This is a genomic window from Paenibacillus sp. FSL H8-0175, from assembly GCF_045040615.1.
GTDB lineage: Bacteria > Bacillota > Bacilli > Paenibacillales > Paenibacillaceae > Paenibacillus_AQ > Paenibacillus_AQ odorifer.
In genome coordinates this window covers 1,211,102-1,268,772 of record NZ_CP150299.1, presented here as the reverse complement: position 1 = coordinate 1,268,772, position 57,671 = coordinate 1,211,102, and the positions used below count along the sequence as shown (strand labels likewise).

Genomic DNA, 57,671 nt, shown 5'->3' with positions numbered 1-57,671 from the left:
TATTTACCCTGCCTGATAAACGCGCAAATGTTCATGCCACATACGTGGATGCCCTGGAACGCCAAGCAAAGCAATGGGCGGAATTCACCAGACATAAACCTTATGCGCGTTTTGCGATCGGCGGTGGAACTCCCACCCTGCTGGCAGCAGATCAGCTCCGCCGCTTGTTTCACATTGCCGTTGATACGATGGGACTGGACACAAATACAGCCTCCATCTCAGTGGAAACTTCACCGGAGACGATTACCGAAGAGAAGCTGAATATTCTAAAAGAGTATACGGTGGATCGGGTCAGCATGGGCATCCAAAGTTTTGTCGCTGCTGAATCGGCGGCCATCTATCGCCCACAAAATCCGGATGAGGTATATCGGGCACTAGATCTGCTGGGGAAATATGATTTTCCCATACTAAATTTAGATCTGATCTACGGGCTTCCGGGGCAGACGGTCGACTCTTGGCTATATTCGCTCAATCAAGCGATCAGCTTTGAGCCAGAGGAAATTTTCATCTATCCGCTCTACACCCGTGAGCATACGATTGTGAAGCCTGGTGATATCCAGCGTCAGGACGATATTCGCCTAGATTGCTACAAAGCCGCTGGGCAGCTGCTTAGAGCGAGAGGATATCGCCAATACTCCATGCGTCGTTTCGCCAAGGAAGACGCAGGAACAGCTAAACCCATTCTCGATTATAGCTGCCAAGAAGAAGGAATGGTCGGATTGGGCTGCGGAGCAAGATCCTACACCCGCCATGTGCATTACGCTTCCCGTTATGGGGTAAGCCGTAAAGCAACCGAGAGCATTATTGCTGATTACGTGGCGACGGATCGTTACGATACTGCGGATTACGGGATTGTGCTGAGTCTTGAAGAACAGAAACGCCGCTTTATTCTGAAGGCGATTCTACATAGCGAAGGGCTGAAGCTTGAAGATTACAGCCAGCGTTTCGATCAATCGCTCTGGAGCGATTATCCTGAGCTGTCCAACCTGCTTCATTCCGGTCTTGGGCAAGAGGAAGATGGCATCCTGCGCCTTACCACCGAAGGGATGGGTTACTCTGATTCGATTGGGGATTGGTTTATTTCTGGGGAGATCCGAGAGCAGATGGAAAGGTTCGTATTGCCATGAATGCGGTTCTCTACTACCGCGGTTCCCTCACGTCCTGCAACTATGATTGCCCCTATTGTCCTTTTGGCAAAACAAGAGACAGCGCAGCTACGCTCGCCAAGGACCGCCAGGGGCTGGAAGCCTTTGTAGCGTGGGCCTCTGAGCAAGGTGCGGCAGGTCATCGGCTTTCTATATTTTTTAATCCCTATGGCGAAGGGCTGATTCATCGCTGGTACAAAGAAGCAATGATTGCCCTCTCCAATATGGACCATGTAGAGAAGGTAGCGATTCAGACCAACCTATCTGCCAACCTGGATTTCATCTCCCAGCTGAATCGTAAAAAAGTGGCCTTTTGGGCCACCTACCACCCCGGACAAGTGCGGGAGGATAAATTTCTGGCGCAATGTTTGACTTTATATGAGAACGACGTTCCATTTAGTGTGGGAAGCGTTGGAATACGCAGCGCTTTTTCAGCTATAGCTTCACTTCGTTCTGCGTTACCAGAGAACGTGTACTTATGGGTCAATGCTTACAAAGATAAACCTGATTATTATACAGCTGAGGATTTTGTCTTCCTTAGCGAGATTGATCCACATTTTTCTGTGAATGCTATGGATTATGAAAGCCTTGGCCAAGCCTGCAATGCAGGAAAAGATGTTTTTTACGTACAGGGCGCTGGGCTTGTGAAACGCTGCTACAAGGACAGAGGGGTCATAGGCAATCTTTACCGTGATGGGCTAGAGGGTCTCTCTGCGGTTAGAAGCTGCCGAATGAAGGTATGCGATTGTTATATCGGTTATATTCATATGCCCGAGCTGAAGCTGCGGAGCATCTATGAAGCTGGACTTTTGGAACGAATCCCGTATGGCGCTATGAATAACTGATTTAAAATTCCAGACAGGGTTTCTTTACTCTCTGTGGAATATGACAAGTAGCCCCCATCTATAGGGGCATAGCAAACACTAAAGTTGGAGGGACAATAACTTATGAACAACATCATTAATTTTGCGCATCGTGGAGCGTCGGCAGTGTGTCCAGAAAATACTATGGTAGCATTTCGCAAAGGTCTTGAGCTGGGTGCAACCGGAATAGAAACTGATGTACAAATGACCAAGGATGGCGGCCTAGTCCTCATTCATGATGAAACTCTAAACCGCACAACAAGCGGAACCGGCTATGTGAAGGATCATACACTCGCAGAACTACTGGAAGTGGACGCAGGCTCATGGTTCGGACCTGAATTCAAAGATGAGCGCCTTCCATTGCTGGAAGATTTATTAGATCTGCTGCAAGGTAGAGATACCATCCTAAATATCGAGCTTAAAAATGGCACTTTTTTATATCCGGGTATGGAGGAAAAAGTGATCGCGGCCGTACGTGATTTCAAGATGAGCGATCGCGTCATTTTTTCGAGCTTCAACCATTATTCACTAGCTTACTGTCAGTCGCTGGCACCGGAGATCAGAACAGGAATTCTATACGGGGAAGGCTTGTATCGTCCTTGGGACTATGCAGCTACACTTGGAGCGACTGCGTTGCATGCGTATCATTTTGCGGTACTGCCTGAATTCGTCGAAGAAGCGGCGAAGCATGGCGTCGCCTACCATCCTTGGACCGTTAACGATCCCGAGCGGATGAAATATTTAATTGAAGCTGGTGTATCAGGCATTATTACCGATCATCCAGACCTACTCGCTGGACTTCTGGCTGACAAGGGAGTGTGATGGTGTGAAAAAAGTCTGGCTGCTCGGATTCGGCTTTTTCAGCATCAGCATTACATGGAGTCTGTATAACGCATTTGTACCTTTTTTCCTCGAAAAATATGTACATAGTGTAGCCCTAATCAGCTTCATGATGACGATTGATAATTACTTCGCCTTATTCTTGCAGCCTTGGATCGGTAATCGGAGTGACCGCACGACCTCGCGTTTTGGACGCAGAATGCCTTATCTTATGATCGGTATGCCCTTCGCTGCCGTGCTGACTATGCTGATTCCGTTTCATACCGGACTATTTACACTGCTTTTATTTATGATGCTGATGAATTTAGCCATGAGTTTATACCGTTCCCCTACCGTCGCTCTCATGCCCGACATAACACCTGAAGAGCAGCGTACAAAGGCTAACGGATTAATTAATTTCATGGGTGGATTCGGATCAATTCTGGCTTTCGGCGTGGGTTCGATCCTCTATAAATCAAATCCTGCGCTGCCATTTCTCGTTGCTGGACTGATTACCCTGTTATGTCTATTTATCGTATCGCGCTTCATCAAAGAAAAACGGGATGGTGTGAATATAAGCCCTACGCTTCTATCCGATACAGCGGGGAGCCCTTCTGCGACGATAGTTAAGCCTTCCAGAGTCTCCTTTCGCGGCCAGCTGGATCGTACTACAGTCTTTCTACTGGCAGCGATTTTCTTCTGGTTTGTAGCTTATCAAGGGGTCGAAACCTTGTTTACATTGTATGGAAAAAACCATCTGGGCCTCAGTGAACAAGCAGCCTCCTTCTCCCTTACCTTCTTCTCCCTTGCCTTTGTGCTGTTCGCTATTCCGAGCGGTTGGCTGGGTGGGCGATTCGGGAAAAAGAAGATCATTATCGTCGGCGTATGTGGCCTGATGACGGTCTTTGCGCTTGTTGGGTTTGCACAGGACCTGCTGGTGCTTCGAGCTTTACTCCTGACAGGAGGAATCTTCTGGGCTTGTATCAACATCAACTCTTATCCTTATGTTGTTGCAACGGGAACTGAGGAGAGTATCGGTACTCGAACAGGGATGTATTATTTGGTCTCTTCACTGGCAGCGATCAGCTCGCCACCTTTGCTGGGGCTAATGATTGATATTTTTGATTACTCCATCCTGTTCTATGTAGCAGCGATTAGTATGGCGGTTGCCCTGCTCTGCCTCTTCTTGATGAAGGGACGCAAGCAAGTCCCCCACAAGTTTCACACACCGGGAGCCTAAAAAAAAAGCGTCAGCCTTAGACATCTATTTATGTCCAGGGCTGACGCTTATATTTTACACTTAACAAACTAATTTTTATAAACTGAATAACGACCTGTACCCAGCTGTTTGGCGGTGTACATCGCTGTATCTGCTTCGTGCAGCAGCCTGAAATGATCCACCTTGCCATGACTAATGCTGATGCCTATGCTCGCAGATACAAAGAGGTTGTGCTCTCCCAGCTGATAATGTCTGGTCGTCTTCTCCAGAATCTGCACCGCTAACTGCTCCGCTTCCTTCTGATTGCAGCCTTTAGCTACAATCACAAATTCATCGCCGCCTATGCGGAAAATATGGCGTTTTCTTTTGCTGGAGAATTGACTTAACCTTCCTCCCACCTCTTGCAGCAGTAAATCGCCCACATGATGTCCTAAGCTGTCATTGATTGATTTGAACCGGTTCAAATCCATAAACAATACGGCTAGTTGCTCATTTACTTTGCAGCGATCCCAAAAGTGATCCATTCCATTCTTGTTTAAGAGCCCCGTTAAGCCATCCTTATAGGCAAGTTCCTTAAGCTGCTCTCTTTCCGCCAAAACAAGGTTCAGCCGTGTAAGCAAAAACATTAAAACAGCTATCGTAAGCGCGTATATCAATAACGGAGTGAAAATCCCCCCATTGACCTCTATAGTTTCTTCTAAGGTTTTTTTGCCTAGCTGATGCATTGCCCACAATCCAAAGACAATAGTTATAATGGAAAGGCCCGTGTAAACTGCTCTTTGTTTTGGTTCCTTACTAGCAACATCCCGGTAAAATCTCAATACTAAATAACCTACAACCCCTGCGATGATAATGGACATTAACGTTTGTAAATAAATCTGAACCTCTACCACCTTTAATTCGCACATCCTTCTGAACTACAAATAATTAGCTTACTGTACTGCGATACCAATATATAAAAAAGCTCTGAACATTATCTGAACACTTACTCTTTCTCCAAATGCCGCGCACAATTATATAACTCGCAGTTCCAGGAGCCACCCGATTCGGATTTTGTTATTCGCGTAATTGACGTATTGTTCAATAATACTGTGCCGTCCAGTTCTGGAAGTAGTCTTCTAAGGCTACTGCGTAAAATTGCACCATGGCTAACGATCAGAATATGACTGCCTGGATGTCTCGCCGCAATTTCTTCAATCACTTCGCTGCCTCTGAGCTCGCTGGCTTCTGGAGTTTCCAAACCCAAATCTAACGTCTTCCAATCGGTTCCCCATCGTTCAATCCGCTCTTGCTGCGTAGTTCCTTCAATAAGTCCCGCATACATCTCTCGAATGCCCGGCGCTAAACCCGTGATCTCAAGGCCTAATCTTTCTGCAATAACCTCTGCCGTTTGCCGCGCTCTGAGTAAATCACTTGAATATATGTAATCCCATTGTTCTGTGCTAAGACGTTCAGCCAGTAGTTGTGCCTGTTGCAGGCCTTCAGCATCCAATGAATTATCCGTATGCCCTTGCACTCTGCCTTCTTTATTCCACGCGGTACTTCCATGGCGAATTAAACCTATCGTAGTCATAAAAATCTCCTTTTAGCTATTGAGTCTAGTGGCAATTGTGATGCTGGTTATTGTGCTAGTTATAGTGCTACTTATAGTGCTAATCTCAGTGCAATTTCAGTGCTAATATAAATAATATAATCTATATTCTATCAGATTCACCCTATGAATATTTAAAAATAAAGGTTATCCAAGTTTTTGAACATGAGGTATAATAAACCTTGTCGTTTTTTACAACAGCTACAAGATAAGGAGTAATTGTTTATGATGAAAAAGCTAGGGTCCACTCTGTTTCTTACCTTCTTACTGCTCGTTCCGCTTGTCGCCACTTGCCCATCCACTGTTGGTGCAACACCAGTTCCTAAAAACACCGTCTATGTGGACAAGAATAACCATTCATACATACCACTGCGTCTCTTAAATAGCTTCACTGGTATACAGTCTGTATGGAATCCTAACGAAAAACGTATAAGCATTACGAATGCAGACACCACCATAACGCTTACATTAGGTCAAACCGCTGCGCTCGTCAATGAAAAGTCGGTTACGCTAACTGATCTTGCTTTCAGTGATAATGGCACGGTATATATCCCGTTGTCTTTTATCAGCACAACGCTTGGCATTCAATTAACTTGGGATAAGGAAGCCTCTTCATTAACCCTTAAGAGTAATGATATTGCAACCACTGTTCCTGTACAGTCCGGCGCACTAATCAAAGCGGATTCTTCACCAGTTGTCAGCGCTAGTAAAACCTTCAAAGTTGGCGGCAGATCCTTCAAAGCCCAGACGGTTACAGTGTCCCTGCTGCATCCTAAGGTGAAACTTGATGTCGTACTGGCTGGAAATACGGTCGGAAAAGTGGAGGACCTAAGCAGTCTGGCTAAACGTAATAATGCCGTAGTTGCGATTAACGGAACATTTTTTGATGCCTATACAAAAGGAGCATACAAAGCTCCATACGGTTACATTGTCAGCGGCGGAAAAATGCTTAAAAATAGCTCTGGGGATCGCCGGACGATTTTTACCTATGACAGCAACCATCTGGCGTCACTGATTCCTGGGCTGGATTTCACAAGCCGCTTCGCTTCCGGCTCCATGGAAGGAGCTCTTCAAGCCGGCCCGCGTCTTCTTGTGAACGGTAAGGTATCCCTTAATGTCGCGGCAGAAGGCTTCAAGGATCCGAAAATCTTAACCGGCGGCGGAGCCCGCAGCGCGCTCGGATTAACACGTGACCATAAGCTCATTCTGCTGACCACTGGTGGAGCCACCATCCCACAGCTGGCAGAAATGATGAAGCAAGCTGGAGCGTATCAAGCCATGAATCTGGATGGTGGTGCATCCAGCGGGCTCTACTACAACGGCAAATATCTTACGTCCCCTGGGCGTCAGATCAGCAATGCGATTGTAGTCAAATATCAATAAAATCTCTTGGCCAGACGGCTAGTTGCGAGTGCTGAGCTTTGTGATTTGGCTCGGCTCAGCTACTGCTCGGCTTCGGCTACTAAGAATATACGATTCTATTGTACAAAGTGCAATCAGAGGCAGTTTGCAGCGCATAATTGCTATGGCGGTATGATTGCTGTGCGACGTATGAGATTACTGTGCAGCATATGATTGCCGAGCTCAAACCCAAAAATCCCCTTGATGACTTACCCATCAAGGGGATTTTTCATAAAACGTTGCCAGTTTAGATACTGCTGACAGATCCAATGTTAGGGGCAGCCGGTGCAACTTAATCCGTGTGACCTGAATATTCCCACACCTGCAACCAAACTTCTGTAGTAAAGCCCAATTTCTCGTAGAAAGGCTGCATCGAACCTACGTAAACTTTACTAGCTCCGAGTTGTTTTAAACGGTTAAATCCTTCGTGTAGAACCGCCCGTCCCAGTCCCAGCTTTCGATAATTAATGGATGTGCCTACAGGCTCCAGAGCACCAATTCTATTGCTGCTGTCCCAAAAAATATTACAAAAGGAAACCACTTCGCCCGCGTCATTCACAACGCTAAGATCGAGCTGCGGATTATAGCTTGGAGCGTTACTCATATTCCCATAATGTAGCAGCGTGAGCTCTGCCTCCGCCGTTTCTGCATAGTCGAAGGCCATGATATGTCCGAGCGCTTTTGCAGTAACCTCGATCTCATCTCCGCTGCATATTCTAAAGCCAGAGGGGAGCTCCACAGGAAATTCCTTATCCAATCGCAAGGAGTTTACGCTTTCCTTACCACCCGTTTGATGATACCCCCTCTTACGAGCAACCTCCGCCGCAGAGGTCATATTCTCCGGTATTGGCACATACAGCTCTACGTAACCACCGTTCTCTTCCTCAGCTTTTTGTTCAGCAAAAGCAAACATTTCTTCAAGTAATTTTTCCGGAGGATTCATCTCAGCACACTGAAAATAGAACCCATCGTCCCTGCACACTACAGCTGCAAGCTCTCCATTGTCATACTCCCATAAGCCCACTTTTTGTTCCCACTGCTCCAGCGTTCCACTTCTCGTCTCCTGAAAAAAAATAACAAATTCCCAGCGGTCTATAAGCCAGGTATTTGGAGTCTTTAGCTTACTATAACTTTGTATAAGAAAATGACGTACCTTTAGCAGATCTTCAGAACGGTAGCTTCTAAAATTAAAGTTCATTTTCCACGCCCCTCTCTTAAATTTCATATTAAGGGGGAAGCAAAATGAAGCATATATCATAATTAGTTATTATTATTTTATACTACCGAATATGATCCGTACGTTCACAAAACAAACATTTCTCGAGTGGAAATTATGAGCTCCACGCATCCGTTAACTGCATTTAGTGCAACTATTCCTCAGAATGCTCCTTCAAAAGATAGTTAGTTGTATTTCGTGCAGTTAAATTTCTGGTTTTCCTTTAATTGCACCGAATTCACCCTTTTTAGTTGCACAGAGTGCAATTAAATGGATTCTAGGGACTATTTACGGAGAAATAAGTGTACAAAGTGCAATTAGAGAAAGCTTTGGAGTGGGCGATCTTCTTCCGGAGGAAATAGTCACTGATCAAGCTTTTTCAAGCGATAATTATGAGCTCCACGCATCCGTTAACTGCATTTAGTGCAACTATTCCTCAGAATGCTCCTTCAAAAGATAGTTAGTTGTATTTCGTGCAGTTAAATTTCTGGTTTTCCTTTAATTCCACTAGATTCACCCTTTTTAGCTGCACGAAGTGCAACTAAACGGCTTCTAGGGACGATCTACGCAGAAATAAGTGTACAAAATGCAATTAGAGTAAGTTTGTTGAGTGGGCGTTCTTCTTCCGAAGGAAAGAGTCACTGGTCAAGCTTTCTCAAGCGATAATTATGAGCTCCACGCATCCGTTAACTGCATTTAGTGCAACTATTTCCTCAGAATGCTCCTTCAAAAGATAGTTAGTTGTATTTCGTGCAGTTAAATTTCTGGTTTTCCTTTAATTCCACTAGATTCACCCTTTTTAGTTGCACGAAGTGCAATTAAATGGCTTCTAAGGACTATCTACTCAGAAATAAGTGTACAAAGTGCAATTAGAGAAAGCTTTGGAGTGGGCGATCTTCTTCCGGAGGAAATAGTCACTGATCAAGCTTTTTCAAGCGATAATTATGAGCTCCACGCATCCGTTAACTGCATTTAGTGCAACTATTTCCTCAGAATGCTCCTTCAAAAGATAGTTAGTTGTATTTCGTGCAGTTAGATTTCCGGTTTTCCTTTAATTGCACCGAATTCACCCTTTTTAGCTGCACGAAGTGCAACTAAACGGCTTCTAGGGACGATCTACGCAGAAATAAGTGTACAAAGTGCAATTAAGTCTGGATAATCCGCTTGAGCGAAATCTGGATTGCTTAGAGCTAGATCAGCTAAAGCTAGATCAGCTAGAGCTAGACCAGCTACAGCTAGGTCAGCTAGAGCTAGATCAGCTAGGCTTAGATCAGCCAAATTCCCCTTCGGTAAGTCTAGCTAGATTCTTACGTTGACCACGAATAAGAGTACTCTTTTTGCATAATTTTCCTTGTCCATGTTACTGTATAACTGAACAAAGGAGTGAAAATATGGAGACGATTCTAATCATAGAGGACGATGCCAAGCTGGCAAGCTTGCTGAGCACGTACCTATCGAAATATGGGTTCCATACAATTATTGTAGAGGATTTCAACAGAGTGCTGGAGACTTTTAATGAAAGCTCGGCTGACCTTATCTTACTGGACGTCAATCTGCCTAAATACGATGGGTTCTACTGGTGCCGCCAGATTCGTTCCCTCTCACTCTGCCCGATTCTGTTCATTTCTGCACGGGATAGTGGAATGGATCAGGTGATGGCGCTTGAGAATGGCGGGGACGATTATATCACTAAGCCTTTTCACTATGAGGTTGTACTTGCCAAAATCCGCAGCCACATACGTAGAGCATACGGTTCATACTCACAGACTCAAGAAGAGCATAAACTCCAATCTGGAAGTTTAATCCTCTATCCTGAACGATATATGATCCAATACGACGGGCACACGAGTGAGCTAACCCAAAAGGAAGCGGTTCTACTGGAAGCTTTACTGCTTAAGGAAGGACGAGTGGTTAACCGGGAGCGTCTGCTCGATCTCATGTGGAAGGATCAGCATTTCATAGATGACAATACATTAAATGTCTACATAACCCGTGTCCGCAAAAAGCTCAAGGATCTCGGTCTTGGCGACATTGTGGAAACCGTAAGAGGCGCTGGCTATCGGCTTAATGTTTCTAAGGATACGCCATGAGGCTTTTTTGGAGAGACCAGATCTCTCTGATCCTATTCTATCTGCTTCAGATGCTGCTTATCCCTTTGCTGTATTGGCTGTCTGGTGAGAACAGACCGATCTCTATCATGCTTTATGGAATCGCCTTGAGTACCGTAGTTCTATTGCTATATCTAGGCTACCGATACGTTCAGCACCGGAGATTGTATGCAGCATTAAGCGAACCTATGGACATGCTCCAAAAACATCTTGTTTCCTTAGGAGACACTCCTCTTTCAGAAGCTATCCATGAGTTATTGCAGCTGATTGACCGCCAGTATCAGGAGCAAGTGAATGCGCATGCGCGCCAGATGGATCAGCATATCGTATTCATGAATCGCTGGGTTCATCAAATGAAGACCCCGCTCTCTGTAATTCAGCTTACGCTAAAGGATCTTGAAGAGGAGGCTGCCGCAAGTATTCAGGAGGAACTGGAACGTCTGCGCGGAGGGCTGGAGATGGTTATCTACACTTCAAGACTTGACCGATTTGAAAATGATTTTCAAGTTGAACCGTTACTTCTGCGCAAAACCGTTAGTGAGGCGGTAGCCGAAAATCGCAGACTATTCATACGCCGGGGTATAAAAGTAGATGTACAGGCGGATGCCAATCTCGCGGTATATAGCGATGCTAAATGGTTAATGTTTATGCTGGCCCAAATCTTAACCAATGCCGTAAACTATACCTCCGGTACTGGCAAGACCGTTACCCTCTCAGCTCAGCGTGTGGGCACCGACACGATTCTGGATATTACCGATCAAGGGATCGGCATTTCTCCTGAGGATCTGAAGCGGGTCTTTAATCCCTACTTTACGGGTGACCGCGGACGACATTATCATGAATCGACAGGGATGGGGCTGTATCTCGTCCGGGAGATTTGCAACCGGCTCGAACACAAGGTGGATATTCAGTCCCGGCTCGGGGAAGGGACCCGCGTGCGACTTATTTTTAGCAACAGTGATCATCTACAGAAATAATATTGAGGGGACTTCATCGTCATTATTCATGGCTTTGAAGCCTCCTTCTTCTTTATAGGCTACTTATCTCTCAACCCATTCTCCACAAGGAGAAAGGCGAACATAACCTTAACGTCTCTGTAAGGAAACCTTAAGGTAAATCCATAGCAGCTAATCTCTCGATCTTATAAATTATATACATAACCCGTTCCCCGAATAAGGCGGATGAAATCATTTTTGTATTGGAAGGAATGAATGATATGAACGTATTGGAAGTCAAAGGACTTCATAAGGTATACCCCGGCAAAATAGTGACCCAAGCCCTCACCGATATTCATCTTAATATTGAAAAAGGTGAATTTGTCGGAATTATGGGACCGTCTGGTAGCGGTAAAACAACACTGCTCAATATGGTATCCACAATCGACCAGCCGTCCTCTGGCGAAGTGAATATCAATGGCAGCAACCCTTATCTTTTGAATAAAAAAGAGCTCGCCCACTTTCGCCGAAAACAGCTAGGCTTTGTGTTTCAGGACTTCAACCTGCTTGAGACGTTAACCGTCGCCGAAAATATTGTGCTGCCCCTGACTTTGGATAACCGTAAGCTCTCACAGATGGAAATCTTGCTTCAAAGAGTCGCTGAACGCTTAAACATTACCGATATTCTGAGCAAACGCACCTATGAAATTTCAGGGGGACAACGTCAGCGGACCGCAATTGCCCGGGCGATCATCACCTCTCCTTCGATTATATTGGCCGATGAGCCTACGGGTGCGCTTGACTCCAATTCTTCGCGGATGGTGATGGAATCGCTGGAAGATATTAACCACAAAGAAGGCACCACGCTAATGCTCGTAACACATGATCCACTGGCAGCGAGCTACTGCAACCGAATTGTTTTTATAAAAGACGGCAAACTAGCAGCGGAAATTCACCGGGGAGATAACCGTCAGGCCTTCTTCCAAAAGATTATCGATACACTTTCATTCTGGGGAGGGAATAGTCATGAACTTTCCTCAATTCGCGTTTAATAATGTACGCCGTAATTCGCGCGCTTATTTTGCTTTTTTCTTAAGCAGTGCTTTTATGGTCATGATCTTTTTCTCTTATTCAGTCTTTATTTATCACCCTAGTATTACGAACATCGCGCTGGGTGCGAATTCAGCCTCCGGCATGCAAATTGCTTCTTACATTGTGTTTATCTTTGCGTTCTTTTTCGTACTATATTCGATTAGCGCATTTCTGAAAATGCGTAATCTGGAGTTCGGCATACTGATGATTTTAGGCGCACGCCCTGGCCAGATCAACAAGCTGATTCTTATAGAAAACATGCTGATCGGACTGCTCTCTATAGTAACAGGTGTGTCTTTCGGCATGCTTTTATCCAAGTTATTCTTGCTGCTAAGCACGACAATTATGGGCATGGAGCCACTGCCCTTTTATTGGCCAATGAAGGCGTTAATGATTACTTCTATCTCTTTCATTTCATTATTTCTGGTCATTTCGATCTTCACATTATTGTTCATTCGTAAACATCAAGTTCTTGAACTGCTTAAGGGAAATGTTAAACCTAAAAAAGAACCCCGTGTCTCCTTGTTGTTCTCGCTCTTTGGGCTTCTACTGTTGACCGTCGGCGCTCTCGCGATTTGGAAGCAATTGTCCCCGTCCTCACTGTTAGTCGCCGCTGTCACAGGTATCGCTGGAACCTACTTTTTCTACTCTCAGTTATCTGTATTGGGCATTCGCCTACTAAAACTAAGACGCAAACGGTTGTGGCGCGGAACCAATCTGCTGTGGATTTCCGAGATGAGTTATAAGATTAAAGACAATGCAAGAATGCTGTTCCTTGTAACTGTGGTTACCTCGCTTGCCTGTATGGCTTCGGGAATTCTTTTATCGATTAATCAAGCGAACTCAGACCTCTATAAAAAATCCCCATTCGCTGTGAGTTATACGATTTATGATCCGAAGGATGAAGCACCAGATTTAGAGCCCATTCACACTAAATTAAAGAATGCTAAAGTCGAGTATACAGAGAATAAAGTAGATCTAATCTCTGCTTCGATTCAAGGAATCGATAAGGAAATAATACTTGGAATTGATCTGATCTCCCGCTCACAGTTCAATCAACTGGGCTTACAGATGGATGTGTCCGAGGTTGGACCCTTGTCTGAAAAAGAAGCTGTATTGCTGCTGAACCCACATATGGATTCACAGAATTATGCTGCTAATCGAGCGATTCATTTGAAGGTTCAAAAAGATGAGGAACTGATGTTAAAAGAATTACGAACACCAAAGGTACATCCAGTAGATCCAATGGCCACCTCACTTCTAATCGTAGATGACAACTTATATCATAAGATTTCTAATTCAACAGAGAAGTACACGAGACCTTATGTGAAATATCTATACAAAATCCCTGCATGGGACGGTCCTACACCTAATGACAGCTCAGCTGAAGCTGTTGTCACCAGAGACCTTATCCAATGGAATAAAGCCGCTAACAAGGCTAACCATCAATACAGCTCTATACTGGGATCGCGAGCAGACAGCTATCTATCGACCAAACAGGGAGCCGCCATGCTTAGCTTTATAGGGATTTTTATCGCACTGATCTTCTCGCTTTCATCGGCCAGCTTTCTCTTTTTTAAGCTTCATACTGAGCTCAATACAGATAAGCAAATGTATAATGCTTTGTCCAAAATCGGTTTAAGTACTAAAGAAATGTCAGCTTCTGCTACCAAACAGATTTCTGTGCTTTTCTATATTCCGATTATTATTGCCACCATTCAGACCCTTGTCGTGATACGCCCGATACTGAAACAGATTAATATCACAAATGTAACTGTGCCCGTGCTTACTACATCTGCTGTATTTCTGGTTGTGCAAACTATCTATTTCCTTATTGCGAGATCACGGTACATTCATAGTCTCAAGAAAATAATGGTGTAACACCATGTTGAAAAGAATCGTAACCCTGGATGTACTTCGCGGCTTGGAACTTATGGCAGCACCAAAAGGTTCTCTAGCTGATCAATAGGCAATTTGCTATAGTTAGTGAGCTATTACTAATTAATGAGGCAAGGAGGTTCCTGATTTATGTCCAAGGCTGATCACCTGTTATCCATTCTCTGGATGCTCAAGCAACGGGGAAGAACCGCCGGGGAACTAGCAGAAGCGCTAGAGATCAGTGTCCGCTCTGTCTATCGTTACATCGACGCGTTATGCATCAGTGGCGTACCCATTATCGCGGATAGTGGACCTGGTGGTGGCTATAGCCTTCCGGAGCATTTTTCCGAGGTCCCGTTATTCTTTGACTCCGACGAACAACGTTCCCTCCTGCAAGCCGCCTCCTTTGCGCGGGGAACTGGATATCCTTATGTAGAAGCTCTAGATCAAGCAATCGCCAAACTGAAACGGTACAGCAATGCGCAGCAATTAGAACAGATGGAGCGTCATGAGAGCGGGATAGAAACCATCCACTCCCCTGCTGCGCCGCTTCCCCACCTACTGCAAGAGCTTGAATTAGCGACGGCGAACGGACATACCCTCCAGATGGAATATCGGAAGGGAAACGGGGAGACGATTTCTTCCCGCGCTATTGATCCTTATGGACTTGTCCTGTGGAAAGGGCAATGGTACACCGTTGCTTATTGCCATCAGAGGCAAGAAATTCGGTCTTTCCGAGTCGATAGAATAACTGAACTGCACCGCACAGAAGCTCTGTTTGCCCGTCCTGCTGACTTCTCTGCACGTGATTTTTTGTTAAAAAGCTTGCTGCCCACACCAAATACTCCAGAGAAACTCATAGCAGTAGTCATCGCCGCCGATGAAGGAATCCTGAACGATCTATGCAGTCATTGGCTGTTTGGACATGCGCTGGTGCAGCGCATTGACGGACAAGCCCGTTTTCAAGTCGATGAGACCTCCTTACTGACTTATGCGCCTTACTTCTTGTTGCCTTATGGATCAACACTACGAATCCTAGAGCCTTTAGCTCTGAAACAAAAGCTGTCCGCTATAGCTACCGATCTGGCAGCTTATTATAAAACTTAAAATGATTATTTTAGGATCACTGACCGTAGTTGTCAGTGATCCTTTTGTATAGTGTAAATAAGTCTAAGGGAATAAATGATTGTACAAACCAAGGAGGAATAAGGAATGAAAGAACTTCACTATGAATTTTATATTGGCGGAACACCTGAGCAGGTATGGGAGACTTTGATCTCTCCCGAAGGTACTAAACAGATTTACTACGGGAGCGTAATCCAATCCACTTTTAAAGAAGGTGAATTGCTGGAATATGTTGGTCCCGGTGCAGATGGCGATGAAACGATACATGTATATGGGACTCTGCTGGAGTTCACTCCACAAAAAGCGTTTCGTTTCACGCATAAGGTCGGCCCCTCCTATCATAAGGGTACAGAAAGATATGAATCGCGTATATCTTGGCTGCTTGAAGCGGTGGGCGGAACTACTAAGCTTACGCTTATCCACGATGAATGGCATCCTGATGATCCTTCATATGCTGGCAGTATCAACGCCTGGTGGCAGGTTCTGAGTAATATTAAAACCTTGGTCGAGACCGGACGTACACTTGATTTTGGCAGCTGGTCGTAATTTTAATGTTAATTAAGAATTAAGCTCAACCCTGCGGAAAAGAGCGTACAAGCCCTCTTTCGTCAGGGGCTTTTTTTGCTTAATTTTATTTTGCCTAAGGGAAACATTCTTGTTGCAGGGACAAAGTTGTTGCCATATACTAATGTTGTGCCAGACTACAAGAAATGTTCTAATACACAAAATAAAAACCGTAGGCGGTAAAAATATAAATGAAAGAAGGGATCTCATGACTGGAACAACTATTCCTTTATCAGAGGCTGCAAAGGGTAGCACGCTGCGCATCAGCGACATTGAAGTTCAAGGTGTGCTTAGAAGAAGATTACTGGACCTCGGGTTCGTAGTCGGGAATATCGTAGAGGTGTTGCGGCGTAGTCCATTAGGAGATCCTATAGCTTTTCGGGTAAGCAATACGACCATTGCATTGCGTAGAGAAGAAAGTTCTTTAATATTCGGAGAATTAATTGGAGGTGTAGAAGCATGAGTCAGTTCACCGTCGCTTTTGCAGGCAATCCTAACACCGGAAAAAGCACACTATTCAACCTGCTAACCGGCATGCGACAGCATACTGGAAACTGGGCAGGTAAAACCGTCATTACTGCCGAAGGCGAATTCAAACACAATAACCATTCATACCTCGCGGTAGATTTACCAGGAACGTACTCCCTATACTCAAATTCCGCGGATGAAGAAGCGGCTAGAGATTATATTATTTTTGAACAGCCAGACGTGACACTTGTAGTGCTTGACGCTACTTCGCTGGAACGTAATCTCAATCTTGCCTTGCAAGTACTGGAGATTACCGGACGCGCGGTTGTCTGCATCAACCTCATTGATGAAGCACGTAAGCTGGGCATCGACATCAACCTGAAGAGTATCTCCAAACGTCTCGGCGTACCCGTCGTTGCGATATCGGCACGCAATAAAATAGGGATCGATGCCTTATTGGATCAAGTGGAGCGAGTGGCTACAGGCTCATTCACAGCGCAGCCGCTGCGGATTAGTTACAACGAAGAGATCGAACGGGGAATTGCCGAGCTTACACCATTGGTAGAGCAAACCATCGGTACCAAATATCCCGCTCGCTGGATTGCACTGCGCTTATTGGACGGTGATGACAGCCTGCTTACTTCACTTAAAGAGCATATGAAAAGCAAGGATTTACCCGAAGCAAAGGAGGTCATCGGCCATGGAGTCACTGCCTATCACTAAGGGATCTGACGCTCTAGATTCCCTATTGTCCACCGCAAAAAAGCTCGCTGACGGCGGAGCCATTCGGGATGAGATTGTCAGTGGTATATATGGCGTATCCGCAGGCATCTGCGGAGATGCAGTTACTTATCGGGATAAGAAGAAACTGAACAGCACTTATAAGCTGGATAATATCGTGACCTCCAAAATTTGGGGTTTTCCCATCATGCTCGCCATTCTCGGTGTCGTATTCTGGATTACGATTGCCGGGGCTAACTACCCTTCTAGCTGGCTCGCTTCCTTCTTTGGCTTCATCGAAGGATATCTGACAGCGGGATTTGAGGCTCTCCATGCCCCAGCTTGGCTGCACGGCGTGTTTGTGCTTGGCTTGTATCGAGGCACCTCATGGGTAATCAGTGTCATGCTGCCACCGATGATGATCTTTTTCCCCGTATTCGCTCTGCTTGAGAATTTCGGGTATCTGCCACGCGTTGCGTTTAACATGGACCGACTGTTCAAAAAATCAGGTGGTCATGGCAAGCAAGCTTTAACCATGTCCATGGGCTTCGGCTGTAACGCGGCCGCTATCCTCTCCACACGAATCATCGAATCGCCGCGTGAACGAATGCTGGCTATACTGACCAACAATTTTGTCCCTTGCAACGGCCGCTGGCCCACGCTGATTTTATTGTCTTCCTTATTTATGGCAGGAGCCGCTACGACAGGCGCGCTTCGTACATTCACCACTGCCTCCGTCCTAATGGGAATGGTTCTAATCGGCATCATTGTTACCTTAACCGTTTCCTGGGTCATGTCCAAAACTGCGCTGCGTGGGGTTCCCACACATTACACATTGGAGCTTCCTCCCTACCGCCGTCCACAAATCTGGAAGACCATACTTATTTCCTCCAAAGATAAGTCCCTTAACGTACTTACTCGGGCTATCGTCGTTGCTGCCCCTGCCGGGATTATCACTTGGATTCTAGGCAATCTGTTTATTGGCGGCGATTCTGTACTGAATCATATGGCTGCATTCTTTGATCCGTTCGCACATTTGCTTGGCATGGATGGCTTTATCATCATGGCCTTTATTCTTGGACTTCCTGCGAATGAAATCGTATTGCCTATCCTGCTTATGGGCTATATGTCCTCAGGCGCTATGGTTGATATCGACAGCTTAGGCAGTATCAAAGATGTCTTTCTCTCACATGGCTGGACCTGGCTGACCGCACTCAACATGATGCTGTTCTCCCTGCTCCACTATCCTTGTGGTACGACACTCGTGAACATTTACAAGGAAACAAAAAGCATGAAGTGGGCCGTTCTCTCAGCAGTCATTCCGCTGGGTATCGCCATCGGAGTAACCTTTGCTGTCGCTCAGCTTGCCCGGTTATTTGGGTGGGTGTGACGAGGGTGAGGTAGGCTTGCGATCTAAACTCAAGTGACATCACAACTGACTTCAACAGATTTCAACTTACATCGCAAAAATTCATCATTAACTCACTAAATTCACCTTAATCACATCACCCAAATTAACCTTGCTACACGGAATTCACCTTACTTTACCTTACAATCTAAAGTTCAACTTGCTTCCCTTTGCAACACCCTACAATATCTAGAGTTCATCTTGCTTCACTTTGCAACACCAACAATAACTAGAATTTGCTTCACAAAATTCTGCCCTCCTTGAACTGATATTTAAGGAGATTCTCCCTCAAATTCGAACTTTATAGGCGCGCGTTAAACTTTTTGCGGAATTTCTCCCTGATAATCGATCTTTATAAGCACACATTGGACTTTTTGCGGAATTTCTCCCTAATAATTAGCCGATTATAGGCAAAAAGGGCAATTTCCGCAGAATTTTAGGGAGGAATTCCCCAATTATCGCTATTAATGAGTAAAACACGATAAAATCAGGGAGGATTTCCCTAATTATTGATTCTAGATGGTTCCGAGCTACACTTGAGCACCAGCACCAGCACTAGACCTGCATCGCCCTTCCACACATACCAACTCTAGACCTACGCCGCCCTTCAGCACACACCAGCATTAGCATCAGTACCTTTTCGCCCACCAACATACTCCACCACTGGTCCACCAACACAGCCCAACACCAGTTACTCAAGGTCTTCTCAAACAAATAAGCGGTCGCTCGGATGTTTATCCCGAGCGACCGCTTATTTTATCACAACCCCTTATATACTCTTACGTCCTAACTTGATCCCACCATTACATTACATGACGTGACTCTACAGTTAGAGTCATTTTTTGCGCGTTCCATCATTTCTACGACGGTATAGAACAGCCCCAGCTATAGCTGCTAGAACGATAATTATTCCACTAATCCCCACATTAACAAGAGGAAAGGAATCACTGTCCCCAGCAGAATTACCCGTTTGATCAGGCTCATTACTCCCAGCTCCTGACTCCGGTGAATTATTCGGGGTTACCTCCGGAGAAGCGGTAGGCGTCGTTGCCGAAATACCCGGTCCCAGCTCTTTCAGATCCACTGAGTCAGCGGTTAGCCGCTTAGTTCGACTGCATAAACTAGCCTCCAGATTACCAGATTCTCCACCGTCTCTAGCATAAGCATAGACAATGTAACTTTCCCCTTCCACAAACTCAAAGCCGCAGCTTGCAGAAGATAAAGCCGTAGTCAATGTAACTTGGTTTCCCTCGACCCCTTTCCAGCTGGAATCCACCTCAAAGGTTACCTTTACTGGATCAGCAGAAGAAATTATGTTCCCCTGTGACGGCTCCTTCATGTCCACTACTTTCCCGACAAAGACAGCTGTACTTTTCTCAAGAGCTTCCAGTGGCTCCGCAGGCATAACACAGGAACAGGCGTAAGTGACTGAGGGCCGCACCGTCAGCAAAGCCGTAAATATTAATAGGACACCTAGAAATATCATCATTGGACTTCGGAAATTGAACTTTCGGAAATTGAACTTTCGGAAATTGATCTTTCGCAATTTGATAACCCCCTTCTCTACCTTACAGACGGAGCAAACGTAGAAAGTGTTACAGGAATTTCCAAACAAGTGATACAAGTCTATCCGGCAGTAATTAATCTAATCTTCTTCTTTAATTCCTCTAATCCTCTTTAACTCCTCATATCCTCTTCATTAATCCCCCATACCTGCTGTACCACTCACAAACTGTGCGCGATCCCAATCAAACGCTGTATTCCTTCGCGCAGCACCCCTTCGCTTGCAAAGGAATAACTTAGGCGAAGCCTTGACTTCATTTCCCCCAGTGGATCAAATAACTCCCCAGGAACAAAAGCGATCGACTGCGCCATACTTGAAGCAAACAGGCGATCCATCGTAAGATGCTCCGGTAGTTTCACCCATAGATTTAATCCGCCTTGCGGAGTCGTCCATTCCCAGCCAGTCCCCGCCAGCTCCTCTTCTACAATTTCCTTATGCACTTGAAGCGCAATGCGCAGCTTACCGAGATGCTGTTGCAAGCGTGGGGAGGTGTAGTAATGTAGAAATATTTTTTGATTCAGCAGCGGAGTGCCATTGTCTGCGAGTGATTTGGCCGTGATTAGACGCTCCATAAATGGATATCGGCAGGCCACCGCACAGATTCGTAAGCCAGGGGCTACATATTTACTGAAGCTGCTGATATAGATCACCCACCCCTCCGTATCATAAGCAAAAAAGGGCGGCGGCGGCTCCTCATCAAAATACATATCGCGGAACGGGTCATCCTCCACCAGTAAACAGCGATAACGTTCGGCCAGTTCTACCAACAGCTTGCGCTGTTGCACAGGCACCGTGTATCCAGTTGGATTGTGATGCGTTGGATTAATGTAGAACATACGCGGTTTATGCTTTTTCATCAAAGCTTCTACTTCCTCCAGATCATATCCCTCCGGAGTGATCTCTACCGGAACCAACCGTGCCCCCTCCCGGCGAAAAATATCCATAGCAACACTATAAGTAGGCCGCTCCACAAGCACCGTATCCAGAGGACCAAGCACAATCCGGGCAATCAGATTGATCGCCTGCTGCGCACCCGAGGTAATAAGCAGCTCTTCCGAAGTTAACTGCAGCCGATGTTGCTTCCGAAAGTGGTGGCTTAACGTCTCACGCAGCTCGTTATCCCCCTGGACCGAGGCATACGTTCCCATTACCTTGGGATATAGATCGAACACTTTTTTGACATAGTCAGATAGAAAAAGATTCGGCAGCAGCCCCGGATCAATCAGCGCCTGCGAGAACTGATACTTAACTGGCACTCTCTGAATATCAGACAGCGGATTAGTGAGCGCATAAGCCGATACTGCGGCTCCTACTTCAATAGCAGGAAGCGAGATTATGGGTGCCACGTAATATCCTGATTTATCTTTTACATAAACCTTTCCATCCTCCGTCAACCGTCTGTACGCTTTGAATACGGTCAGTCGATGTACCTTAAGCTCCTCCGCCAGCAGCCGTATAGAAGGAAGCTTATCATGTGCGACCCATTCCCCTCGCTCCATGCGGTTTAATAGAAATTCATAGACCTGCCGAAACAAAGGATGATTATGCTCCGCTCCCACAACCTTTTTCATCTGGCTACAACTCCTCTCCGAACAACCTTGTAATCATATTGTACACGATTTCTGAATTAATCTGTTCTACACAAGGCAATCTGTTCTGTCCTCTCCCCTTTATGATTAACAAAATGCCAGCTTATAAATTCTTATATTTTATAAAGCACACAAAAGGGGACTTTTCAAAATGATCTTATTTGCTTATGCACTTGTATGTCTGATCTTCGGCACGACCTTTCTAGCTATCAAAATCGGTGTAGATGCCGGTGCGCCTCCTTTCTTTTCAGCGGGCTTAAGATTTTTTGTCGCGGGCGCTGTTCTATTCCTATGGATGGTCTGGAAACGTAAAGCCAGCTTCTCCTTGCTGTTGCGCAAAGAAATGTTGTTCACCGGGTCTGCTCTAACCTTCGGCACCTTCGCGGGTCTCTACTGGGCTGAACAATATGTTTCTTCAGGGCTTGCAGCTGTACTCTCTGCCACTGGTCCGATCATGATCCTGCTGCTCCAAACCTCTATTCTTCGGCAAAAAGCACCCGCCATCTCCCTATATGGCTGCATCATCGGCTTCACTGGCGTACTGCTGCTGGTTCTCCCCAATCTCGCCGTTGATATTTCACCACTGTGGCTCATCGGTTGCGCCGTAGTCCTAATTGGAGAGTGTTGCTATGCTGTAGGTGCGATTTACTCCAAAAAAGTAATTAACAGTATGCCTGAGGTCTCACCGATTGCGCTGAATGCGGCTCAAATGATGTATGGCGGTGCGCTGTTATTCATTCTTTCTTTTGCCACGGAAAAAGTACATCCTGCATTTCTCTTCTCATTCGAAACAGCAGGTTCACTGCTCTATCTCACAGTTATCGGCTCCATGGTCGGCCATACCTTGTTCTACTGGCTCGTAGCTAAGACCAACCCAGTGTTTCCTTCTACCTGGCTTTATATTTCTCCACCGATTGCGGTGGGTGTAGGCTTTTTCTTTTACAAGGAGTCCGTATCTTGGATTACGATTCTCGGAGTGTTCACCATCATTGCCGGAACAATCCTAGTGAATGCTGATGCTCTAAAGCAATTACTGCAAAAAAAGAAGATCAACACTGTTGCGTTAAAAAAATCAAATATATGACGTACTATATATTGCATTTATGACCACTATTGCGTATTATATAAACAAGTTAAATTAAACACAGCTAAATATGACTCATATATGAAAGGAGGATTCGCTTAACGGCGCTTCTTTTCTAAAGAGGAATGCCTTTTTTATCGGAAGTGGAGGGAATTGTGATCGAACTGACATCACGTCAAATAGAGATTATCGATATCGTTAACAAAAGAGCTCCGATTACCGGCGAACAGATTGCCGAAAGTTTGAATCTTACCCGGCCAACAATTCGCTCGGATCTGTCTGTTTTGGTTATGCTCAAATATATCGACGCCAAGCCGAAGGTCGGGTACTTCCCAGGATTGAAATCATCCAGTCGTCAGGGAAGCGGTTATCTGCTGCAGGAAACGATGGTCAAAGAAATTCAAAGTGTACCTATAGTTATCCGTGAGACCACAACTATTCAAGATGCCGTAGTTACGCTTTTTCTACAGGATGTAGGCACTCTTATTATCTGTGACGAAGAGGGTAAACTCACGGGCGTTGCTTCACGTAAGGATTTCTTAAAGGTAACCTTGGGTAACCCCGGTGCAGTCTCCATGCCCGTAAGCATGGTTATGACGCGCCAGCCCAAAGTGGTCACAACTTCACCGGATGAGCCGGTGCTTGAAGCTGCACATAAGATGATTTTTCACGAGGTAGACAGTTTGCCGGTGGTTGTTCCCAGCGCTGCTGAAGACGGCGGTACAAAACTGGATGTGGTAGGACGTTTAACAAAAACCTCCATCATCAAACTTCTCCTCGAACTTGAAGCCAAAGGATAACAGGAGGAACCCATGAGCATCGAGCAATCTTCCAACTTAATAACGATATGCTCGGATTCTATAGGAGATACGGCAGAGGCTGTCGTGCAGGCCGTTATTCACCAATTTCAGAATCAGCAGGTCACCATTAAAAGATACGGCAATATTAGGCATGAAGACGAGCTACGCAAGCTTATGGAAGAAGCAGCTCAGCATAAAGGTTTTGTCGCCTATACATTAGTGCAGCCAGAATTAAGAGAAATGATCCGCGAGGAAGCGGTACGTCTTGATTTACGGATCGTTGATATCATGGGCCCTATGATGCAGGCCTTCATTGATACCTTCGACGATGCTCCTCAGCAGCGGCCAGGTCTTCTACACCAGCTCGACGAGAATTATTTCCGCCGCATAGAAGCTATAGAATTCACCGTCGCCTGTGATGACGGCCGTGATCTGGGCGCCATGCTCAAAGCCGATATCGTTCTGCTGGGCATGTCCCGTACTTCAAAAACACCGCTTAGCATCTTTTTGGCCCATAGAGGAAAAAAAGTCGTTAACTATCCGATTATCCCGGAGATTGGTCCTCCGCAAGAACTATTAAGCTTGCCGCCGAACCGGCTTATCGGATTAACCATGAAACCCGAGTACATGCTGAAGGTCCGCTCTGAGCGGCTTAAGGTTCTCGGATTACCGACAGGTTCCCAATATGCAAGTCTGGCGCGGATCACCGAAGAGATGGAATACGCCGCTTCATTGTTCAACAAGCTGGGCTGTCCTGTAATTGATATTACTGACAAGGCTATAGAAGAAACCGCTGGTATTATTATGGGTTATATCTAAATTTCAGTTTACAAAATATATAGAATGCACTGGAGGGAATTAGAATGGAGCGCGAACTGGCCCTTGAGATTGTACGGGTAACTGAACTAGGTGCTTTATCCTCGGCTCGTTGGATTGGGCGGGGCGATAAAAATGCGGCAGATGATGCAGCCACGACTGCGATCCGTTCCATGTTCGATTCTGTGTCCATCGACGGAACTGTTGTGATAGGTGAAGGAGAGATGGATGATGCTCCAATGCTCTATATTGGTGAGAAAGTCGGGAACCAAAAAGGTCCCGCTGTCGATGTAGCCGTCGATCCTCTCGAAGGAACTGAGGTTGTTGCCTGCGGCCTGCATAATGCGCAATCTGTTATTGCTATAGCAGATAAAGGCAGCCTGCTGCATGCCCCGGACATTTATATGGAGAAGTTAGCCTGCGGGCCCGAGCTTGCCGGTAAGCTTAGACTCGAGGACCCTGTAGAGATCACTCTGCAAAAAGCCTGCCATTACACTGGCAAATCCCTCTCCGAGTTAACCGTAATGGTGCTGGATCGCAAACGGCATGAGCAGCTGATTAATAGCCTGCGTGAAGCCGGGGTACGAATTAAGCTGCTTGGTCACGGAGATGTCGCTGGCGCTATTGCGGCTGCACTGCCAGACAGCGATGTCGATTTATATATGGGTTCCGGCGGAGCACCCGAAGGTGTTCTTGCTGCCGCTGCACTGAAATGCCTTGGTGGTGAAATGCAGGGCAGATTGCTCCCGGATGGACCAGTAGAGCTACAGCGCTGTGTACGCATGGGAATTGCCAATCCAACGCGAGTGCTATACATGGAAGACATGGTTGGCACGGGCGACGTCCTCTTTGCCGCCACGGGTGTAACGTCAGGTGAATTCCTGAACGGTGTCCGTTTTATCGGCAAAGAACGCGCGGAGACACATTCGGTAATCATGCGGGCACAGAGCCGGACAATCCGCTATATTCGCAGCATTCATTTCCTGCCAGGAAAAGAAATACCGGCTGCGCAGACTGTTAGACAAAATGCTGTCTCTCTATAAAACCGCAAAAAACAGGCTATCTCACTAGCAGTATCCTTTGCTAGTGAGATAGCCTGTTTTGTTTTTTTACACTGAATGCTAATTGCTTCTTATTTATTTCCAATACGTTCACTCGCTAATGGATCTATATTAGCAACTTTCTCAAAGCGTTCTGCGTTCAGGCTGTTATACTTTGCGAAGATTTGTTTCACTTCTTGCTCCTTCTGCTCGCCTTCCACATCCACCATTACTAGAATATGACCTTCATCCACGTAATTATCGTAGCTCTCTGCTTCCTCTTCAGGGATGCCAAGGCCAATAAGTCCGCCGACTAACCCGCCACTGCCTGCGCCTATCGCCGCTCCGGCTAGTGTTGCCGCAAGAGGTCCGGCTGCAATAATAGGTCCAATACCAGGAATAGCCAAAGCGCCAATTCCCATCAGCAGCCCCGTTACTCCACCCAGCAGACCACCAGTAGCTGCACCTGTAGCCATACCCTCCGGGGCCACGGTTCCTGACTCGTCTCTAAGAGTTTCCTCGTCCGCTTTATTTCTCGCGATAATCGAAATATCCTCTGTCCTACAGCCCTGACGCTTCAACTCCTCAATAGCTCGCGAAGCTTCGTATTCGGCAGCAAAGACACCCACTATTCTCTTATTCATCTCCATTACCTCCTATTGATGTAGTTAGCTCATACGTTCAGCTTCATAGCTTACTTAACCAAACTGGACAGGGATAAACTACGATCTTTGAATTGTCTGCAATTCCGAGTTAATATTCCTTCTAAAATATGCTGTATAATAAAAGTAAGCGGGTACAACTACCTTGATTAACTCTATAGAAGAAAGAGAAGGAATCATCCATGGCGATATTTAACTATAATTCTGAGCGTCCCTTCCGAGGCAATCCCGACCTGCATCTCCATTACTGGGGGCGGGAGCAGTGTCTTCCCGGACATTTTTTTGGACCTGGGGTCCGTGACGTATATAAAATACATTTTATCCATGCAGGAACAGGTGAAGTTACTGTGGGTGAACAGACCCATTATCTTAAGCCAGGACAAGCTTTTCTCACCTATCCGCATATCGTAACTGCCTACACAGCAGACATAGCAAATCCATGGGCCTATTCTTGGGTAGCTTTTACCGGGGAGCAGGTTGATTATATTTTGGCCAAAACCGCCTTGTCACCTGAGCACCCGATCTTTCCAATGGATGAACAGCTTATGCCGAATTTATACGAGCTCCTGACACAAGCAGCTGAAGCTTCGGACAGTCTGGATCTACCTCTAAAAGCAATTATGTATGAGTTCTTTTCTCTGTTACTTCGAGCGGTGCCAGCAGTTCCAGATGTACTTCCTTTACCACGTCAAAAGAGTATTTACGTCGAGCAATGCCTGCACTTTTTGCATACACATTATTGTGAAAATATTTCGGTTGAGATGATGTCCTCTTCGCTCAAGCTGGATCGCAAATATTTATCCTCCTTGTTCAAACGGACAATAGGTATGCCACCCCAGCAGTATTTATTAAATTTCCGCATCGCTAAGGCGTGCGAGCTGCTGACAGAGACCCTATGCACGATTGGTGAAATCTCACGTTCTGTGGGCTATCAGGACCCCTTACTCTTTTCGCGGATGTTCAAGAAGGTGAAAGGTTGTTCGCCAAAAGAATACCGTAGCCGTCATCTCGAAAATGACATTGTACTATAAACTTCTTCCTTGCTGACATACGTTTGTCCGCGATCTTTCGCTACAATAAGGACGTAACGTACTAAGTAATAAGTGTTTATAGGAGGAATAAATCATGTATAACGCAAGCGCTACCAGATATGACAATATGAAATATAATCGCACCGGAAAGAGCGGTCTACTCCTGCCAGCGATCTCGCTTGGTCTATGGCATAACTTTGGCGGCAACGACTTATTTGAGAATGGCCGCGCCATGGTAAGAAGAGCTTTTGATCTTGGAATCACTCATTTTGACCTTGCCAATAATTACGGTCCACCCGCAGGCTCCGCCGAAGAAAGTTTTGGCCAAATTCTTAAAAAGGATCTGACCCCTTATCGTGATGAGATGGTTATCTCTACTAAAGCTGGTTATTATATGTGGGCTGGTCCTTATGGTGAATGGGGCTCCAAAAAATATCTCGTCTCCAGCCTAGATCAAAGCTTAAAACGTATGGGACTGGATTATGTTGATATTTTTTATCACCACCGCCCAGATCCAAATACACCACTGGAAGAAACAATGGCTGCGCTGGACCTCGTGGTACGCCAAGGTAAAGCGTTGTATGTCGGGATTTCGAATTACGGACCTGAACAAACACGCGAAGCGGCACAAATTCTGCGTCGACTTGGCACGCCATGCCTGATTCATCAGCCAAACTATTCCATGATGTCCCGCTGGATTGAAGATGGCTTGCAGGATGTATTGTCTGAAGAAGGCATCGGCTCCATTGTGTTCTCCCCGCTACAAGGTGGCATACTAACCGATCGCTATCTAAACGGAATCGCTCCTGATTCCCGTGCCGCTGGCCCAAGTGTATTCCTGTCTGAGAATGCCATTACCGAAGAGGCGATCGGCAAGGTTCGCAAACTGAACGAGGTTGCTGCTGCACGTGGACAAAAAATGTCTCAGCTAGCGTTATCTTGGGTACTCCGTGGAGGCAAAGTAACTTCTGCATTGATCGGCGCAAGTAAGGTAAGCCAGATTGAAGACGCCGTCGCTTCCTTAAATGCCCCAGAGCTTAGCGCTGAGGAGCTAGAGCAAATTGAGGCAATTCTGCGGGGATAAAGCTTAGTTATAACAGCAAAGACCAATGAGGTCAGGCAGCTTAAAGCTGCTCTGGCATTTCATTGGTCTTCTTTTTTATAGATTAGAGTTAATTGCTCACCCAAATATCTGCGTGATGTACACCATGATCAATAATCCAAAAATAAAAGAATACGTCGAAGGCCGCTCATAACCATGGCCATGACTCTCCGGAATCAGCTCCTTGTAGACGATAAAGAGCATAGCTCCGGCTGCAAAAGCGAGACCATAACCCACAACATTATGCAGGTAACTGGCAGTAAAATACCCGATCACCGCAGATACCATCTCCATTAAGCCGGTAAGCGTAACGATTCCTAAGGCTTTTAGCTTGCTAGTTCGCGAATTCATCAGAAAGACCGCAAGAATCAAACCTTCCGGCATATTCTGTGCGCCAATGGCAATCGCCACGGTAGGACCTAAACTGGCCTGTTCGCTGGCATAACTGAAACCTGTACTGAGGCCTTCTGGTATGTTGTGGATGAACAGCGCAATCATAACAAGCAGCGCTTTTGAATCCATATTGGTATAACCGGGCTTATTCTCCACATCGATATGCGGGATGTTATTTTCAATTAAATCAAGCAGCAGCACTCCGGTAATCAAGCCCAAGGTTAAAGCGATGATCCCCGATTCTTTGATCGATTGCGGCATGAGTCCAAACGTGGAGGCGGACACCATAATCCCCGCAGTGAAGGCTACGAGGATATCTTTCCACTTCTCGGATAACCTCTTCACGAACAGGATCGGAAATGCTCCAAGAACGGTAGCCATTGCCGATACAAAGCTGCCAATAAGCGCAGATTCCAAACCTTCAACTCCTTTGGTACAAGTCGGATAGACCAACATATGTTTCAGAAAAAATAATTATTACTTTTTCATACATTTTCGAATGGTCCAATATAGTATGGATCATATCATAAAAGACCTCCCCTAGGTTCGGTTCATACCCTAAGGAGGTCTTTGTCTCACATATCATTATGCAACTCGGTTACACCAGCTTCTTCCGGATCTTGCCGGAAATCAAATCAATAATTGTGATCATCGCAATGATACCTAGCAGTATAATCCCCACGCGGTCCCAATTCCGTGAACTGAGCGCGAAGATTAACGGTGTGCCGATCCCCCCTGCTCCAATCACACCTAGAATCGTAGCCGAACGAACGTTAATTTCGAATCTATATAAGGTATAGGATAAGAATCCCGGCAGCACCTGCGGCAACACCGCAAACCACAATACCTGCATGCGGCTGGCACCAGAAGAAATTAAAGCTTCGAGTGGACCGTTGTCGATATTCTCAATCTCATCCGCGAACAATTTGCCGAGCATGCCCACCGAATGTAGTCCCAGAGCCAGCACACCTGCAAAAGAACCCGGTCCAACAGCTTTGATAAATAACAAAGCCATAATAATCTCAGGGAAGGTTCGTATAAAGCTCAACATCAGCTTGCCGGAACCTGAAATTACCTTTCCCTTGCTCATGTTAACTGCAGCCCAAAATGCAAAAGGAATACATAAAAAGGTCGAGATAAAAGTGCCTAGGATTGAAATAGCTAACGTCTCGAGCAATCCCCGCAGGAGATCCTCCCCATCTGGTAAATAAACGAAGGCCCAGTCAGGTGAGAATATCCCGGCAAAAATTGCTTTAGTAATGATCCCGGCGGTTTCTTTGAATCCATTAAACGGCACTCCCGAAAAAGCCCAAATATATAACGCGGCTAGGGCTACATAAATCAGCCAACGAAAACGATTTTTACGGGGTTTAGGGACAAGGGTATTCCATGATTTACTCATATTAATTTCTCCCGCAGCTTAGTGCTTACATAATCAATAATCAGTACTACTGCTAATGTGAACAAGATGATGGTGCAAGTCTTATCGTATTCCAAAAAGCCTAGGGTGACTTCATAATAGTGGCCGATCCCACCCGCTCCTACCAGACCTAAAACCGCCGCAGCACGAACATTAATCTCGAAGGCATATAGGACATAAGACATAAAATGAGCCTGTACCTGTGGAATGACTCCGAACATAATGCGTTGAATCTTATTAGCCCCCACTGAAGTCATTGCTTCCAAAGGTCCTTGATCAATCGTCTCCATCGTTTCATAGGTAAGCTTAGCGATCAGCCCCAACGAAAATATCGTCAATGCAAATATCCCAGGAAGCGCACCGAGGCCGAAAATAGCCACAAAGATAGAAGCCAACAGCAGATCGGGAATCGTACGGATCAGGTTCAGCAGCATACGAACCGGATAATGAAGCCAACGGCTTTGCGTAATATTGCTTGCACACAACAGCGCAACCGGAACCGCAAGAATGGCACCAAACGTTGTGCCAACCAGCGCCATCCGGATCGTCTCCAGCATCGCATCTATAATGTTGTCAAAATACCCCCAGTTCGGGGGAAACATTTCCTTAAGCAAATCAAGCATATTCGGCAGACCGGAGATCAGCTCCCCGAAGGATGAATCGGTTAAGACAGCACTTCTCCACAGTAATACTACTAATATAATGGCTGTGAAATAATGTTTTATCTTTCTTGGCGGTTTGGGATGTAGCTTCTCTGCATTTACACTCATCTCACACGCCTCCGACTACAGGCTCACCCAACAACTCATCCTGATGAATCGCTCTGCCGTAAATCTCAGCAAACCTCTCATCAGTTGCCTCTGATACAGGACCATCGAAGACAACCTCTCCTGCCCGGAGCCCGATAATCCGGGTAGCGTATTCTCTAGCCAGATCAATAAAATGCAAATTCACAATGGTCGTAATCCCGAGTTCCATATTAATCTTCTTTAGATCATCCATAACCTGCTTGGTTGTGAGCGGATCTAGTGAAGCTACAGGTTCATCTGCGAGGATAATCTGTGCCTCCTGCGCAAGAACACGGGCAATAGCAACACGTTGCTGCTGACCTCCAGATAGCTGATCTGCACGTGTATAGGCCTTCTCGGCGATATTTACCCGATCAAGGGATTCGAAGGCTAAATCGATATCCTTTTGTGGGAATCTGCCAAGTATCGTCCGCAGTGTGGAATGATAGCCCACCCGTCCTGCCAAAACATTACGAAGCACCGTCGTACGTTTCACTAAGTTGAAGCTTTGAAAGATCATTCCGATATTCCTACGGATCATTCGTAGCCGGCTTCCTTTTGCATTCGTGATGGACTGCCCGTTAATAAGAATATTACCTTCGGAAATATCATGAAGCCGGTTAATGGAACGCAGCAAGGTCGACTTCCCTGCTCCCGAAAGACCAACAATAGCTACAAATTCTCCGGCTGGAATGGTCAGGTTAATGTTGTTTAATCCTTTGGTTCCGTTTAGATACGTTTTGGATACATTACGAAGCTCTATCATGAAATCATCCCTTTATGTGTTTTCGTATATTCGTATAAAAGAGATAGCCAGATCCGGGGGGGAATCCGGAGCTGGCTATCCTTAATGCCTGTTATACACCAACATCGTTGTATCCTTGAACGGCCTGTTCTACTCTGTTTTTACTTTACTGTTGTATTCGCGAACAATGTCAAAGTTGCTGTCTTGTGATTTCACATAACCTTCATGAGAGTAAATGTCTTTGATAATCTCATGGCCTTCTGTGTCAGCTGCGATATCAATGAATGCCTGCTGGATTTTTTCTATCCATTCTTTATTCATATCTGAACGGACCGAAATCGTATCGTTAGGAATTTTATCAGTAAAGGCGAGAACTTGAGTATCTTCAAATACTTTTGGATAATCCTTAACGACCGTGTTCCGGGCATCTTGGAAAATAGCTGCTGCATCTACGTCACCATTCAGCACAGCAAGCACGCCTTGATCATGACCTTTAACCGTAATGGCTTGTACATCCTTCAACGGATCAAGTCCTGCATCCATTAGTGTTGCAGCCGGCCATACAAAACCTGCTGAGGATGTAACGTTTTGATAGGCAATTTTTTTACCTTTCAAATCGGCAACCGATTTGATCGCAGAATCCTTCTTGACGATAATCATAGATTTATAGAAATCCGCTAATTCATCTGTTGGACCACCGGTTTCATCATTTACACCAAAACGTTGAGCCTGAAGAATAACCTCAGCTGCTCCTTTTTCTTTAGCTAACACGTAAGCAGTTGGAGGAAGGAAACCTACATCCACTTTTTTAGAGGCCATAGCTTCGATAACGGTGTTGTAATCAGTAGAGACACTTACTTCTACAGGAATACCGAGCTTGTCACCCAGTAATTTTTCAAGAGGTTTCGCTTTAGCTTCGAGCGTATCTGCATTTTGAGAAGGAACAAATTGTACAGTAAGCTTCTCTGGAACATAACCCTCTGCTACAGGAGCTGCCGTTTCCTTCGGTGCATTTGCTCCATCCGTCGATCCTTGGTTTGCATTATTTGTAGTGTTGTTAGCGCCACAACCACTAAGCAATGTAATAGACATCATTAGCGGCAATACGAATTTACTGATTTTTCTCAAACGAAAGACCTCCACTGTTTTCTATTTTTATTTTTGAGTACTTCTAAACTATAGATGTGTTTTATTAAATCAATAGCAACCAAGCATCAAATATATGTAAAATTTATTCCAATCTCTTAAAGTTACCAAATTATCTGCTAGAATGAGGTCTGAACTTATTATCAGGAGGGGCTACCTATGAATAAAGAGAATTCAATAACCTGTGAAATCCTCGTAACAAGTGATCTACATGGACATTTTGGGCCCGTCGATTACCGCACGGGGGAGAAACGACCAGCAGGCTTAGCAACAATTGCTACCCTCATTAAACAAGAAAGATCCCATATTCCTGAGCTGATCCTTATAGATAACGGTGATCTTATTCAAGGCACACCGTTAACTTATTATGCAGCTACACATTATAGTAATGAGCTGAATCCGGGCATAGCTGCACTAAATGAATTGAAATATGACGCTGCAATTATTGGCAACCATGAATTCAATTTTGGCAAAACTCTGCTGAATAAAGCCGTTCAGGATTCCTGCTTTCCTTGGTTATCAGCTGGAATTATAGATAACACGACAAATCAACCCGCCTTTGGTAAACCCTATATCATCAAATGGGTAGATAAAATCAAAGTAGCCGTTCTAGGGGTTACGACGCATTACATCCCCCACTGGGAGAACCCTAGCCATATTGAAGGGCTTCAATTTGAGGATTCGCTAGAGACTGTAAAACATTGGTGTGCCATTATACGGGCAGAAGAGCAGCCTGATCTGCTCGTTGTAGCTTACCACGGCGGATTCGAACGCGATCTAAGCAGTGGAGAACCTGTAGAAAGACTAACGGGGGAGAATCAAGCCTACGCCATGTGTACAGAGGTAGAGGGCATAGATGTGCTAATTACCGGACATCAGCACCGCTCCATAGCTGGGGAGTTGAACGGTGTTACAATCATACAACCTGGTTGTAATGGACTTTCCCTCGGTAAAATTTCGGTTATTTTCCAAAAAGAAAATACACACTGGAAGATTCAGCGTAAACATGCCGAGCTCCTTAACGCTAATGAGACAACAGCTGCAGATGAAATAATCCTAGAGCTGAGCAGTACTCTTGAATCAGAAACACAAACTTGGCTGGATGAGAGAATAGGAACGGTTATCGGGGACCTGTCTATTTCCAGTGCTGATGAATGCCGCTTAGCTGACCACCCTTTTATAGAATTTATGAATAAGGTACAAATGGAGGCTACTGGCGTAGATATTTCTACAGCAGCCTTACTCAGTAACGATTGCAAGGGTTTCAGCGAAACCATCACACGCAGAGACATTTTATCGAACTTCATTTATCCCAACACCTTAACCGTCCTAAGACTGACAGGACAAGATATTAGAGAGGCCTTAGAACAAACCGCTAACTATTTCCAACAAGACGAGAACGGAATAATAATCGTTAACCCCGCCTACATCGAGCCTAAACCGCAGCATTACAATTATGATATGTGGGAAGGAATACAATACGAGCTTGATACCGCTAGACCTGCAGGCGAAAGAGTCCTCCATCTGCTGTACCAAGGACAGCCTATAGAGGACTCTAAAGAATATGAGGTTGTTATGAACAATTATAGAGCCAGCGGTGGCGGAGATTATGAGATGTATAAGGGTAAACCGATTGTTCAAGAAATTATGATCGACATATCTGAAATTGTCACGGACTACATTGAAAAGCATGGCCAAATTGAAGCTACCTGTGACCATAATTGGAGAGTTGTTTAGGCTTTAGCGATGAACACCCCAATGTCGCTCTCTATTAGCTTCAATGCACTTCTCCAGAAGTCGATGGAGTGAACATCTAGATCCATTGTTTTTGCTACATCAACAATATTATGTTTGCTGGTATCCCTAAGGAACTGGCGATACTTAGGGGCGAACTCTTCGCCCCTCTTTAAATATTCCGCGTACAGTCCTTTAGAGAATAACAAACCAAAGGAATACGGGAAATTCAAAAATTCATTACTAGCCATAAAATATCCAGCTTTGTTCATCCACATGTACGGATGGATTGTACCCGGGTCAATGCCCTCACCATAGGCTTCCACCATACAGGCAATCATCAATTCATTTAGCTCTTGAACAGACAGCGGGCCTAATGCTCTTCTCTCATATAATTTGATCTCAAATAAATAACGGGCATAAAAGTCTACAAGATAATAACCGGCATCAGAAATACTTCTCTCCAGAATAAGCAGAGCTTCCTTCTCCGTTGAATTTGTAATTATGGCATGGTTCACTATCGTCTCACAAAAAATCGAAGCCGTTTCGGCAATCGGAATCGGGTAATCCGTATTCAGCATCGTTTCATTAGCCAGACAGGAGCTATGATAGGCATGGCCGAGCTCATGGGCAAGGATACTAATATCTATGGCATTTCCGGTGAACTGGGTCATAATTCTGCTCTCGCCAATCGGGAAAATATCAATGCAAAGTCCATACCCCCCTTTGCCTGATCTAGGTTCTGCATCAATCCATTGCTGATCAAAAGCCTTCTGAGCAAAACAAGACAGTTCCTCACTAAAGGTTGCGAAGCTCGAGAAGATTGTATCTTTGGCGTTAGCGTATGTAATTTTCCCGTTTTCTACACCGACTGGTGCAAAAATATCGTAAAAAGGCAGCTTTGCCGGATGTCCCAGCAGCTCGGCTTTCTTTTGATAATAGGTATGAAAGGCTGGCAGGCTCTCCCGAAGAGCAGTGAGCATAGCGGCTAAAGTCTCACTGTCCATTCTCGAAGCGATTAACACTTTTTCCAGAGAAGATTGATAACCCCGCATGCCATAAATCGTCAGCGCCTCACCACTAATGCCATTTAAGCTGGCTGCGCAGACCTCAGCAATACGACTACAGGCTTCTGCCTCCGCTTCATAAGCAGCTTTTCTTAAGCTGGCATTATTCTCATAAGCCATACTTCTTAGCTCCGCAAGTGTCACTTGTCTAGTTTCCCCATCTACCACTAAATCTGCAAGTGCACTTGAAGTCCTCTCCATATACAGTCTGCTCCATGCTTTGGATCCTGTACTCTGCATTTTGGCTATGGCCATTTCAAGTTCTTCGCTTAACTCATAGCGGGATTGTAACAGGAGTTCTCGCAAATAAAATTGATGCTCCATTAGATAAGGTGAGCTAACGATAAGCTCATCCATATGATCACAAGTGCTAAACCAGCGCTTAAAAGCCACAACTACCCCGATGATTTCTGAATTGGCCTCCTCAATATCATCAGCAAGATTCATGGCTTCCTCGGAGCCACGATCTGCGCTGAGTGTTAACTCTGCATAAGCTAACAAGCATACATATATGCTTTTATAATCATTATAAATTCTTAAAAAGCCCTCCACAGGCATGGTTGTAACGTCTTTTACTTTCAAATGGTGCTCAGCCCACCGCTTTAAATCTTGTATATGCTGGCTCAGTAGCTTCCGATCCCTTTTTAACTGCTCCGATTCAAAGGAAGGATATAAACTATCTAAGTTCCATGTCATATTCATCCGCAAATCTCTCCCCCTTCGATTCCTATTCTTCTAAGCATAATCCATCCTGCCAGAAAAGTGCATCGACATAATGTACTTCTTCTCTTCATACACAAAAAAAGGACCCTGCCAACGTCCGGCAGGGTCAAAGTCTATATTATAAGGGTGTTATGTGATTACTATAACCCTCTTAGCTTAAAATAATATGAATAGCAGATAAAGATTGGCTTAATCTCCGAACCCTATTGACTTAAGGTTGATGGATTCACTCTAGCCTTGTTAATCTGAATTCCCACATACACGATAAGGAACAACACCATAAACCCAGCCGAATAACGATACATTATCCCATAATCAGTTGCTGCCGAGATTGCCCCCAGAATAATGGCTCCACTGGCTACACCCAAATCCGTTGAGTTATAGAACATACTGTTGGCCATACCATATTGTGCTGGAGTTGAGGTGCGAAGCATCCAAGCCTGGATCGTTGGCTGAATAGCGCCGAAGCCAAGTCCATATAGCAGTGCAGAAACGATGAGCATTGGCATAGAGGTAGTATAAGAAAGCACAGTTAAGCTTGCAACGACGCAAACCGCCGCCGGGATTAGGACAGAAGCTGGTCCTCTTTTATCAAATAATCTGCCGGAGATAGGTCTTATAATGATGATCGTAACCGCATTAAATAAAAAGAACAAACCCACTTGCTCCAGATGAACTGATTCGCCGAATAAAGCGATAAAGCTTAGCAATCCCCCGTAGGTAATTGCCAACATGACATTTAGAATGGCAGGCAATACTAACTTTGTATTAAACGGAACCTTGAGAGGTTTGGTGGATTCGCTTTGAGTTGGGGTAGGCTTTTTTTTCGGTTGCGCTGGAAGTGAACGAGAAAATAAAAGTACTGGAAAAGCAAGAAGTAAAGTTACCATACCGATCATAGCCAGTGTTCCAAAACCTGATTGTTTCATCACATTCAAGCCAATCATTGGACCGATCGACATCGCCAGGCTGGTGGATAAACCGAAATAACCTATCCCTTCACCCATTCTTTTGCTTGGAATAATCTGTGAAACAATCGTTGGGATAATCGTGCTGGCAATCCCGAATCCAATCCCATAGCCCACACGCATCAGCAGCAGTGATCCGATAGAATCTGCTACAACATAAAGGCCGGTAATAGCGGCGGCAATTGCTAAGCCAATATATAATAATACATTGCGGCTAACCTTCCGCATCAGAAAAGCGGTCATAAAACGTGAGGCGATCGCAGTTAATGCAAAGACGCTGGTAACGAGGCTGACCATGATATCTCCGGCCTGAAATTCGCTTTTTACGTAAGACGGAAATGAAGATAACAACATCTGTAAATTCATAAATAAAAATAAAGCACTAATCGTTAAAGCAATAAAAGATTTGGTCCATAATTTCGTACGTAGTTCTTGTTGTTCTAACATAACTTGCCTTCCTACTCTCCATCTGTTATTTGATCTACATGATTGTTTATTCTTAGCAGCAATTCCATGAGCAACTCATATTCCTTACTAGAAATACAGTTCATAATCTCTTCTGTCACCTTATCTTCAATAGGAACGGTTTCCTTCACCAGAGACCTTCCTTTTTCTGTAATATAGACTTTAAAAGAACGCCGATCGTTCTCACCGGTTCTTTTATAGATCAGTCCCTTTCCTTCCAAATGATCCAGAATTCGCGTTGTAGTTGGCTTATCCTTACCAGAGCGCTTAGCAATGTCCTTCTGAATCAAACCTTCCGTTCTGTCAATATGAAAAAGGACTGACCATTGCTCCGGTGTTATATCATGTTCTTTCAGCCCACTTTGAAATAACATGCTTAATTTACGATAAGTCGTGCCCATCATAAATCCTAACGTAAGCTCGGATTGGTTATGCTTTGTTGTCATGATCGTATCCCTTCTCAATTAACACTGTTTTAATAGTTGCTTAAACAATTATATTCCTAACAACTAATTTTGTAAAGGTGAAGCAAAGCTATAAACTAACTATTATAAAGTTGCTTGACAAAGCACACTATGTGCGGTATTATTATCTCATCTTAAAGATACTTAACTTAAAGACAACCAGAGTTTACTACTCTTGAGATAAATAATTTTTAAAGGTTGTGTACTTCATGGGATTTCTAGACAAACTATTTGGTAGAACAAAAATTGAGGAGGAACAAACAATGTCAAAATTAAACATCGGTATTATTCTCGGAAGTACTCGTCAAGGTCGTTTAAGCCCGCAAGTAGGAGAATGGGTTAAAAAGATTGCGGATGCACGCGGGGATGCTAATTATGAGATCATAGATATTGCAGATTTCAAGCTTCCACTATTGGGTGAGGCTGATGCAACTGAACAAGCAACAGCATGGAACACTAAACTCGCTACACTAGACGGTTTCGTATTTATCGTACAAGAATATAACCACAGTATTTCTGCATCACTGAAAAATGCGCTCGATTATGCCCGTGAAGCTTGGAATAATAAAGCAGCAGGTATCGTAAGTTATGGTTCCGTAGGGGGCGCTCGTGCAGCTGAACATCTACGCGGAATCTTGGGAGAACTATCTGTAGCAGACGTTCGTGTACACCCTGCATTGTCACTGTTCACTGATTTCGAGAACGGAACTGTGTTTAAACCAGCGGATCTGCATCTTACCAATCTTAATGGGATGCTGGATCAAGTCTTGGCTTGGAGTGGCGCATTGAAAACTCTACGTTAAGATAACGCCTTACCCCTCTGTTATGTTATGAAGTACACCCTTTAGAATAGACATTTGATAAACCTTTGGTTTGTCCGGTCGATTCTAGAGGGTGTATTTTTTATGTGTGACGAAATGAGCACCCTGTGTAGAATCTAATCTGGTATAATCGGCGGGGATTTTAATCTACAGCAAGGAGCAATGATTATGTGGTTTATGTTTGCATTATTAACAGCCTTCGCTTGGGGAGGGGCTGACTTATTTTATAAAAAGGGGACCGATAGTCAGGATCGGTATAGCCATATTAAGATTGTCATTATCGTGGGGATAGTCATGGGTATTCACGCAACAGCTTATATGCTCATTCAAGGATTAACCTTTGATCCTATGGACTTAATCCGATATTTCCCTGTGTCTGCACTCTATATCCTGTCGATGGCAGTTGGTTATATTGGACTCAGATATATTGAGTTATCCATTGCCTCCCCCGTACAAAATTCATCTGGCGCTGTAACGACGATATTATTATTTATCTTTTTCACCCATGAGCTAGGGGCGCTTGAAATCGTTGGTGTTGCCGTTATCACCTTGGGCATTATCGGGATCGCCATCTTGGAAAAGAAAGCAGAACACCAAGCGCTTCAAAAGAGCGCCACACAGATTGATAAAAAATATCAGATTGGCGTGATCGCCATCATTTTTCCAATCCTATACTGCCTAATCGATGGACTTGGCACCTTTGCCGATGCTATTTATTTGGATGAACTTAGTCTGATTAGTGAAAAAGCAGCTCTGCTCGCGTATGAATACACCTTCTTTATATGTGCCATCTTGTCTTTTACATACCTGAAATTTTTAAAAAAGGTAAAGTTCAACCTATTTAAAGAACGGGATAAGGGCTTCGCAGCCATTCTGGAAACGACCGGACAATTCTTCTACGTATTTGCTATGTCCAGCAACGCGATTATCGCGGCACCACTTATTGCTTCATACAGCATTTTTTCCGTAATATTATCGCGAATCTTCCTCAAAGAAAAACTAAGCAAGGCACAATATGCCGTTATTATCGTTGTGATTCTAGGGATTGCTTTGTTGGGGGTTGCGGACGAGCTGTAGCTTCGGTACACAAAAAGACCTGCTAAGTAGGCTTCATTGCTTACTAGCAGGTCTATTCTATAGTTGCTTATTCCGGCCTATCTATTGTAAAAATCTCTCCAAGGGTTGCGTAATTATTTCCCGCCAAACGGCTCACAGCGTTTAGAACTCTCGGGTCAATATGCCCTTCCTGATAGATCGATTCATCGATATGGAATTGAACAATTTCGCCAATAAACAAGTCACTCCCAGGTTCTTCGCCCCCTAGAGGAATTGCTTGAACAAGCTTGCACTCCATCCGCACCTTCGCTTCCAAAACGCCAGGCACAGCTACACTTGTACTTTGAATCGGTGTAAGATTCGCCAATTCAATTTCACTTTCAGAAGCAGGTAATGTGGCTGCAGTCTGATTGATCTTCGCAACATTCTCCTCATCTACAATATGCACAACAAACTGTTGATTATCGTAAATATTACGGGCTGTATCTTTTAAACGACCTGCCGGTCTTTGAATAGCCAATGAAACCATTGGAGGATTGGACGAAACGATATTAAAATAGCTAAAAGGTGCACCATTTAAGAGACCCTCTTCTGATTGTGTTGTGACAAAGGCTATTGGCCTAGGAATAATAGTGCCAATTAATAATTTGTAATTTTCCCGTTCACTGTTGTGCTTTGGATCAATTGAAATCAATTTCCTCAGCCCCTTCTTCACTCTTTCACAAAGTCGATCGTACTTCTAACGGTATCAATAGGACGGACTAACTTCTCAATTTGCTCACGTTTAGGTTCCAAGAAAGGTGGCAAAGAAAGCTTCTCGCCAACGGTCTCATATTCCTCATCTCCCATAAATCCTGGCCCGTCAGTGGCAAGCTCAAACAATATTTGTGGTGCAACACGTGTATACAACGACTCGAAGAAGTGACGATCTACATATCCTGAAGTTTGGAATCCAAAGCCTTCAAAACGCTCTGTCCACTCGTCCAGCATCGCACGATCCTCTACACGGAAAGCAGCATGGTGAACAGTCCCTAAACCTTGGCGTGAATTCGGTAAGAACTCATTATGCTCTACAATAATTTGTGCACCGTTTCCGCCTTCGCCAACTTCAAATAAATGATACGTCTCTTCCTGAGCAATTTCTTTAAACAACATCACTTTCTCCAATACTTCTTTGAAGTAGTTGAAATCAGCAATTCGTACAAAGATCGGTCCCAAGCCAGTTATTGCATACTCCAAAGGGATAGGTCCTTTTTGCCACGGTGTACCTGATACGACACCTTTATTCAATTCATCTGAAATAAGTTGATACTGTTGATCATCGAAATCTACGAAGGATAATGTCTTTTTGCCGAATTGCTCTTTAATGCCGGTATGCTTCACTGCAAGCCGATCAAAACGCTTAACCCAGTAGTCTAATGAAGCATCTGTTGGTACCCGGAAGGATGTTTTCGCAATCTCGTTAGTTCCATGAACCCCTTTAGGGATGTTAGGAAAATCAAAGAAGGTCATATCTGTTCCGGCGCTGCCCTTATCATCTGCAAAAAACAAATGATACGTCTGAATATCATCTTGATTAACTGTTTTCTTCACTAGACGCATACCTAACACGTAAGTAAAAAACTCGTAATTTTTCTCTGCGCTGCTTGTGATGGCTGTAACGTGGTGAATCCCTTTTAAGTTTCTCATTGTTATACACTCCTAATGTTTAGTTGATTTTGACTCCTAATATAATTCCCAAGAACAAAAAGGTTTAGTTTAATTATCTTAATGTTAAGATATCACTTAAAAAAAAGATCTTTTTCTACTGTACAAGCTCTTTGGTGGATAGCATCGAGTTTTTTATCTTCACTTTAAATATCTTTAACTTAAGATAAGTTTAGCACTGAATCTGTAGGAAGTCAACGCTTTGAAGCTTTCCATATAAAAAAGGCTCCACACAAGTTCAATGAACTCGTATGAAGCCGGGATATTTTATATCATCTCATTAGGTTAAGTTATGATGCTGAGTGATGACCGCTGCTTGGCTTTGATGATCCATCTTATAACATATCAACGTAATCACACAGGCCAATATCGCCAGGATGGCAGCAGCTACAGGAAGAGAGATTAATCCTCCATGCCCGGCAACCACTCCACCGATCGCGGACCCGCCTGCAATTCCCAGGTTTGAGGCTACTGGATTCAATGAGGCAGCAAGATCCTTCGTTTTTGGTGAGAACTGCTTAGCTAAGTCAATCAAATAGAGCTGCGCAGGGGCGCTCACAATACTCGACATCATGGCTAGAGCCATTAGCACAATCATTCCTAGAATGGAAACAGATGCGGTCATACTAAAGATAACATAGACCACAGCTTGGATAAGGAACACGAATCTCAGCTTACTAACCGCATTCCCGGTCGCAACCTTGCCACCAATCCAGTTGCTGACAATCGTGGCAATTCCGTATACAAACAGCACACCGCTAACCGAGCTTTTAGGAACGTTCATGACTTGCTCCAGAATAGGCGTAATGTAAGTGTACATCACAAATACGGCTCCCACTGCCGTAACCGGAATGAGAAATGCAAGAATAATGCGGCCGTTTGTGAGCAGTCCGATCTGATCCTTGAGTGAGCTAGGCACAGGTTTCGGTAATTGGCGTGGAATATAGATATAATTTAGGACTATGGCAACTCCAGCTAATATCCCATTCAGAACAAACGCTGCTGGCCAATTAAAAAACTGCCCGACGAAAGTACCGATCGGCACACCAAAAACATTCGCAATAGCAAAACCACTCAAAATTGTAGCAATCGCTTTGCCTCTCTTCTCCTGATCAACCGCTTCATTCGCTACCGTAATGGCTACAGAAAGAACAAAGCCACATAGTATGGCAGTAACTATTCTAGTCACCAGCAGCATACTGTAAGTTCCAGTTACAGCACTCCACAAATTTAGCAGTAAAATCAATACAAGTGATACAAGAATCGTAATCCGTTTCGGAACACGGCTGCACAAGGACATCATAATTGGTGTGCCAATGGCATAAGAAATCGCGAAGCCAGATACCAATCCCCCGGCTGTCGCAAGCGTAACTCCGAGGCTTGAGGATATTTCAGAGAGTAAACCAACAATAATATACTCTGTCGTACCCAGAATAAAAGCCATAAAAGTAAACGAGAAAATCAATGCGTTCTGACGTGTTGTTTTCATGGTGCTCTCCATCCTGTTTATCTCTATTTTTATATGAACATACCTTACTCATAATACTCATTTAGACTATATTGAGCAATCCTATTTTTCATAAAAAAGAAGCTTCCCACAAGTTCAAAGAACTCATGAGAAGCTTCTAGTTTAAGCCGGTGGCAAAATAATTAAGGTAATGACTTGTTCCTCGGAATAAGATCTGGCTGTTCCAGGTCCATCCGCATCTGCTTTGAACTTAATGAGATAGGTCCCGGGTGCCGGCATCACTTTATTATGAAGTTCAAAAGCGATATCCGAAACACCTATGTTACTTCCTGTGAAAGTTAACGTATGCCCATTATTGCTAATTTGATCACTCGTCGGATGTGTCCATCCACTAATGGTATAATAGTCGTTTGTGGTAAAGGTAATGCCTTCCATCGTTACCTGAATTTCAGCATTCGTAAAGCTTTCTCCGGAGAAAAAGTCGAAGCGAATGCGCGATTGTGTAGAACCCGTTATCAGTTGTTTTGTTTTTGAACCGCCGCCTCCGTCAAAGCCATATATAGAGCTAGTAACCGTAGGTGTGGTCAGAACACCATTAACAAGCTCAATCGTAACCGCATGTACAGCGTTCTTCGTTGATTCATTATTGGATGAATCCTTAGCGGTAATCACGAAACGATACGTTCCTGCGTTCAGATCCCCAATATTGGCCGCACTCACAGCTCCGTCTGCTGCACTAGTGCCTAATGCGAGGGCTGTTCCTAATTCGTCGGCATCTACTTCACCGTTCTCATTCGCATCCGTCCACAGGTAGGCTTGTACCGCTGCTCCTTGCTCCCCGATGGCTCCCGCTAACCCGCGAAGCTGATCTTGTGTCCCGTTGTAGTTGTCGATCGCTTCGAACTTAGTTGCGTCCACTACTGGTGCACTCGTATCCGGAACTTCGTTTTTGCTTAAGGTCACCGTAACCGCATGGGCAGCGTTCTTCGCTGATTCATTATTGGATGAATCCTTAGCGGTAATCACGAAACGATACGTTCCTGCGTTCAGATCCCCAATATCGGCCGCACTCACAGATCCGTCTGCTGCACTAGTGCCTAATGCGAGGGCTGTTCCTAACTCATCGGCATCTACTTCACCGTTCTCATTCGCATCCGTCCACAGGTAGGCTTGTACCGCTGCTCCTTGCTCGCCAATAGCTCCCGCTAACCCGCGAAGCTGATCTTGTGTCCCGTTGTAGTTGTCGATCGCCTCGAACTTGGCTGCGTCCACTACCGGTGCACTCGTATCCGGAACTTCGTTTTTGCTTAAGGTCACCGTAACGGCATGGGCAGCGTTCTTCGCTGATTCATTATTGGATGAATCCTTAGCGGTAATCACGAAACGATACGTTCCTGCGTTCAGATCCCCAATATCGGCCGCACTCACAGATCCGTCTGCTTCACTGGTGCCTAATGCGATGGCTGTTCCTAACTCATCGGCATCTACTTCACCGTTCTCATTCGCATCCGTCCACAGGTAGGCTTGTACTGCTGCTCCTTGCTCGCCGATGGCTCCCGCTAACCCGCCAAGCTGATCTTGTGTCCCGTTGTAGTTATCGATCGCCTCGAACTTAGTTGCGTCCACTACTGGTGCACTCGTATCCGGAACTTCGTTTTTGCTTAAGGTCACCGTAACCGCATGTGCAGCGTTCTTCGCTGATTCATTATTGGATGAATCCTTAGCGGTAATCACGAAACGATACGTTCCTGCGTTCAGATCCCCAATATTGGCCGCACTCACAGATCCGTCTGCTTCGCTGGTGCCTAATGCGATGGCTGTTCCTAACTCATCGGCATCTACTTCACCGTTCTCATTCGCATCCGTCCACAGGTAGGCTTGTACCGCTGCTCCTTGCTCGCCAATGGCTCCCGCTAACCCGCGAAGCTGATCTTGTGTCCCGTTGTAGTTATCGATCGCCTCGAACTTGGTACTTTCAACCATAGGTGCATTTGTATCTGAATTGCTGCTATGCTCACTTTGCGAAGAGGAAGACCCTCCAACAACAGGAGTAGGCACTGTTACCGGCTCTTTACTCGGTTGAGCAGTTGGGGTGGAGGCGGGCTGCTCAGTGTTTCCGTTCTCCTTAAACTTCAGAAACTTAGAGGCTACTAGAGCTACGGCCTGACGATCTACTTTGGCATCAGGATTAAAAAAATTATTATATCCGGTAATCAATCCATATTCCACAGCAGCAGCTATAAAATCTTTGGAATAATCAGCAATTTGGCTACTATCAGCAAATTGCAAAGTTCCAGCTTTACCCGTAGGATTGACTCCCAATGCTCTCACGAACATGACGACCATATCCTGACGTGATAAATTTTGCCCCGTACCGAAAAGATTACTGCCTGTACCCTTAATCAATCCGGCTTTGACAGCTGCCTCTACATAGCTGTATGCGTAGTTGCTTGTGGGAACGTCCAGAAAGGTTGGCAGTGCAGGAGGGTTTGAAACATCCAGCTTTAATGTCTTTGCTAAAATAATTGCAAAATCCTGCCTTGTAATATTCGACGTAGGATAGAACTTACTCTCTCCGACACCAGTCACTATCCCCTGATCGAATAGCTCAACAATCGCTTTCTTTGCATATGAGCCATCAATATCAATAAAGGAAGCCGCTGCCGATCCTTTGGTCGGCATAATGATAGGGCTTGATAATACAGCAGCAGCCAATATAGAGCTTATCCATTGCTTTTTGTTCACTTGCTTATCCCCCTGTTCTTTGGATGCGTTATGTCGTTTGTCTATAATCGATTCGTTAACACGATTCGACTTTATATTACAAACTTTTCATCTACAGGATTATAACAAGTATCAATAAACAGATTATAAACAAATAGCCATGGATGAACATTCTCATATCATTGATTCTGTGCATCAAACGAAAAAAAATGATACTATGTATGATGGGTATAGGACTTTGCTATCCTTATATCGTTTTTATATATTACAACAAGAGGAGATAATATGAGTAACGAACAAAACTTTTGGCTTGATTTACCGAAGCCGTTTTTTATATTAGCGCCCATGGAAGATGTCACAGATGTTGTATTTCGGCACGTCGTTAGTGAAGCTGCAAAACCCGACGTATTTTTCACAGAATTCACAAATACAGAAAGCTATTGTCACCCTGTAGGAAAAGACAGTGTACGTGGTCGATTAACGTTCACAGAAGATGAGCAACCGATTGTCGCTCATATTTGGGGTGATAAACCCGTATTTTTTGAACAGATGAGCATTGATATGAAAAAACTTGGTTTTCGTGGTATCGATTTAAACATGGGGTGCCCAGCACAAAACGTCGCATCGAATGGAAAAGGTGCTGGATTAATAAAACATCCTGAAGTTGCAGCAGAAATTATTCAAGCAGCAAAAGCAGGTGGATTGCCAGTTAGTGTTAAAACAAGATTAGGATACTCTGATATTGACGAGTGGCGCGATTGGCTAGGACATATATTGAAACAAGATATTGCGAACCTTTCCATTCACCTTCGTACAAAAAAAGAGATGAGTAAAGTAGAGGCACACTGGGAACTAATCCCTGAAATAAAAAAATTACGCGATGAAATTGCTCCAAATACGTTGTTAACTATTAATGGAGATATTCCTGACCGCGCAACAGGATTAAAATTAGTAGAACAATACGGCGTTGATGGAGTCATGATTGGCCGCGGCATTTTCACCAATCCATTTGCTTTTGAAAAAGAACCTAAAGAACACAGCGCGAAGGATTTTCTCAATTTACTTCTTTTACAGTTGGATCTTCACGATAAATATTCAAATGAACTCGAGCCACGTTTATTTAAACCACTTCTTCGCTTTTTCAAAATCTATGTTCGTGGATTTAGAGGCGCAGGCGAACTAAGAAATCAATTAATGGATACAAGATCAACAGATGAAGTACGTCGTTTAGTAAAAACTGTTTTAGAGCAAGAATTAGATTAAATTATACCCACAAAAAAATGAGAGACCTCTCAAAAGTTCAATGAACTTATGAAAGGTCTCTCATTTTTGTACTATGTGGTCAAATGGTGTTTCCTCTCAAGGAAACTCATCATCGAATTGCTTCGATAATGATTTCCTTACATCATGCCGCCCATTCCACCCATGCCGCCCATATCAGGCATGCCGCCGCCTTTTTCAGGCTCAGGCTTGTCAGCGATAACTGCTTCAGTAGTCAAGAACATAGCCGCTACGGATGCAGCATTTTGCAGCGCGGAACGAGTTACTTTAGCAGGGTCAACGATACCCGCTTCGAACATGTTCACCCATTCACCAGTAGCAGCGTTGTAGCCGATACCTACTTCTTCTTTTTTCAAGCGGTCCACAATTACGGAACCTTCTTGACCAGCGTTAGCTGCGATGGTGCGAATTGGCTCTTCCAACGCGCGAAGCACGATGTTAACGCCTGTTTTCTCGTCGCCAGTTACGTCTACAGCAGCAACAGCGTTATATACGTTCACAAGAGCTGTACCCCCACCGGATACGATACCTTCTTCAACCGCTGCGCGAGTTGCGTTCAGGGCATCTTCGATGCGAAGTTTGCGCTCTTTAAGTTCAGTTTCAGTTGCAGCGCCAACTTTGACAACGGCTACGCCGCCAGCCAATTTAGCCAGACGCTCTTGCAATTTCTCTTTGTCGAACTCGGAAGTTGTTTCTTCCAGTTGAGCACGGATTTGGCTTACGCGTGCATTGATGTCCGCTTTGTCGCCGCTTCCGTCTACGATTGTTGTGTTTTCTTTAGTTACGCGTACTTGACGTGCGTTACCCAGTTGTTCAATGGAAGTGCTCTTCAGATCAAGACCGAGCTTCTCAGTGATCACTTGGCCACCAGTCAGGGCAGCGATATCTTGCAGCATAGCTTCACGACGGTCGCCAAAGCCAGGAGCTTTAACAGCAACAGCGTTGAATGTTCCACGCAGTTTGTTCACGATCAGCATAGCTTGTGCTTCGCCTTCGATATCTTCAGCGATAATAACAAGCGGTCTAGCTTGTTGAACGATTTTTTCAAGCAATGGAAGAATTTCTTGAGTGCTGCTGATTTTTTTATCAGTGATCAAGATGTATGGATTCTCCAAAACAGCTTCCATTTTGTCTGTATCAGTAATCATGTATGGGGAAATGTAACCACGGTCGAATTGCATACCTTCTACTACTTCAAGCTCAGTAGCGAATCCACGGGATTCTTCAACAGTGATAACACCGTCTTTACCTACTTTTTCCATAGCTTCAGCGATCAATTGACCTACTTCATCGTCAGCAGCAGAGATAGCAGCCACTTGAGCGATAGCTTGGGAATCTTCGATAGGCTTAGCGATTTTTTGCAATTCTTCAACAGCTGCACGAACCGCTTTGTCGATACCTTTACGGATAACCATTGGGTTAGCACCAGCAGTTACGTTCTTCAGACCTTCGCGGATCATAGCTTGAGCCAGAACCGTTGCAGTTGTAGTACCGTCACCGGCTACATCATTAGTCTTAGTAGCAACTTCTTTAACCAGTTGAGCACCCATGTTCTCGAATGCATCTTCAAGTTCGATTTCTTTAGCGATCGTTACACCATCGTTAGTGATGAGTGGGCTACCAAATTTCTTCTCAAGCACCACGTTGCGGCCTTTTGGTCCAAGTGTAACTTTTACCGCGTTTGCCAGAGCATCTACACCACGAAGCATAGAACGGCGAGCTTCTTCACTGAATTTAATTTCTTTAGCCATTGTGTAATTACCTCCTAGAATTTTTTGTATATCATATTACTTTAAGTAGTTTAGATTTAGCTTATGATCGACTCTTGCTTAGTCAAGAATCGCGTGAATGTCGCTTTCTTTCATAATCAAATATTCTTTACCTTCATATTTGATTTCTGTTCCTGCATATTTTGAGAAAAGAACACGGTCGCCTTCTTTAACTTCAAGTGCTACACGTACTCCATCTTTCAAAGCTCCGCTACCTACTGCAATAATAGTTCCTTCTTGTGGCTTTTCTTTCGAGGAGTCCGGAAGCACAATCCCGAATGAAGTTGTTTCCTCCTGCTCGCTCGGTAGCACCAATACGCGTTCACCTAATGGTTTGATCATGAAAAAATAGCCTCCTTTAAAATTATGTTATTTTGCTTCAAAACATAGTTTAGAACTTACCGGTCAAGCTTAGAATGCTGTGATGTTCTTGAAAAATATCAATGGAACCCTGCTAATCTCCAGCCCATCTCCTATTTTTCAAGAGCGTTAGCACTCAACAGCGTGCAGTGCTAACAACAATTTTTATGATACTCAACTTGAGCCCGGATTTCAAGTCTTTTTACACAAATTCGTATTAGTTTTCGCAAAAAAATACGTTTCAATGCTTGTCCAAGCACACACTCTATTACATTGTATCCACGGGTTTTGAAAATATGCGTAGGATTCCAGCGCTTTCCTCTCACCCCTTATAGATATGAACGTTGCTAGAATGGTTAGACCTTTGCAACTAATGATCCTGATCGATCGATAACAATTACTTACTAAGTGTATTCAATCCAACTAATGAAATCAACTTATAGCAAAAAAGCTGCCACATTCGTAGAAAATCTACTTAGCGGCAGCCTCTCTCCTCACTCCTGCTTCTGAACATACCGTTCATCCCGTGCCGCGTCCGCAGCAAGTTGCTTGCGATAGACAAATGCAGATAAAAATACACTGAACTCATACAAAATGAGCAGTGGAATCGTCACCAGAAAGTCTGAGATAAAATCCGGGGGCGTGATAACTACAGCAATAAAAACAAGCGTGAAATAGGCGTACCGACGCATTTTACGCAAGCGTAGCGGGTTGAGTACTCTTAGTTTGGTCAGAAACATCACCAGCAATGGAAGTTCAAACAGCAATGCCAGCGGCAATACCAGGCTGAACATGAAGTTAAAATACTGTGCAATCCCGTAGGTCTCTTCCAGTCCCATGCTTCTGGTAATTGAGATCGTGAACGAGAGTGCCATTGGAAAAACAATATAATAAGCAAAAGAAAGACCGATAAGGAAAAGAACAAACACATAGGGAACATAACGAAGTGTCGCACTTCGCTCCTCCGGCCGCAGGCCCGGACTGATAAATGCCCACAGCTGGTAGGCAATAAACGGGACAGAAATCACTAGCGAAACGGCCATCGCGATCTTCATGTACATCCCAATGCCATCCCAGAATGAGAATGCATGCAGAACAAAACCTTGCGCCAGGTCCGTGCTAATCAAATAATCGTAAATGGGCTTTGCACAAAATAAACCGCCAATTAATCCAAGGACAAATACGACTAACACATAAATAATCCGTTTGCGCAGCTCGGTGAGATGATCCACCACCGACATTTCTTCCGATTTCAGAGACATCCAGACACCATCCCATGACAAGAGTAAAAAAGATAACACTAACTTTCTTCAAAGCAGTGTCCGTTGCTGCGGAAAGCAAAGAAAAAGGGGCGTCTCCTCAAGTCTAGTAGACTCCTGAGAATGCCCCATTGAAAGATCTTCTATTATTCCGGCAGGCGTTTGTCCTGAGGAATATCTGCAGCGACCGTTTGCGGGGCCGTCGGCACAGGAGCTTCGCTCTTCTTCACCGGTTCATTATCCCCGATGATTTCACGCGCGCCTTCCTTAAATTCACGGAAGGTTCGTCCAACTGCACGGCCTAGCTCTGGCAGTTTATTTGGGCCAAAGAGCAGAAGTGCCAGTATGACCAACAAAATAATACCAGGAGTACCAATTCCACTAAACATTATTATTCCTCCTTGTCCACCTGTCCGTTCATGGTATCGTTTACTTTAATTTAATAATACCATAACTTATGTCACAGTTACATCCACTTTCTTCTATAAATAGATTATCATTGTGACGTGACAAGAAGATGACAAAGGGTTATTGGCGGTATTGGCCAGTTACCATGAGCAGTGCTTCCGGTAATTGATCCATAATAGCTGCCAGATTCTCATGAACACCCTTCGGCGTTCCAGGTAAATTGACAATCAACGTGCGACCGCGAATGCCGCATATCCCACGAAAAAGCATAGCTGCACGGTTTTTTTGCATCACTGTGCTTCGCATAGCTTCTGAGAGCCCAGGCACTTCCCGTTCTACCACTCGCCGAGTAGCATCCGGGGTCACATCACGAATCGCCAGATCTGTGCCTCCGGTGGTCAGTACCAAATCTGCCTGAAAATAGTCCGTCAGTTCAATCAAGGCTGCGATAATCTCATCTTGTTCATCGGGAACGATTCGATATTCAATGATCTCGCCACCTAGTTCCTCTTCCACCAGCTCCCGAATAACCTGGGCGCTCGTGTCTTCCCGTTCGCCCCTGGCCCCTTTATCACTGGCCGTTAGGATTGCTGTCTTCCACGCCATAGGTTTGTCCTTCCTCTCTATATGTATAGTTGGCTGTACAGTTCAGCCTGCTCGCATCAGCGCTTCGAACAAAAGCAGCTGATACTTATTCGAGCGCATAATCTCCGTTCTTGCCCCCGCTCTTAGATACCAGAAGCGTCGGTCCGATAATCATATCCTTCTGAATAGCCTTACACATGTCGTACACCGTTAGTGCTGAGGCAGAAACAGCGGTTAAGGCTTCCATCTCTACTCCGGTTTTTCCTGTAGTACGGACTGTTGCTTCTATATAAAGTTCATCTTCGCTGTTATCGGAGAAGCTGATATCAATACCGGTAAGTGGCAGCGGGTGGCACATCGGAATCCAGTCTGACGTCTTCTTAGCCGCCATAATCCCGGCGATCTGTGCAACAGCAAGGACATCACCTTTGCTGATCTTGCCACTCTTAATGGCGCTCAGCGTTCCAGCAGCCATCTTGATCATACTCCGCGCGACAGCTGTCCGCTTCGTAATCTCCTTCTCACTCACATCCACCATACGAGCTCTTCCCTGCTCGTTGAAATGGGTCAATTCCATGGCTCACTCTCCTTTTCGGCAGTGCACTATACCATTTTCAGTAATCAGCATGTCCATTAAAGCATCATGCTCATCCATCGGCACCCTTGGAACCAACTGCATGCCGTAAGCTAACCCGATCCATATCGGGGGCTGTGCGCTAACGTACCCGGCTTTCTCCCAAGACGCACGTAGCCGGTCATAGTATCCTCGACCGTAGCCAAGCCTGCCGCCTTGAAGATCAAATGCTAGCCCTGGTACGAACACAACAGCAGGTAGCTTAATCTCTTCAATCTCTAATAAATCTCTGCTGGAGACAATAGGTTCATGGATACCATAAGCCCCCGGCTCTAAATCGCTCCATGCATTCACCGCGTGGACACTCATTTCACCGCTTGCTGGAATTACACGCGGCAACAGCACCTTACGCTGATCTTTCCACGCCTGTGTGATAAGTGGGCGGGTATCAAGCTCTGAACGAAAAGACACATAGGCCATTAGTGAAGTTATACCCTTCGTCTCCAGCCACTCCAATGCATAGTGGCAGACTTCAGATGATAGTTTACTTCTCTGGTCCGAAGACAGCTCGTTTCGGGCGATGGTCTTCTCGGTTCGTAATTGTTGCTTTACTTTGGAGATCTCCGACTCCTTGCTGGACATTGTCGGCCTCCCCCTCTTATTCATCCCTAGCTTATCCTTGTTTGTAAATCCAGTTTACCACTCTTCTCCCCGGTTCGCCAAGGTGGATAGAACTGTGTTATCGGACTAGGTCGTTATTCCCTCCTTACATTAGATCGAACCCTCGCTTGGGAAACGCTTTTCATGTAAACTATAGAATAAGTTGTTCATACGGCTGAGGGATAAATACCAAGGCGAAATATGCAAGGGTGGAGGTTTCATCGTTATGCTTCTTCAAGCGACAGGAATTACTAAATCATATGGTATACAGAACGTACTGGATGGCATAAGCCTACAGGTAAATGAAAAGGAACGTGTCGGGCTAGTGGGTGTGAATGGTGCCGGCAAATCAACTTTTCTACAAATTCTGGCCGGTGAGATGTCTTATGACAGCGGTCAAATTCATAAATCAAAAGAAACAACAATCGGATATTTAGCTCAGAATAGCGGACTGCAATCTGACAAAACCATTCATGAAGAAATGATGGCGGTCTTCGCTCCGCTGATCGAAGCCGAAACTGAGCTGAGAGAGTTAGAAGTAAGTATTGCTGATCCTAAGCTCGCGGAAGACCCCAAGCGGTACGAAGAACTGCTTGAACGATATGCGCGGCGCTCGGATTGGTTCAAGGACCACGGCGGCTATGAAATGAATACACGGATTCGCAGTGTCCTACACGGCATGGGCTTCAGTGATTTCCCACCAGATACACCCATTTCTACCCTTAGTGGAGGCCAAAAAACCCGGCTCGCGCTGGCCCGTATTTTGCTTCAGGCTCCAGATCTTCTGATGCTGGATGAGCCTACTAACCATCTGGATATCGAAACGTTAACGTGGCTGGAGGATTACCTCCGCAGCTATGCTGGCGGGATTCTGGTTGTATCCCATGACCGTTATTTCCTAGACCGTCTCGTGACCACTATTGTAGAGATCGAGCGGCACCAGTCCCGGCGTTATACGGGTAACTACAGTCGTTATGTAGATTTGAAGGCTGCCGAATATGAAGCACGGATGAAGCAATATGAGAAGCAACAGGATGAAATTTCTCGAATGGAGGATTTCGTTCAGAAAAATATTGTCCGGGCTTCCACCACAAAACGTGCGCAGAGCAGACGCAAAGCGCTTGAGAAGATGGATCGTCTAGATCGTCCAATGGGCGATCTGAAGAAGGCTAGCTTCTCCTTTGAGCCAGACTTCATGTCTGGAAAAGAGGTGCTTCAAGTGCGCAATGTTGCGGTTGCCTTTAATGAAGGTTCACCTTTATTCAAGGACGCTTCTTTTGAGCTTCGTCGTGGGGAGACTGCTGCCCTGATCGGTCCCAATGGTATCGGTAAATCCACACTGCTGCAGTGTATGACCGGAACCCGTGAGCCTTCTGCTGGAACGGTGAATTGGGGCACTAAAGTAAAAATTGCTTATTATGATCAGGAACAGACCCGCCTTAATCCACAAAATACGGTTATGGAAGAACTGTGGAGTGAATATCCAATGATCGAGGAAGCCAGAATTCGTACGATCCTTGGTAATTTCCTTTTTAGCGGAGAGGATGTTCTTAAGAAGATTTCCGCACTCAGCGGCGGCGAAAAAGCTCGGGTTTCCTTATCTAAACTAATGCTCCGCGGTGCAAATATGCTAATTCTCGATGAACCTACCAACCATTTGGATCTGGTCAGCCGTGAGGTTCTGGAATCTGCTTTAATTGATTTCGAAGGCACCCTGCTGTTCATCTCCCATGACCGTTATTTTTTGAACAAAATGGCGGAACGGGTACTGGAGCTGCATCCCGAAGGGATCGACCAATACCTCGGCAACTACGATGACTATGTCGAGAAGAAACGAGAATTAGAAGAGATTGCAAAAGATGCCGCTGAACTAGCTACTAAAAACGTCAATAAGGACGCTGCTGTACCTGAAAAAAGCGCTGTAACCTCTTTTGAAGCAGACAAGCAGGCTAAGCGTGAAGAGCGTAACCGCAAACGGCGTATCGCAGAGCTTGAGGAGAACATCGCCTCACTTGAAGAATCAATCGTATTTATAGAGCATGAAATGACTAAACCTGAAGTTTATCAGGATTATTTAGCACTTCAAGGTTATGAAGAGGACCTGAAGAACAAAAAATCTCAGCTGACAGATTTCTTTAGCGAATGGGAAATCCTTGCTGACGAATAATGTAAATCCTCCTTATAAATATTTTTTCATCGTTCTAGATTTGTTCATAAATAGTTATCCACAGCTCTATACACAGGTTTCGTGTATAACTCCCTACTTCAAAAGACCCTTCGGGGTCTTTTTTATGCGTTAAATCGGTATTTTCAAGGAAAAGGAATTATTATCCACGGATCTATCCACATTATCCACAATTCTCACAGTGTTTCATTGCCAACAAAATTGTTTATTAGAGCATTTTGAAAAAAGCCGTTATTGCTGATTTTACGCACTTTTTACACAACTCAGGCAGAATATGTGGATAACGTTGTCCACAACTTGACAAAAGACGTAACCCCATTTTACAAGACTGATTTTCTGCTAAAAAAGAACCCGCTATCTCCTAAACTGACAGCGGGCACGTCGTATTTTAGACAATCTGTGTAGAGAGCAGGGCAGCATTACAGGCTGCGATATAAGCGATGCCTGCCGCCATAATTATATCTTGGTGAGTGGCCGTGCCTCTGAATTTAAGGCCCTCCCACTCCACCATCACCGCTGCTTCTGCTTGCGCATTCTCTCCGCTTCCAAGCGAATGAAGCTCGAGTCCTGCAAAGTCTATCTCCTCAGCGATCCCTTGCCCAATAGCGGCGATAATCGCTTCAAGCGGGCCTTCGCCAGTGCTGGTATGTGACGTTTCCCGGCCAGTCTGCAGATGGCGTACCGTAACTGCAGCTACACGGCGCTGGGCACTGCCCGCCAATACCTGAACCTCACCCAGCTCATAGACCTGAGCTTGTTGTCCAGTTGTACTGCTTACCATTTGCAGCAGCTGGTCATCACTGACGACCTTTTGACGGTCAGCGGTCTCTTTAAAGGACTCATAAAGTGCATCCAGCTCCGCAGGCTCCAGCGTTATTCCATACTTCGCAGCCCGATCCTTCAGCGCATGTCTGCCAGAATGTTTGCCCAGAATGATCATGCTGCGGGGGATGCCCAGCCGTTCGGGATCCATAATCTCATAGGTACTACGATCCTTGAGCAGGCCATCCTGATGAATCCCGGACTCATGCTGGAAGGCATTTCTTCCGACGACCGGCTTGTTATAGGCGATTGGGAAATGCATCGCTCCACTAATCAGCCGGGAAGTATCATACAGTTTATCCAGCACGATACCTGTTTCTGCACCGATTGCATCGCCGCGGGTTTCAAGCGCCATAACAAGCTCTTCCAGTGCGCAGTTCCCTGTGCGCTCGCCTACACCGTTCACGGTGACTTCTATCTGAGTCGCCCCTCCATCAATCGCTGCCAGACTGTTAGCTACAGCCAGCCCCAAGTCATTATGACAGTGGGCACTATAGCTGACCTTGCCACCACCTCTTGCTCCCTGCCGCACTCTCCGGAACATCTCGCCATATTCATGTGGCAATGCGTATCCTACTGTATCCGGCAGGTTAATAATGGAGGCCCCTTCCTCTATAACTGCTTCAACCATTTCAATCAGATCATCAATCCCTGTCCGCGCAGCGTCCATGGCCGTGAATTCAACTACATCACAGAATTGTCGCGCATAAGCCGTCATCTCACGCGCTTTAGCTACGACTTCAGCTCTGCTCATACGCAGTTGATGCTGCAAATGAATATCAGAAGAGGAGATAAACAAGTGAATCCGCCGACGTTCAGCATCTTGAGTGGCCCGGACTGCAGCATCGATGTCCCCTTTTACGGCCCGCGCGAAACCACAAATCTCCACGTTGCGCACCTTGCGCGAAATCGTCTGCACCGCTGCAAAATCTCCAGGACTCGATACCGGGAACCCCGGCTCCATTACATCAACACCCAGATCAGCTAGCTTATAAGCCAGCAATATTTTTTGCTCAGGAGTCAGACTAGCCCCAGGGGCCTGCTCACCGTCACGCAGGGTCGTATCGAAAATTTGAATACGTTTCTTAACTGGAATAATCATCTGAATTCCTCCTAGTTTTGTTTTCATGTAATTGGATGCCTTATCTCTATCCTATGCTTCAGCGCAGAACCACACGTCGACTTGCGGTTCTGCTCATTTCCCACCCACTGCTGCCGGCAGCTGAAACAAATGAATCTCTGCACAATGTGCAGAGTGTTCACTTTTGGCGTCTTATGTAGCGTTGAGTCCATTCCCCGGACTTCTTCTACAAGAACGCAAAAACCCGCCGTCTCTAATAAAGAGACGGCGGGTTACCCCTCCGCGGTACCACTCTTTTTGACGCATCGGCTGTCACTAATAACAAGCCTCAAAGCTGCGTCCAGCTCTTCTTCCCGGTTCAAGCTGGCATGCCAGCTTAAATCCGGAAAGGTCCGATAACGAGGACAGCCGTAGGCAGCGTACTCTTGTTCCGCCGCTCCGCTCCCGGGCGAGCTTCAAGAAATCCGGTGACTGCGTCGCACCAACCCGCAGCTCTCTGTTCACCGTCAAACTCTACTACTCCCGTTCTTAGCGTGTATTATATAAATTACTCACCACTCTAAATCCATACAAAAAAGCCTGCCATCTCATTCAAGAGACGACAGGCTGTTAACCTTCGCGGTACCACTCTTGTTGATGCTCTGTATCGGCTAAGTTCCTGCCGATTCCAATTGAACATCCACTCTACGGTCCAGTATGTTAGGTACTAGACCACCCTATCACGGAGGTTACCCGTAAACGGTGTACAAACGTTCCGG

53 protein-coding genes and 2 other annotated features (2 of these 55 running past the window's edge) are annotated in these 57,671 nt (G+C 45.1%); of the genes, 27 read left to right on the top strand and 26 right to left on the bottom strand.

The window, feature by feature from the left end; all coding sequences use genetic code 11:
* From MHH46_RS05455 to MHH46_RS05440, 4 genes are all read left to right on the top strand, one after another.
* Positions 1-1,127 carry the 3' portion of an STM4012 family radical SAM protein gene (locus MHH46_RS05455; RefSeq protein ID WP_076195182.1) on the top strand. The gene continues 223 nt to the left of window position 1, outside the view, so only the last 1,127 of its 1,350 coding nucleotides appear in the window; the start codon falls outside the window, past its left edge; its stop codon occupies positions 1,125-1,127.
* Complete coding sequence (locus MHH46_RS05450) at positions 1,124-1,990, top strand: STM4011 family radical SAM protein (RefSeq protein ID WP_076195184.1); 867 nt, start codon at positions 1,124-1,126, stop codon at positions 1,988-1,990. The genes MHH46_RS05455 and MHH46_RS05450 overlap by 4 nt, the downstream gene beginning before the upstream one ends.
* 102 nt (positions 1,991-2,092) lie before the next feature.
* On the top strand, positions 2,093-2,830 hold the full coding sequence (locus MHH46_RS05445) for a glycerophosphodiester phosphodiesterase (RefSeq protein ID WP_076195187.1): 738 nt from the start codon (positions 2,093-2,095) through the stop codon (positions 2,828-2,830).
* 4 nt (positions 2,831-2,834) lie between these two features.
* Positions 2,835-4,067: an SLC45 family MFS transporter gene (locus tag MHH46_RS05440; RefSeq protein ID WP_036680370.1), complete on the top strand. Its 1,233-nt coding sequence runs from the start codon at positions 2,835-2,837 to the stop codon at positions 4,065-4,067.
* Between the two features lie 68 nt (positions 4,068-4,135).
* Here the strand turns inward: MHH46_RS05440 and MHH46_RS05435 are convergent, their stop codons facing one another.
* Together MHH46_RS05435 and MHH46_RS05430 are read right to left on the bottom strand one after the other, a co-directional pair.
* Complete coding sequence (locus tag MHH46_RS05435) at positions 4,136-4,954, bottom strand: GGDEF domain-containing protein (RefSeq protein ID WP_081388005.1); 819 nt, start codon at positions 4,952-4,954, stop codon at positions 4,136-4,138.
* Positions 4,955-5,031: 77 nt separating this feature from the next.
* A complete protein-coding gene (locus tag MHH46_RS05430) occupies positions 5,032-5,619 on the bottom strand; it encodes a histidine phosphatase family protein (RefSeq protein WP_076195192.1) in 588 nt (195 codons plus the stop codon).
* A 246-nt stretch (positions 5,620-5,865) separates the two neighbouring features.
* Here MHH46_RS05430 and MHH46_RS05425 point away from each other — a divergent pair, with 246 nt between their 5' ends.
* Complete coding sequence (locus MHH46_RS05425; RefSeq protein WP_076195197.1) at positions 5,866-7,020, top strand: phosphodiester glycosidase family protein; 1,155 nt, start codon at positions 5,866-5,868, stop codon at positions 7,018-7,020.
* Between the two features lie 310 nt (positions 7,021-7,330).
* On the opposite strand, the gene MHH46_RS05420 is transcribed toward MHH46_RS05425, so the two are convergent.
* Complete coding sequence (locus tag MHH46_RS05420; RefSeq protein WP_179088266.1) at positions 7,331-8,263, bottom strand: GNAT family N-acetyltransferase; 933 nt, start codon at positions 8,261-8,263, stop codon at positions 7,331-7,333.
* Positions 8,264-9,384: 1,121 nt separating this feature from the next.
* On the opposite strand from MHH46_RS05420, the gene MHH46_RS05415 reads away from it, so the two are divergent.
* From MHH46_RS05415 to MHH46_RS05370, 10 genes are all read left to right on the top strand, one after another.
* Entirely contained in the window at positions 9,385-9,570 is a 186-nt protein-coding gene (locus tag MHH46_RS05415) for a hypothetical protein (protein WP_179088261.1), read from the top strand.
* 75 nt (positions 9,571-9,645) lie between these two features.
* A complete protein-coding gene (locus tag MHH46_RS05410; RefSeq protein ID WP_076195152.1) occupies positions 9,646-10,344 on the top strand; it encodes a response regulator transcription factor in 699 nt (232 codons plus the stop codon).
* Positions 10,341-11,339 (top strand): HAMP domain-containing sensor histidine kinase, encoded by a 999-nt coding sequence (locus tag MHH46_RS05405; RefSeq protein WP_076195151.1) that lies wholly within the window; start codon positions 10,341-10,343, stop codon positions 11,337-11,339. The genes MHH46_RS05410 and MHH46_RS05405 overlap by 4 nt, the downstream gene beginning before the upstream one ends.
* Before the next feature lie 239 nt (positions 11,340-11,578).
* On the top strand, positions 11,579-12,349 hold the full coding sequence (locus tag MHH46_RS05400) for an ABC transporter ATP-binding protein (RefSeq protein WP_036679832.1): 771 nt from the start codon (positions 11,579-11,581) through the stop codon (positions 12,347-12,349).
* Positions 12,324-14,270, top strand: a complete 1,947-nt coding sequence (locus MHH46_RS05395) for an FtsX-like permease family protein (protein ID WP_076195150.1) — start codon at positions 12,324-12,326, stop codon at positions 14,268-14,270. The genes MHH46_RS05400 and MHH46_RS05395 overlap by 26 nt, the downstream gene beginning before the upstream one ends.
* 147 nt (positions 14,271-14,417) lie before the next feature.
* A complete protein-coding gene (locus MHH46_RS05390) occupies positions 14,418-15,374 on the top strand; it encodes a YafY family protein (protein WP_076195145.1) in 957 nt (318 codons plus the stop codon).
* A 105-nt stretch (positions 15,375-15,479) separates the two neighbouring features.
* Positions 15,480-15,938, top strand: coding sequence for an SRPBCC domain-containing protein (locus tag MHH46_RS05385; RefSeq protein ID WP_076195143.1), 459 nt, complete (start codon positions 15,480-15,482; stop codon positions 15,936-15,938).
* A 226-nt stretch (positions 15,939-16,164) separates the two neighbouring features.
* Positions 16,165-16,419 (top strand): FeoA family protein, encoded by a 255-nt coding sequence (locus MHH46_RS05380; RefSeq protein ID WP_036679839.1) that lies wholly within the window; start codon positions 16,165-16,167, stop codon positions 16,417-16,419.
* Positions 16,416-17,147: a FeoB small GTPase domain-containing protein gene (locus MHH46_RS05375; RefSeq protein ID WP_076130631.1), complete on the top strand. Its 732-nt coding sequence runs from the start codon at positions 16,416-16,418 to the stop codon at positions 17,145-17,147. The genes MHH46_RS05380 and MHH46_RS05375 overlap by 4 nt, the downstream gene beginning before the upstream one ends.
* On the top strand, positions 17,125-18,534 hold the full coding sequence (locus MHH46_RS05370) for a nucleoside recognition domain-containing protein (RefSeq protein WP_076130630.1): 1,410 nt from the start codon (positions 17,125-17,127) through the stop codon (positions 18,532-18,534). The genes MHH46_RS05375 and MHH46_RS05370 overlap by 23 nt, the downstream gene beginning before the upstream one ends.
* An 853-nt stretch (positions 18,535-19,387) precedes the next feature.
* Here MHH46_RS05370 and MHH46_RS05365 read toward each other — a convergent pair.
* Positions 19,388-20,098 (bottom strand): hypothetical protein, encoded by a 711-nt coding sequence (locus MHH46_RS05365; protein ID WP_076195141.1) that lies wholly within the window; start codon positions 20,096-20,098, stop codon positions 19,388-19,390.
* Between the two features lie 179 nt (positions 20,099-20,277).
* Positions 20,278-21,687 (bottom strand): PLP-dependent aminotransferase family protein, encoded by a 1,410-nt coding sequence (locus MHH46_RS05360; protein WP_076130628.1) that lies wholly within the window; start codon positions 21,685-21,687, stop codon positions 20,278-20,280.
* 169 nt (positions 21,688-21,856) lie between these two features.
* Here MHH46_RS05360 and MHH46_RS05355 point away from each other — a divergent pair, with 169 nt between their 5' ends.
* The 4 genes from MHH46_RS05355 (at position 21,857) to glpX (ending at position 25,448) form a co-directional block, all read left to right on the top strand.
* Positions 21,857-22,789: a DMT family transporter gene (locus MHH46_RS05355; RefSeq protein ID WP_076130627.1), complete on the top strand. Its 933-nt coding sequence runs from the start codon at positions 21,857-21,859 to the stop codon at positions 22,787-22,789.
* 125 nt (positions 22,790-22,914) lie between these two features.
* Positions 22,915-23,589 (top strand): helix-turn-helix transcriptional regulator, encoded by a 675-nt coding sequence (locus MHH46_RS05350; RefSeq protein WP_051490920.1) that lies wholly within the window; start codon positions 22,915-22,917, stop codon positions 23,587-23,589.
* 12 nt (positions 23,590-23,601) lie between these two features.
* On the top strand, positions 23,602-24,408 hold the full coding sequence (locus MHH46_RS05345; protein WP_076130626.1) for a pyruvate, water dikinase regulatory protein: 807 nt from the start codon (positions 23,602-23,604) through the stop codon (positions 24,406-24,408).
* Between the two features lie 44 nt (positions 24,409-24,452).
* Positions 24,453-25,448 (top strand): class II fructose-bisphosphatase, encoded by a 996-nt coding sequence (gene glpX, locus MHH46_RS05340; RefSeq protein WP_076130625.1) that lies wholly within the window; start codon positions 24,453-24,455, stop codon positions 25,446-25,448.
* Positions 25,449-25,537: 89 nt separating this feature from the next.
* Here the strand turns inward: glpX and MHH46_RS05335 are convergent, their stop codons facing one another.
* The gene (locus tag MHH46_RS05335; protein ID WP_038568969.1) at positions 25,538-26,089 is read right to left on the bottom strand and encodes a general stress protein; all 552 of its coding nucleotides are present in this window, start codon (positions 26,087-26,089) and stop codon (positions 25,538-25,540) included.
* A 200-nt stretch (positions 26,090-26,289) separates the two neighbouring features.
* On the opposite strand from MHH46_RS05335, the gene MHH46_RS05330 reads away from it, so the two are divergent.
* Both MHH46_RS05330 and MHH46_RS05325 read left to right on the top strand, forming a co-directional pair.
* Positions 26,290-27,138: an AraC family transcriptional regulator gene (locus MHH46_RS05330; RefSeq protein WP_076130624.1), complete on the top strand. Its 849-nt coding sequence runs from the start codon at positions 26,290-26,292 to the stop codon at positions 27,136-27,138.
* 94 nt (positions 27,139-27,232) lie between these two features.
* Positions 27,233-28,222 carry an aldo/keto reductase gene (locus MHH46_RS05325; RefSeq protein WP_370511274.1) on the top strand — a complete coding sequence of 330 codons (990 nt, stop codon included), beginning with the start codon at positions 27,233-27,235 and terminating at the stop codon, positions 28,220-28,222.
* Positions 28,223-28,318: 96 nt separating this feature from the next.
* On the opposite strand, the gene MHH46_RS05320 is transcribed toward MHH46_RS05325, so the two are convergent.
* From MHH46_RS05320 to MHH46_RS05300, 5 genes are all read right to left on the bottom strand, one after another.
* Complete coding sequence (locus tag MHH46_RS05320) at positions 28,319-29,050, bottom strand: ZIP family metal transporter (protein WP_036676473.1); 732 nt, start codon at positions 29,048-29,050, stop codon at positions 28,319-28,321.
* 181 nt (positions 29,051-29,231) lie between these two features.
* Positions 29,232-30,035 carry a phosphonate ABC transporter, permease protein PhnE gene (gene phnE / locus MHH46_RS05315; RefSeq protein WP_036676480.1) on the bottom strand — a complete coding sequence of 268 codons (804 nt, stop codon included), beginning with the start codon at positions 30,033-30,035 and terminating at the stop codon, positions 29,232-29,234.
* Complete coding sequence (phnE, locus tag MHH46_RS05310) at positions 30,032-30,823, bottom strand: phosphonate ABC transporter, permease protein PhnE (protein WP_036676482.1); 792 nt, start codon at positions 30,821-30,823, stop codon at positions 30,032-30,034. Before phnE (MHH46_RS05310) ends, phnE (MHH46_RS05315) begins: the two co-directional genes overlap by 4 nt.
* Position 30,824: 1 nt before the next feature.
* The gene (phnC, locus tag MHH46_RS05305) at positions 30,825-31,607 is read right to left on the bottom strand and encodes a phosphonate ABC transporter ATP-binding protein (protein ID WP_076130622.1); all 783 of its coding nucleotides are present in this window, start codon (positions 31,605-31,607) and stop codon (positions 30,825-30,827) included.
* A gap of 129 nt (positions 31,608-31,736) precedes the next feature.
* Positions 31,737-32,714, bottom strand: a complete 978-nt coding sequence (locus MHH46_RS05300) for a phosphate/phosphite/phosphonate ABC transporter substrate-binding protein (RefSeq protein ID WP_038568963.1) — start codon at positions 32,712-32,714, stop codon at positions 31,737-31,739.
* A 177-nt stretch (positions 32,715-32,891) separates the two neighbouring features.
* Between MHH46_RS05300 and MHH46_RS05295 the strand changes: the two genes are divergently transcribed.
* Positions 32,892-34,469 carry a bifunctional UDP-sugar hydrolase/5'-nucleotidase gene (locus MHH46_RS05295; protein WP_076130621.1) on the top strand — a complete coding sequence of 526 codons (1,578 nt, stop codon included), beginning with the start codon at positions 32,892-32,894 and terminating at the stop codon, positions 34,467-34,469.
* On the opposite strand, the gene MHH46_RS05290 is transcribed toward MHH46_RS05295, so the two are convergent.
* The 3 genes from MHH46_RS05290 to MHH46_RS05280 all read right to left on the bottom strand — a co-directional run bounded on the left by MHH46_RS05290 (position 34,466) and on the right by MHH46_RS05280 (position 38,135).
* Positions 34,466-36,235, bottom strand: coding sequence for a M3 family oligoendopeptidase (locus MHH46_RS05290; protein WP_076130620.1), 1,770 nt, complete (start codon positions 36,233-36,235; stop codon positions 34,466-34,468). The genes MHH46_RS05295 and MHH46_RS05290 overlap by 4 nt on opposite strands.
* A 224-nt stretch (positions 36,236-36,459) precedes the next feature.
* Positions 36,460-37,671, bottom strand: coding sequence for an MFS transporter (locus MHH46_RS05285; RefSeq protein ID WP_076130619.1), 1,212 nt, complete (start codon positions 37,669-37,671; stop codon positions 36,460-36,462).
* Positions 37,672-37,682: 11 nt separating this feature from the next.
* Entirely contained in the window at positions 37,683-38,135 is a 453-nt protein-coding gene (locus MHH46_RS05280) for a MarR family winged helix-turn-helix transcriptional regulator (RefSeq protein ID WP_036676493.1), read from the bottom strand.
* Between the two features lie 281 nt (positions 38,136-38,416).
* Here MHH46_RS05280 and MHH46_RS05275 point away from each other — a divergent pair, with 281 nt between their 5' ends.
* Together MHH46_RS05275 and MHH46_RS05270 are read left to right on the top strand one after the other, a co-directional pair.
* Positions 38,417-38,956 carry an NADPH-dependent FMN reductase gene (locus MHH46_RS05275; RefSeq protein WP_036676495.1) on the top strand — a complete coding sequence of 180 codons (540 nt, stop codon included), beginning with the start codon at positions 38,417-38,419 and terminating at the stop codon, positions 38,954-38,956.
* A 186-nt stretch (positions 38,957-39,142) separates the two neighbouring features.
* A complete protein-coding gene (locus MHH46_RS05270) occupies positions 39,143-40,051 on the top strand; it encodes an EamA family transporter (protein ID WP_076130618.1) in 909 nt (302 codons plus the stop codon).
* A gap of 67 nt (positions 40,052-40,118) precedes the next feature.
* On the opposite strand, the gene MHH46_RS05265 is transcribed toward MHH46_RS05270, so the two are convergent.
* The 4 genes from MHH46_RS05265 to MHH46_RS05250 all read right to left on the bottom strand — a co-directional run bounded on the left by MHH46_RS05265 (position 40,119) and on the right by MHH46_RS05250 (position 45,950).
* Positions 40,119-40,724, bottom strand: coding sequence for a flavin reductase family protein (locus MHH46_RS05265; protein ID WP_038568951.1), 606 nt, complete (start codon positions 40,722-40,724; stop codon positions 40,119-40,121).
* A gap of 17 nt (positions 40,725-40,741) precedes the next feature.
* The gene (locus MHH46_RS05260; protein ID WP_076130617.1) at positions 40,742-41,719 is read right to left on the bottom strand and encodes a ring-cleaving dioxygenase; all 978 of its coding nucleotides are present in this window, start codon (positions 41,717-41,719) and stop codon (positions 40,742-40,744) included.
* Positions 41,720-42,017: 298 nt separating this feature from the next.
* On the bottom strand, positions 42,018-43,226 hold the full coding sequence (locus MHH46_RS05255) for an MFS transporter (RefSeq protein ID WP_036676501.1): 1,209 nt from the start codon (positions 43,224-43,226) through the stop codon (positions 42,018-42,020).
* A gap of 141 nt (positions 43,227-43,367) precedes the next feature.
* Positions 43,368-45,950: an S-layer homology domain-containing protein gene (locus MHH46_RS05250; protein WP_405132575.1), complete on the bottom strand. Its 2,583-nt coding sequence runs from the start codon at positions 45,948-45,950 to the stop codon at positions 43,368-43,370.
* A gap of 264 nt (positions 45,951-46,214) precedes the next feature.
* Between MHH46_RS05250 and MHH46_RS05245 the strand changes: the two genes are divergently transcribed.
* Positions 46,215-47,192 (top strand): tRNA-dihydrouridine synthase, encoded by a 978-nt coding sequence (locus tag MHH46_RS05245; protein WP_076129221.1) that lies wholly within the window; start codon positions 46,215-46,217, stop codon positions 47,190-47,192.
* Between the two features lie 137 nt (positions 47,193-47,329).
* Here MHH46_RS05245 and groL read toward each other — a convergent pair whose 3' ends face one another.
* The 7 genes from groL to MHH46_RS05210 all read right to left on the bottom strand — a co-directional run bounded on the left by groL (position 47,330) and on the right by MHH46_RS05210 (position 52,807).
* Positions 47,330-48,961, bottom strand: a complete 1,632-nt coding sequence (gene groL, locus MHH46_RS05240; RefSeq protein ID WP_076129222.1) for a chaperonin GroEL — start codon at positions 48,959-48,961, stop codon at positions 47,330-47,332.
* 78 nt (positions 48,962-49,039) lie between these two features.
* Positions 49,040-49,321 carry a co-chaperone GroES gene (gene groES / locus MHH46_RS05235; RefSeq protein ID WP_036676506.1) on the bottom strand — a complete coding sequence of 94 codons (282 nt, stop codon included), beginning with the start codon at positions 49,319-49,321 and terminating at the stop codon, positions 49,040-49,042.
* A 512-nt stretch (positions 49,322-49,833) separates the two neighbouring features.
* Positions 49,834-50,601 (bottom strand): twin-arginine translocase subunit TatC, encoded by a 768-nt coding sequence (tatC, locus tag MHH46_RS05230; RefSeq protein WP_076129223.1) that lies wholly within the window; start codon positions 50,599-50,601, stop codon positions 49,834-49,836.
* A gap of 143 nt (positions 50,602-50,744) precedes the next feature.
* Positions 50,745-50,987 (bottom strand): twin-arginine translocase TatA/TatE family subunit, encoded by a 243-nt coding sequence (locus tag MHH46_RS05225; RefSeq protein WP_036676510.1) that lies wholly within the window; start codon positions 50,985-50,987, stop codon positions 50,745-50,747.
* A 139-nt stretch (positions 50,988-51,126) separates the two neighbouring features.
* A complete protein-coding gene (locus MHH46_RS05220; protein ID WP_036676512.1) occupies positions 51,127-51,612 on the bottom strand; it encodes a molybdenum cofactor biosynthesis protein B in 486 nt (161 codons plus the stop codon).
* 85 nt (positions 51,613-51,697) lie between these two features.
* On the bottom strand, positions 51,698-52,168 hold the full coding sequence (gene moaC / locus MHH46_RS05215; RefSeq protein WP_076129224.1) for a cyclic pyranopterin monophosphate synthase MoaC: 471 nt from the start codon (positions 52,166-52,168) through the stop codon (positions 51,698-51,700).
* A gap of 3 nt (positions 52,169-52,171) precedes the next feature.
* Positions 52,172-52,807, bottom strand: coding sequence for a 5-formyltetrahydrofolate cyclo-ligase (locus MHH46_RS05210; RefSeq protein ID WP_076129225.1), 636 nt, complete (start codon positions 52,805-52,807; stop codon positions 52,172-52,174).
* Positions 52,808-53,051: 244 nt separating this feature from the next.
* Between MHH46_RS05210 and MHH46_RS05205 the strand changes: the two genes are divergently transcribed.
* Positions 53,052-54,992 carry an ABC-F family ATP-binding cassette domain-containing protein gene (locus MHH46_RS05205; RefSeq protein ID WP_076129226.1) on the top strand — a complete coding sequence of 647 codons (1,941 nt, stop codon included), beginning with the start codon at positions 53,052-53,054 and terminating at the stop codon, positions 54,990-54,992.
* 406 nt (positions 54,993-55,398) lie between these two features.
* Here MHH46_RS05205 and MHH46_RS05200 read toward each other — a convergent pair whose 3' ends face one another.
* Complete coding sequence (locus MHH46_RS05200; protein ID WP_036676518.1) at positions 55,399-56,934, bottom strand: 2-isopropylmalate synthase; 1,536 nt, start codon at positions 56,932-56,934, stop codon at positions 55,399-55,401.
* A 53-nt stretch (positions 56,935-56,987) separates the two neighbouring features.
* On the opposite strand from MHH46_RS05200, the gene MHH46_RS05195 reads away from it, so the two are divergent.
* Positions 56,988-57,113 (top strand): hypothetical protein, encoded by a 126-nt coding sequence (locus tag MHH46_RS05195; protein ID WP_256716582.1) that lies wholly within the window; start codon positions 56,988-56,990, stop codon positions 57,111-57,113.
* A 57-nt stretch (positions 57,114-57,170) separates the two neighbouring features.
* Positions 57,171-57,452, bottom strand: a binding site (T-box leader).
* A 52-nt stretch (positions 57,453-57,504) separates the two neighbouring features.
* Positions 57,505-57,671: a binding site (T-box leader), on the bottom strand (it continues 128 nt past the right edge of the window).

Excerpts from the sequence above, each read along its gene's own strand:
- MHH46_RS05450 (WP_076195184.1), top strand. The coding sequence starts at position 1,124 with ATGAATGCGGTTCTCTACTACCGCGGTTCCCTCACGTCCTGCAACTAT.
- MHH46_RS05445 (WP_076195187.1), top strand. The coding sequence starts at position 2,093 with ATGAACAACATCATTAATTTTGCGCATCGTGGAGCGTCGGCAGTGTGT.
- MHH46_RS05435 (WP_081388005.1), bottom strand. The coding sequence starts at position 4,954 with ATGTGCGAATTAAAGGTGGTAGAGGTTCAGATTTATTTACAAACGTTA.
- MHH46_RS05430 (WP_076195192.1), bottom strand. The coding sequence starts at position 5,619 with ATGACTACGATAGGTTTAATTCGCCATGGAAGTACCGCGTGGAATAAA.
- MHH46_RS05425 (WP_076195197.1), top strand. The coding sequence starts at position 5,866 with ATGAAAAAGCTAGGGTCCACTCTGTTTCTTACCTTCTTACTGCTCGTT.
- MHH46_RS05420 (WP_179088266.1), bottom strand. The coding sequence starts at position 8,263 with ATGAAATTTAAGAGAGGGGCGTGGAAAATGAACTTTAATTTTAGAAGC.
- MHH46_RS05410 (WP_076195152.1), top strand. The coding sequence starts at position 9,646 with ATGGAGACGATTCTAATCATAGAGGACGATGCCAAGCTGGCAAGCTTG.
- MHH46_RS05405 (WP_076195151.1), top strand. The coding sequence starts at position 10,341 with ATGAGGCTTTTTTGGAGAGACCAGATCTCTCTGATCCTATTCTATCTG.
- MHH46_RS05400 (WP_036679832.1), top strand. The coding sequence starts at position 11,579 with ATGAACGTATTGGAAGTCAAAGGACTTCATAAGGTATACCCCGGCAAA.
- MHH46_RS05395 (WP_076195150.1), top strand. The coding sequence starts at position 12,324 with ATGAACTTTCCTCAATTCGCGTTTAATAATGTACGCCGTAATTCGCGC.
- MHH46_RS05390 (WP_076195145.1), top strand. The coding sequence starts at position 14,418 with ATGTCCAAGGCTGATCACCTGTTATCCATTCTCTGGATGCTCAAGCAA.
- MHH46_RS05385 (WP_076195143.1), top strand. The coding sequence starts at position 15,480 with ATGAAAGAACTTCACTATGAATTTTATATTGGCGGAACACCTGAGCAG.
- MHH46_RS05380 (WP_036679839.1), top strand. The coding sequence starts at position 16,165 with ATGACTGGAACAACTATTCCTTTATCAGAGGCTGCAAAGGGTAGCACG.
- MHH46_RS05375 (WP_076130631.1), top strand. The coding sequence starts at position 16,416 with ATGAGTCAGTTCACCGTCGCTTTTGCAGGCAATCCTAACACCGGAAAA.
- MHH46_RS05370 (WP_076130630.1), top strand. The coding sequence starts at position 17,125 with ATGGAGTCACTGCCTATCACTAAGGGATCTGACGCTCTAGATTCCCTA.
- MHH46_RS05360 (WP_076130628.1), bottom strand. The coding sequence starts at position 21,687 with ATGAAAAAGGTTGTGGGAGCGGAGCATAATCATCCTTTGTTTCGGCAG.
- MHH46_RS05355 (WP_076130627.1), top strand. The coding sequence starts at position 21,857 with ATGATCTTATTTGCTTATGCACTTGTATGTCTGATCTTCGGCACGACC.
- MHH46_RS05350 (WP_051490920.1), top strand. The coding sequence starts at position 22,915 with ATGCCTTTTTTATCGGAAGTGGAGGGAATTGTGATCGAACTGACATCA.
- MHH46_RS05345 (WP_076130626.1), top strand. The coding sequence starts at position 23,602 with ATGAGCATCGAGCAATCTTCCAACTTAATAACGATATGCTCGGATTCT.
- glpX (WP_076130625.1), top strand. The coding sequence starts at position 24,453 with ATGGAGCGCGAACTGGCCCTTGAGATTGTACGGGTAACTGAACTAGGT.
- MHH46_RS05335 (WP_038568969.1), bottom strand. The coding sequence starts at position 26,089 with ATGAATAAGAGAATAGTGGGTGTCTTTGCTGCCGAATACGAAGCTTCG.
- MHH46_RS05330 (WP_076130624.1), top strand. The coding sequence starts at position 26,290 with ATGGCGATATTTAACTATAATTCTGAGCGTCCCTTCCGAGGCAATCCC.
- MHH46_RS05325 (WP_370511274.1), top strand. The coding sequence starts at position 27,233 with ATGTATAACGCAAGCGCTACCAGATATGACAATATGAAATATAATCGC.
- phnE (WP_036676480.1), bottom strand. The coding sequence starts at position 30,035 with ATGAGTAAATCATGGAATACCCTTGTCCCTAAACCCCGTAAAAATCGT.
- phnE (WP_036676482.1), bottom strand. The coding sequence starts at position 30,823 with ATGAGTGTAAATGCAGAGAAGCTACATCCCAAACCGCCAAGAAAGATA.
- phnC (WP_076130622.1), bottom strand. The coding sequence starts at position 31,607 with ATGATAGAGCTTCGTAATGTATCCAAAACGTATCTAAACGGAACCAAA.
- MHH46_RS05295 (WP_076130621.1), top strand. The coding sequence starts at position 32,892 with ATGAATAAAGAGAATTCAATAACCTGTGAAATCCTCGTAACAAGTGAT.
- MHH46_RS05290 (WP_076130620.1), bottom strand. The coding sequence starts at position 36,235 with ATGAATATGACATGGAACTTAGATAGTTTATATCCTTCCTTTGAATCG.
- MHH46_RS05285 (WP_076130619.1), bottom strand. The coding sequence starts at position 37,671 with ATGTTAGAACAACAAGAACTACGTACGAAATTATGGACCAAATCTTTT.
- MHH46_RS05280 (WP_036676493.1), bottom strand. The coding sequence starts at position 38,135 with ATGACAACAAAGCATAACCAATCCGAGCTTACGTTAGGATTTATGATG.
- MHH46_RS05275 (WP_036676495.1), top strand. The coding sequence starts at position 38,417 with ATGTCAAAATTAAACATCGGTATTATTCTCGGAAGTACTCGTCAAGGT.
- MHH46_RS05270 (WP_076130618.1), top strand. The coding sequence starts at position 39,143 with ATGTGGTTTATGTTTGCATTATTAACAGCCTTCGCTTGGGGAGGGGCT.
- MHH46_RS05260 (WP_076130617.1), bottom strand. The coding sequence starts at position 41,719 with ATGAGAAACTTAAAAGGGATTCACCACGTTACAGCCATCACAAGCAGC.
- MHH46_RS05255 (WP_036676501.1), bottom strand. The coding sequence starts at position 43,226 with ATGAAAACAACACGTCAGAACGCATTGATTTTCTCGTTTACTTTTATG.
- MHH46_RS05245 (WP_076129221.1), top strand. The coding sequence starts at position 46,215 with ATGAGTAACGAACAAAACTTTTGGCTTGATTTACCGAAGCCGTTTTTT.
- groL (WP_076129222.1), bottom strand. The coding sequence starts at position 48,961 with ATGGCTAAAGAAATTAAATTCAGTGAAGAAGCTCGCCGTTCTATGCTT.
- groES (WP_036676506.1), bottom strand. The coding sequence starts at position 49,321 with ATGATCAAACCATTAGGTGAACGCGTATTGGTGCTACCGAGCGAGCAG.
- tatC (WP_076129223.1), bottom strand. The coding sequence starts at position 50,601 with ATGTCTCTGAAATCGGAAGAAATGTCGGTGGTGGATCATCTCACCGAG.
- MHH46_RS05225 (WP_036676510.1), bottom strand. The coding sequence starts at position 50,987 with ATGTTTAGTGGAATTGGTACTCCTGGTATTATTTTGTTGGTCATACTG.
- MHH46_RS05220 (WP_036676512.1), bottom strand. The coding sequence starts at position 51,612 with ATGGCGTGGAAGACAGCAATCCTAACGGCCAGTGATAAAGGGGCCAGG.
- moaC (WP_076129224.1), bottom strand. The coding sequence starts at position 52,168 with ATGGAATTGACCCATTTCAACGAGCAGGGAAGAGCTCGTATGGTGGAT.
- MHH46_RS05210 (WP_076129225.1), bottom strand. The coding sequence starts at position 52,807 with ATGTCCAGCAAGGAGTCGGAGATCTCCAAAGTAAAGCAACAATTACGA.
- MHH46_RS05205 (WP_076129226.1), top strand. The coding sequence starts at position 53,052 with ATGCTTCTTCAAGCGACAGGAATTACTAAATCATATGGTATACAGAAC.
- MHH46_RS05200 (WP_036676518.1), bottom strand. The coding sequence starts at position 56,934 with ATGATTATTCCAGTTAAGAAACGTATTCAAATTTTCGATACGACCCTG.
- MHH46_RS05195 (WP_256716582.1), top strand. The coding sequence starts at position 56,988 with ATGCTTCAGCGCAGAACCACACGTCGACTTGCGGTTCTGCTCATTTCC.